The sequence below is a fragment of the Rickettsia monacensis genome, assembly GCF_000499665.2.
Lineage (GTDB): Bacteria > Pseudomonadota > Alphaproteobacteria > Rickettsiales > Rickettsiaceae > Rickettsia > Rickettsia tamurae.
Genome location: NZ_LN794217.1, coordinates 634386 through 692056, shown reverse-complemented (window position 1 = coordinate 692056; position 57671 = coordinate 634386). Strand labels below are relative to the sequence as shown.

The following is a 57671-nucleotide window of genomic DNA, read 5'->3' as shown; positions in this document are numbered from 1 at the left end:
TTTTTGATTATCCATAATTATTGTGATATAATTTGTATTTTGTCATCCCCGTCATTGCAAGACTTTGTTGCGTGGATCGAAAAACGCATTCGGTATCATACCGTGGCTTGACCACGGTATCCAAAAAACAATAAAAAATATTAAAATATTTAGTATTTTAATCTGGATCCCGCAATCAAGTCGCGGGATGACAGCGGTGGAATTGATCCACGCAACAATGCCTCATTGCGAGGAGAGGCGAAGCCTCAACGTGGCAATCTCATGAAATAATAACAAACTCCTGAGATTGCTTCATCAAAACTTATAGTTTTTCCTCGCAATGACGGCTACAATCACGATAATATATAACAAAATCGAAATTTATAACAGGAAAAAATAATGCGAGCTGAAATAGAAAATTATGTAAAAAAAATTGAGCAGTCTTTAGAACTACTTTGGAGGTCACTTTGACGTTGAAGCATCAACTGAAATACTGAAAGAACTAAAAGAATTAGCAGCCGACCCGAGTTTATGGAATGATCAAGCCAATGCTCAAAAATTACTGCGAGAAAAAAGTAATCTAGAAGAAAAACTAAATGCTTTTAATAAACTCAAATCTAACTTAAAAGATGCTTTAGAACTTGAAGAAATGGCTGAAGCCGAAAACGATTTAGAAACACTTTCACAAATTGAACAGGACTTAAAAAATTTAAGCATCATTGCTGCCAAATTTGAAACGGAATGTTTGTTTTCAGGTGAAACAGACGGCAATAATTGCTTTTTAGAGATTAATGCCGGAGCCGGAGGAACTGAAAGCCATGACTGGGCGTCTATTATGATGCGTATGTATTTGCGTTTTGCCGAAAGACTCGGCTTTAAAACCGAGATAATCAATATGATTAACGGCGAAGAAGCAGGCATTAAATCATGCACGATTAGGATAATAGGCAAGCTGGCTTACGGCTGGTTTAAGACCGAAGCGGGCGTTCATAGATTAGTGCGTATTTCTCCGTTTAATGCGGCAGGTAAAAGAATGACCAGCTTTGCAAGTAGCTGGGTATATCCCGAAATTGATGATAATATAGCAATTACTATTGAGGATAAAGACTTAAGAATCGATACTTTTAGAGCATCCGGAGCAGGCGGACAGCACGTTAATACTACCGATTCTGCGGTACGTATCACCCATATACCGACCGGTACGGTAACACAATGCCAAAGCGATAGATCACAGCATAAAAATAAAGCTCAAGCTATGAAAATGCTTCAAGCAAAACTCTATGAGCTTGAAATGCAGAAACGCACAGACAGCGTTAACGAGCAGAATGCCACTAAAACCGATAATAGCTGGGGGCATCAAATTAGATCATATGTTTTACAGCCTTATCAGATGGTGAAAGATTTACGTACCGATTATGAAACTTCTGATACTAAAGGAGTGCTTGACGGTGACCTTGAAGAATTTGTTTCCGCAAGCTTATCTATAAATGCGGGTGGTAAAAAATAAATTATTTTGTCATTCATGCGAGGCATTGTTGCATGGACCGGAAAACGCCCTCGGTGTCATCCCGTGGCTTGACCACGGGATCCAAAAAATAACTAAAAATACTAATAATATTAGTATTTTTAACTGGATCCCGCGATCAAGTCGCGGAATGACAGCCGTACATGAAAAACTATAAAAACTTTACTGCTGCTATTTCTATATTTATTATAGTTATGGCCTTGGTTCTAGGATTTCAGAGTTATCAAAAATTTACTCAAGATAAACATTTTGAGCAGATAATAACCGATCTAAATAATCTAGAGTTTGATCCTGCTAATGAAAAAATCCGCAAGAATTTTATCTCAGAAATACAAAATATTTATGCAACCGAAAATCCTGAAATAGATAAAAATATAAAATATGTGTGGGTTTTATCTGCAAGACATTCTTATACAAAAATACCGATTAATTCTGATACTCAAAATATAGGGGCTGCAGATAAAGAGGACGGATATAATAGGATGAGGCTTGGCATAGAGATTGCAAGAGAAGTTGCAGCTAAAAAACTTGATAAGCAAATATCTAGCCTAACATATGAAGAACTGAAAAAATACAGACCGATGATTTTGTTTAACGGCGGAGCATATGATAATAGCTTACTAAAAGAAGCCCTTGATAAAAATATTATTCCCGATTATCCAAAAGAAAGTTTCTATATTTTCACGTTACCGGAAAACCAAACCAATACCGGCAGACAATTTAAAACTTTATATAAAGAACATGAAAACAGTAATATTGATTTAAATAACGCCGAAATTGCAATTGTTACTCATGCTTATCACTTCTTCCCTCGTGTTAATCGATATTTTGATAACAAACCGAATTTTGACTTCTTCTTTATTCATAACACTAAACCTATAATTTTCTTAGTCGATCGAAAATTTGAAACCATGGGAGTAGATAATGAACTAAAGCAGGAGCTAATAAAATTACCTAACTATATAGAGAAAGGTTTTATCTCAAAGAAATAAAATAAGTATATTTTTTAGTTTAAAATTCAAGCCTAATATATTCCCTAAGTAAATGAAAATACGTATATGAAGATCAACTTTAAAAAGAGCAAGGAATCCACAAGACGAGGAACGGAGCATATATTTAATATGTGAGTACTGCAGACTTGTAGGATGACGTAGCCAATTTTTAAAGTTCATCGAGTATACTTCCATAATTTGCTAAAAGTACGTTGACCAAAATAAAAGCTAATAATCCCCGCAAAAATAGTTTGATCTTCTATACTCCATAATATATCTAACCCCGATTATGGATAAGGAATAGAGAGGAAGGAAGGTTGCAAGAGTTATTAAACCTTATATAAATAGGGCACTGAAGGAGCAAAATAAAGGTTTAATAACATGTGTAAATATACTACAATATTTTGTATAGTAGATAAATTTTGTAAAATTTATGAGAAATGGGTAAAACATCAATTGCTGAAAAGTAATAAGCAAAGATTTAGAGAAGGTAAGCTTTCCTTAAGTGAAGAACTCTCAATAATGATTTTTACCATTTTAGTGCATATAAACATTTAAAAGCTTATTACCAAAACTTTATTATTAATGGTAATTTGTTCAGGAATCCACCTTGTTATGAGAGATTTGTTCAGCTTATTCCTTCATTATTTCTGCCATTGATTGTGATGTTACATTACTTAAGTGGGAAAAGAACGGGAATTTATTATGCAGATTCCACACATTTTGCAGTATGTAAAAATATCAGAATTAATTCTAACAGAACTTTTAATAATCTTGCAAAAATGGGACGTAGAATACCAAAAGGATCTACATATTTTGTATCTACTAAATATAAATTTTTTTCTTTCAACCAGCTATTTAACCCCGATTATGGATAAGAAATACATGGTTTATTAGGTTTAAGTTGGTAAGCAATAAGAGCATAGAATAGAGAAGTAAAGAAATTAATAGGTGATCGATGTCTGGAAGGAGTAATATTAAAATTCTCTTTTATGTAGCCAAAAATGGTTTCGATAATGAATCTCTTCCTTAAAAGGATTTTATCCAAAAGAGGTAATAAATAGTTTTTCATATCCTTTCTTATTCCGGTAATTTTTATTAAACCTTGCTTATAAAGTTTTGTAAACATTTTTTCTGAAATAAACTCCTTATCATCATAACACTTACCTTTTAGACCTTTTTTGATAACCATTGCTTCAAATGCAATTCTGTCATCAACATTACCTTTGGTAATTTTAACAGCAATAATTTCTCCCTTATCATTGATTATCATATGAAGCTTGAATCCAAAAAACCAATCGACAGAACTACGTCCCATTTTTGCAAGATTATTAAAAGTTCTGTTAGAATTAATTCTGATATTTTTACATACTGCAAAATGTGTGGAATCTGCATAATAAATTCCCGTTCTTTTCCCACTTAAGTAATGTAACATCACAATCAATGGCAGAAATAATGAAGGAATAAGCTGAACAAATCTCTCATAACAAGGTGGATTCCTGAACAAATTACCATTAATAATAAAGTTTTGGTAATAAGCTTTTAAATGTTTATATGCACTAAAATGGTAAAAATCATTATTGAGAGTTCTTCACTTAAGGAAAGCTTACCTTCTCTAAATCTTTGCTTATTACTTTTCAGCAATTGATGTTTTACCCATTTCTCATAAATTTTACAAAATTTATCTACTATACAAAATATTGTAGTATATTTACACATGTTATTAAACCTTTATTTTACTCCTTCAGTGCCCTATTTATATAAGGTTTAATAACTCTTGCCTTCCTCTCTATTCCTTATCCATAATCGGCGTTAATGTAATGTTGATGACAGAATTGCATTTGAAGCAATGGTTATCAAAAAAGGTCTAAAAGGTAAGTGTTATGATGATAAGGGGTTTATTTCAGAAAAAATGTTTACAAAACTTTATAAGCAAGGTTTAATAAAAATTACCGGAATAAGAAAGGATATGAAAAACTATTTATTACCTCTTTTGGATAAAATCCTTTTAAGGAAGAGATTCATTATCGAAACCATTTTTGGCTACATAAAAGAGAATTTTAATATTACTCCTTCCAGACATCGATCACCTATTAATTTCTTTACTTCTCTATTCTCTGCTCTTATTGCTTACCAACTTAAACCTAATAAACCATGTATTTCTTATCCATAATCGGGGTTATTTTAAGTTGTTTTTCTGGATACTGTGGTCAAGCCACGGTATGACACCGAACGCGTTTTTAGATCCACGCAACAATACCTTGCGAGCAGTCGTAGACTGTGCGGCAATCTCATGAAATAATAAATTATAAACTCCTGAGATTGCTTCGTCGAAACTTACAGTTTCTTCTCGCAATGACGATTTTCGAATTACTTTAAATTAGACCAAATACGGTTTTTTGCAATATAGAAAAAGATAGTAAACACTACCAAAAACATCATAACTTTAAGACCCATAGATTTACGATGTTCCATTTCCGGCTCAGCTGCCCATTGTAGGAATACCGCAACATCATGCGACATATGCTCTACGCTTGCGTTAGTACCGTCCATATAGGTTACCTGCCCGTCTGTAAGCGGCGGCGGCATTGCTATTTGCTCGCCAGGGAAATACGGATTATAATGAGCCCCTTGCATTAGCTTAAAATCTGCCGGTGGTTCGGTATAGCCGGTAAGCAGCGAATATATATAATTAGCTCCGTCATGACGCGCTTTTATTATTAAAGATAGATCAGGAGGATGTGCTCCGTTATTAGCTGCCCTTGCTGCTTGTTCATTAGGGTAAGGAGGTACAAAACGATCGGAGGGAAGAGCGGGACGGTCAAACATCTCACCGTCATCATTAGGTCCGTCTTTTACCGTATAGCCTTTGGCGATTTCTTTTATCTCGTCATCCGAAAAGCCGATATCTTTAAGATTACGGTAATATAAATTGTTTAAACCGTGGCAGACACTACAAACTTCTTTATAGACCTGAAAACCTCTTTGTGCTGCTTCACGATTAACTGTGCCAAATATGCCGTCAAACGACCATTTCATCTTTTTCGGATGTAATGCTTCTTCGTTGGCTAAACTTAAGCACGAAGTTAGTAGTATGATGATAGAGATAAGTAGTTTAGTTTTCATAAATTTTTTTGAGTCGTCATTGCGAGGAAAAATTGAAAATTTTGACGAAGCAATCTCAGGAGATTATTATTATTTTATAAGATTGTCGTGTCGAGATTTTGTCTTTCCTTGCAATGATGTTTTTATTACAGAATAATTTCATTATATAAATCATCCCAATTTATATTTGTTTGTTCTATTAATTTAATTTTTTTGTCTCTTGAACCGGTTTTAATTTGTTTTTCTCTATTTATTGCTGAATTTATAGTTTGATGAATCTCATAAAATACTAAAATTTAATTTTGCAATTATACTTTTTACTAAACCCCTTAATTGTATCATTTTTGTGTTTGTATATTCTTTTTATTAAATTAGAAGTAACACCAGTATAGAGTATACCATTTTTCTCGTTAGTTACTATATATACTATTGGTTGCTTCATAAATTTGAATAATACAAAAAACGTCATTGCAAGCAGCCATAGGCTGCGTGGCAATCTCATGAAATAATAACAAACTCCTGAGATTGCTTCGTCAATTGCTATGCAATTTCCTCGCAATGACATATCTCTTCGCAATGACTTAACTCTTACAACTCCTCCGGTAGCGGCAGCGGTTTTTCATATTTACCGATCAACGGCAGAGCTACTAAGAAATGGAAGAAGTAGTAACAAGCAGCAAAGCGGCTAATGGTAATATACGGCTCTTCCGCCGGTTGTCCGCCTAAATAACCAAGCAATAAACAATCTGCCATAAATATCCAAAAAGCAATTCGGTATATCGGTCTATAATTACTACTTCTAACTTTTGAAGTATCAAGCCAAGGTAGTAAGAATAACACGAATATACTTCCGAACATTAATAGCACCCCACCGAGCTTAGAAGGTACGGCTCTAAGGATCGCATAAAACGGCAGAAAATACCATTCAGGTACGATATGAGCAGGCGTAACTAACGGATTTGCCGGAATGTAATTATCGGGATGTCCTAAATAATTAGGTTCGTAAAAAATAAAATAGGCAAATATTATGAAATAAACTCCGAAACCGACAAAATCCTTTACGGTATAATAAGGGTGGAAAGGAATAGTATCTTTAGGACTTTTAACGTCGATACCTTTCGGATTATTTGAACCATACTGATGTAAGGCTACTAAATGCAGCATCACAAGAGCGACAATAATAAACGGCAATAAATAATGCAGCGAGAAGAACCTATTTAATGTCGGATTATCAACGGAAAAACCACCCCATAACCACGTAACTATAGATCCCCCTATTAGCGGAATAGCCGAGAATAAATTAGTAATTACCGTAGCACCCCAGTAGCTCATCTGCCCCCAAGGAAGCACGTAACCCATAAACGCAGTAGCCATCATGGTTAGAAAAATGATAATACCGATATGCCAAAGCAGTTCTCTCGGTGCTTTATAAGAACCGTAATACAGTCCCCGTGCTATGTGCAAATAAACGGCAGCAAAAAACATCGATGCACCTACCGCATGAGTATAACGCAGTAACCAACCGTAATTCACGTTACGCATGATTCGCTCAACACTATCAAAAGCATGATCAACATGCGGTGTATAGTGCATAGCAAGCACCACACCGGTAATTATCTGAATTACCAACGCAATACCGGCAATAGAGCCTAAATTCCACAAATAGCTAAGATTTTTTGGAGTCTGATAATGGCTAAAATACTTTAGGAAAGAGAAAATCGGTAGACGATAATCTATCCACTCAATAATAGAGTTCTTCCCAAATTCTACTTCTAGAGGTAATTTGTGCGTCAACCCGGTACTCACACCATTAATCGGTTTTTCAGTTGTTTTTTTGGATACCGTGGTCAAGCCACGGTATGACATTGAGGGCTTTTTAGGGGTAATATCTTCATTCATAAATAACTACCCAATTCTAATTTTTTTGTCGCTAATAAAGGTATAAGGCGGTACTGCTAAATTTAAAGGAGCAGGACCTCTTCTAACTCTACCTGAAGAATCATATTGTGAGCCATGGCACGGACAGAACCATCCATCATATTCACCTTGATTAGCAAGCGGCACACAACCTAAATGCGTGCAGATTCCGATAGTCACCAACCAATTATCATGCCCTACTTTCACACGTGCTTCATCAGTCTCAGGATCAATAAGTTCCGACATTTTTACGGCTCTTGCTTCAGCTATTTTATCAGGAGTACGGTTAGTAATAAAAACCGGTTTACCTTGCCATTTAACCGTAACTGTTTGACCTACCGCAATATTTGATAAATCAACCTCAATTGATGATAAAGCTAGCACGTCTGCAGAAGGGTTTAAAGAATCAATGAGAGGCCAAAGAGTACATGCGGCCCCAACCGCTGCAACACTACTAGCCGTTAGAACCATAAAATCACGACGTGTAGTTTGTTTGTTTTTATTATCTTCAGTATCCGACATATAATATTAAAGTGACATAAATTAACGATTATTATTACTACCGCTTGGGGTATTATTAAGATTATTTGGATTTTCTAGTTCTTCATAAGGATTTATTATAGGACGTTCAGCGTCTGCAACACTATCTGCTTGTTTTGGCGTAAGCTTATTTATTTCATCTTCTAACACTTTTGCTCCTGTCCCTTCTTCATGCTTATATTCTCCAGGATTACTTAAGCAATTCCAAAAACTAACTAAATGATTCCAATTAGGAGCGAGTTTTGTAGTACAATTTTGAGCAACTGCTTGAGTTGTATATAATATCTCGACTGTAGTTTCAGTAAAATAATCTATAAACCCAATTTTTTTTAAGCCCAATACTGTATAATATAAAGTAATTAAGGAAGCAACTGCTATAATTAAATACCATTTAGTGATAATAGACCACAGAAAAAATCCCATAGGATTTGCTGCAATTAACCTTCGTAAAGCCTGCCACATATATTTTTCTCAAAAAAATTATTAATAACATTCATCTTATTTTATATCACTACATTAGTAAAAATAAAGCAAAATCACGTAATATTACAAATATTTTTAATTAAATAGGAACTCAAGAAGAATGAAATCGGTAAAAATACTAAATTAATTCCTATCATAATAAAAATTAATTGTAAGTTATTATCTTGTAATATTAAACCTGTCATTATAATATTCGGAATTAATAACGGCATAATAAACGTACCGACAAAATTAGCATTCTTCTTAAAATAACATTGCACGCTACCAGATAAAACTACTAAACTACTTGATAAAACTAATATCATCCATACACTAATGAAGAAAAATACTATCTCAAGCAAAGTTTGATCAAAAAAAACATAAATAATGGCTAAAACAAAAACCAGCCCTACCGTACTACTGATAAATATAGCAAAAAATTTAGCCAATATAATTTTTTCATGACTAACAATTGATAATAATAACTCTAAGCTTCCGTCTTCCAAATCAGATTTAAATATAACCGAAGAAAAACCGATTAATGAAATTAATAAACAAATTACCGAAAAAATTAAACCGAATTTGTTAATATCCCTTTCACTATTAATTAAAACAGTACTAATTATGCAAAATAAAAAAAATATAACTATATATTTAATTATATTATTAATGCGATTCTGCACTATAAATTCACGCTTAATTAATACAAATAGGTTATTCATAATTATTAAATACGTTGTAAATTAAGTACATAATAGCTGCGACAGTCAAACCTATACCAATTTCAACAATAACTATAGCAATATGCTGAGCAAGTAGCTTATCATTGATAAAATTTGTTAGTGAATAATAATTTAAATAATTATCATTAAAAAATAGTGATATTGTTCCTACAATTGCATATATTGCTACACCTAAAACAGCAATACAAATTAGCACACTAGGAGGAAAATACCGGCTTAATTTTCGATTACCGTAAACTAAATCATAAGCAATAAGACTAGATGCAAATATAACACCTGCTTGAAACCCACCACCCGGCGAAGACTCACCGTTAAGCTGAATATATATACTATATAAAATTATATAAGGTATTATAAAACTAGTGATATATTTTATTATTGGATTTGTCATCCCGTGTCTTGACCACGGGATCTTGTATCGCCTGCTGTGTCCTGAGATACCGTGGTCAAGCCACGGGATGACACCCTCCTTTGAAAATACCAATAATACAGCAATTCCTGCAATTAAAATTACGCTAGTTTCACCTAAAGTATCATATCCACGATAACTTGCAAGAATAGCCGCAACAAAAGAAGGTACACCTATATCTCTAGAGGTATTTTCGATATAATATTTACTTGAATGCATATGAATAGGAGCATTATCATCACCGTAATTCGGTAATTCTAGCCCCATATAAGCAAGAGTTACTACAAACAATAAACATATTAAACTTGCTGGAATAATATTAGTTCTCTCAATATTCTTTAAATCCGAAGGTAATTTACGCAACAAATTCAAATATACGCATGTTGATAAGCAAGCTCCAAGTGCTGCTTCGGTCATTGCGACATCAGGAGCATCCATAATAAGATAAGATACACCGATTAATAAGCTAAATACAGAGGAAGCAATAACTGCATTTAGTAAATCTTTAGCAAAAATTATTTTTATGGATATTAAAATTAATAAAAAAGCAATTAAGTTAAGTAGGTAATTGCCGAGATCAAAATTTAAAGCTGTATTTACTGTCATATGGTTGTTAAAATTTAACGTCATTGCGAGGAGAAACGTAGTTTCGACGTGGCAATCTTATCAAGCATCCTGAGATTGCTTCGTCAATTACTTCGTAATTTTCCTCGCAATGACGGTACTATAAGCTCTAATTTTCATAAATAAAGATGCTTTACCAAGTGCATGAGTTGCTACCGGATTTAGTAGAAAAATCAATAAAGCCGCTAAAATTAATTTAATAGAGTTAACAATATTTGCTTCAATGCACGCAAAACCTATTAAGCAAATAGGCACTCCAAAACTCTCAATAACACTTGCAGCATGTAATTTAGTATAAAAATCAGGAAATCTAAAAAACCCGATTATCCCTGAAAATATAACAAATAATCCAATAATTACTAATAATATTCCGATATAGTATAATGTCATTGTTTTTATTTCTTTGTTATTTCATTATGCACTTCTATGTCATTCCCGCGAGGCATTGTTGCGTGGATCGAAAAACGTGCTCGGTGTCATACCGTGGCTTGACCACGGTATCCAGTCTTTTTTAATTTTTTTCTGGACCCCGTGGTCAAGCCACGGGGTGACAATAATTCGTTCACTCACCCTGAGCCAAGCTATAACCTGCCACACCATCAAACTCAAATAAATTCTCTACTTTGATAAAGTCGATATTTGCTTTGCTTAAAGCTTCAAGCAATCTTGTTATATCTAAATGCTTTATTTCCATGCCGTCTTTATTCATAAAACGACAACACCAATGATCGGAAACAGTTTCATATCTTGCATCACGAGGCCATAATTTTAGCCCTTTGGAAGATATAGTTTTTAGCTCAAAATTACCAAGATCAAGCTTATTAACTTTATCTGCTATATCGTGAGCGGAAGATACATCCATATTCATAAAAATATCCGTACCAACCAATTTCTTAACTTCTTTGGTATCAATCTTATACTCTATATTATTTTCTTGTTTCTCTGCAATTAATGGATAATCTGCTTTAGGTAGTTTTGTCGGTATCTGTCCTAATCTTTTTGTTACTTCTTCGGCAAATTCTTTGGTACCGACTTTTTTACTAGAACTCTGCTCGTTATATATATCCGTCGTGTGAATCCCATCCTCTATAGTTTTTTTCCAAGCATTTTCGATTAATGTAGCGATATCACCCTGCCCTATATGTACTAGCATCATTATAGCAGCATTTAAAAGCCCTGACGGATTAGCAATATCTTTGCCTGCAATATCGGGAGCACTTCCATGTACCGCTTCAAACATAGCATAATACTGCCCGATATTTGCAGAACCTGCAAGCCCTACCGAGCCTGAAATTTCAGCTGCTACATCAGAGATAATATCGCCGTATAAATTAGAAGTCACGATAACGTCAAATATTTCCGGTTTGGTAGCAAGCCTTGCCGTACCGATATCGATAATATAATGCTCATTATTAATTTGCGGATATTCTTTTGCAATCTCATTAAATACTTTATGAAAAACCCCATCGGAAAATTTCATAATATTATCTTTGCTTAAACACGTGACTTTTTTACGGTTATTTTTTACCGCATATTCAAAAGCATATCTAATAATTTTTTCACAACCGATACGACTAATTAACTTAACCGACTCATACATATTATACGTTTGACGGTATTCTATACCTGCGTATAAATCTTCTTCATTTTCACGTATAATAGTTAGGTTTAGATTTGGATGTAGTGTTTTAGTAAAAGGATGAAACGAAACAGAAGGACGAATATTAGCAAAAAGCTGTAATGTTTTACGAATCGTGACGTTTAAACTTTTATATCCTCCACCTTGCGGAGTAGTAATCGGAGCCTTAAGTATAATACCGGTACGTTGTATTGATTCCCAACTTTCCTCGCTTATGCCTGAAGTATAATGCTTCTTGTAAAGCTTTTCACCTACTTCAATGGTTTCTAAACGAATACGAGCTTCGGCTTTACATAATATATAAAGCACTGCCTCCATTATTTCAGACCCTATACCGTCCCCGTATGCAATTGTAATCGGTGTAAATTCTGCCATATTAAATACTCTCGTTAAATAATAGCACTGCTCGTGTGGATACCACCACGTCATTGCGAGCAGCCGTAGGCTGCGTGGCAATCTCGTCAAATATCCTGAGATTGCTTCGTCAATTACTTTGTAATTTTCCTCGCAATGACGTTAAACTAAACCATACAACAACGCCATTAATAGTTTATAGTTACTTCTTTTAACCTTTCATTCAACATAAAAGTCACTTCGGAAGTTATATTCAAATTATTTTTGGCATATAAGACTTGAGCACTTGGAATTACCAAATTAAGGTTATATTTCTCAGCAAGTTCACTAATTATTGTAATAGTTGTTTCATGTACTCTACTCATAGCCTCAGCGTGGGCTTGTTCAAGCTTTGTTTTCTTAATCTGAATTTCTTTTCTAACGTGGCTAACTTTTGCATTAAATTCGTTTACTTTATGCTCAAATTCGGTTTCACTTAAATTAGAACGCTCATTTAGCAGCTTCTCTTCCAGTGGTTTAAATTTTGCTTCTTTTGCAGCAATATCCTCTTGAATTTTATGATTAAGCTTTTCGATTTTATTACGCAAATCTTTTATAGCTATCGAACCTTCCAATATAGATTGTACATCAGCAACAGCTACTTTAACTTTAAAATTATCTTCTTTAATCGGCACGTTTTGTGCCTCCGTGATCATTGAGAAATTTATTATGAATATGCATAAACATAATATTCGGTATATCATCCTTGATCCTATAATCTAGACTTAAGTGTTATATTTAAGGATGTCATTCCCGCCTACGCGGGGATGACATGGGAGCAACACCCCTATTAATTTAAGAATAAATAACATCAGGTGATTTGTCTATAATTAAAAACTTAACCTTTACCTAACATTGGCACATCCCCGCCTCCCCATGGTGTATATTCACTATCCAAATAATCCTCCCTTGAAATTGGATCAAACGGAATAGCTGTTATTGCTCCAGGACTTAAACAGGTATTCTCTTCATCACTCAGCGGTTCAGTAGCAGGTTCTTCTAGTTCAACATAAATTTCATGCTGTTCATTAAATTCATATAAAAAATTAAAAGCTTTATGAATATGCTCAGTTCCCTTGTTCTTAACCAAAACTGCTGTAATACCATAGTCTTTTGCAGCATTGACATGTTTAATATCATCATCCATGGAAAATATGTTTTTTTTATTAGTTATTTCGGTATTATTCATTATTGCTCTTATATATTCTTTTTTAGTACAATTTTGTATTTCTTCAAAATTATTAGAAGGTAAAGCTGATTTTATATAAATTTTTCATCTTCCTTTCCTAGTAACCTTTCTAATGCATATTTTATAGCATGAGGATAACCATTAAATGATGCTATAGCTATTTTATGACCAGATAATATAATATTCTTAAAAAGGCGTGCTATTTGCTCTTCATTTTTCCAACCTAAATTTTCATTATCTAGGAACCTCTCCATCAGCTCTATAGAAAATTTTTGCTCAAGCCTAGCTATTTCCTTAGCACGTTCACTATCTGATCTAAAAAAGCGATTTTGTATATTACGTACTATTAAACCTCCTAACCTCTCCCCGATATAATTATGCGAATGTCCAACTAAAGTATTGTCAAAATCAAATATAAATAAAGCTGTATTATCGTTCATTAATTTCTCTTATTTTAAAGTTTAAAAATTCTTAGTAATTTTTATTCTGAGGTTAAATCAATTTCTTTTTCAAGAACTTTATTCCAATTTTTGGTATTTTAGTGTATAATACGGAAGACTATTGTACACTTGTGAGAATTTTTAAAGATGACATCTATTCGTAATATAGCAATTATTGCCCACGTTGATCATGGGAAAACTACGCTTGTTGATAACATGCTTAAACAAAGCGGAACATTTAGAGCTAACCAAGCAGTAGCCGAGCGTGCTATGGACTCTAACGATCTTGAGCGTGAACGCGGTATTACCATACTAGCCAAATGCACTGCTTTTATGTGGAACGATATCCGTATTAATATCGTCGATACGCCGGGACATGCTGATTTTGGCGGTGAAGTAGAACGCATATTAAGCATGGTTGACGGTGTTGTGTTACTTGTCGACGCTTCTGAAGGACCGATGCCGCAAACAAAATTTGTGCTTTCTAAAGCGTTAAATCGCGGCTTAAAACCTATTGTCGTTATTAATAAAATAGATAGGGATGACCAAAGAATTAAAGAAGTTATCGACGAAGTATTCGAGCTATTTGTAGCGTTAGAGGCCAATAACGATCAGCTTGACTTCCCTATAGTTTATGCATCAGGGAGAGCAGGAAGAGCATCTTTAAACTTTGATGATAAAATTAATCCTTTAGACAATTTAGCAGATGATTTAGCACCGCTTTTCGACCTTATAGTAACACATGTACCTACGCCCGAAGCCGATGATAAAACCCCATTTTCTATGCTTGTTACTACTAGAGAATATAATTCTTTCTTCGGTAGGGTTTTAACGGGACGTGTACAAAGCGGCACTGTTAAAATCAACCAAAACGTAAAAGTATTAAATCGTGAGAATAAAGTACTTGAAACCGGACGTATCACTAAAATATTAGCATTTAGAGGCTTAGAAAGAATAGCTATAGACGAGGCTACAGCCGGTGATATTATTGCCGTAGCAGGCGTTGAAAATGCCAACGTTGCCGATACTATATGTTCACCTGAAGTAACTGAGGCCGTACCGTCTCTACCTATCGATCCGCCGACTTTATCCATGACTTTTAGCGTTAATGACTCACCGCTTGCAGGAAGCGAAGGGACAAAAGTAACATCAAGCTTGATTGGAGCTAGGTTAATGCGTGAGCTTGAGAGTAACGTTGCATTAAAAGTTACCGAAGCAGCTGAAAAAAATGCTTTCCAAGTTGCAGGACGAGGAGAATTACAACTTAGTATCTTAATCGAAACTATGCGTCGTGAAGGATTTGAGTTATCTATCAGTAGACCGGAAGTATTATTCCAAACCGATGAGAAAGGTAATAAGCAAGAGCCAATGGAAGAAATTCAAGTTGACGTTGATGACGATTATGTTGGAGTAGTCATAAAATCTTTAGCACTTAGAAAAGCCGAAATGACTGATATGAGACCGTCAGGCGGAGGTAAAAGCCGTGTTACGTTTATTGGACCGTCTAGAGGATTAATCGGCTATCACAGCCAATTTCTAACCGAAACACGTGGTACAGGAATTATGAACCGTATTTTTCACGGATACGCTGATTATAAAGGAAATATCGAGGGAAGACGTAACGGCGTGCTTATCTCTAACGGTGACGGGGCAGCTGTCGCATATGCTCTATCGAATCTAGAAGAAAGGGGGAAAATGTTTATAAACCCTAGCGATAAAGTATATAGAGGTATGATTATCGGCGAACATAATCGTGATAATGATTTAGAGGTAAACCCACTAAAAGCGAAGCAATTAAGCAATGTTAGAGCAGCAGGTAAAGACGAAGCTATAAGGCTAACTCCGCTGATGCTTTTAACGTTAGAGCAGGCAATCAGCTATATACAGGATGACGAGCGAGTTGAAGTAACACCGAAATCTATTCGTCTACGTAAAGCTATGCTTGACCCTAACGACCGTAAAAGAGCTGCAAAGTAAAGAATTTTAATGCTGCATTTTTAAATTTTTCTGTTATTATTAAAATATACTAAAAATATCTAAAGGTTGTTATGAAAACAAATTATGTAGCTATAACTAACAGAGGACAGATAACAATTCCTATTTATATCAGGAAAAAATTAAATTTATCTACCGGCAGTAAGCTAGAAGTAATAATACAAGATATTTCTTTTGTGGTAATACCTATAAATAAATCTCTTAAAAACTTGAAGAATATTTTACCTAAACCGAAAAATACTCTTACAATAGAAGAAATGAACCAAATTATTAAAGGTTCATATGATAGGAATTGATACAAATATTTTGGTTCGTTACTTAACAGAAGATGATCTTGTACAAAGTGTTAAAGCTACAGAATTAATTAAAAAATACTTCGGTCAAGAAAATTCAATATTCATAAATAATATAGTTATATGTGAATTAGTTTGGGTATTAGAAAAAGGGTATAAATATTCAAAAGAACAAATAATTATGGTATTAAAAGAAATATTTAGCACAGTTGAATTTAGTTTTGAGAACCAACAAATCTTATGGCTATCTATTTTAGAGTATGAGACTCATAAGACGGATTTTCTGATATTTTAATAGGAAAGTTAAATATATTTAGCGGCTGTAATTACACTATTACTTTTGATAAAGCCGCTAGTCAACTAACAATGTTTAGATATTGTTTATAATATTAAAATGTAAAAGTAAAGAATTGATCTGACAGTTAAGGATTGTTGGGTACGAAGAAAAAAGATAAGATAGTACCTGGCAAGTTTTAACAACCTACTAAAAAGGAGACTGTCAGATGACAACATATCAAGAAAAAATCATAAAGCCAAGAATCGGTTTATTAAAACTCGCTGAACAATTAGGGAATGTATCACAAGCTTGCAAAGTAATGGGTTATAGCAGGGATACATTTTATCGTTACAAAGAGCTCCATGATCAAGGTGGGGAGGGGGGAAGCTCTATATGAGATGACTAGACGTAAAGCTTGCATTAAGAATCGTGTGCCCGCAAATATAGAGGATGCTGTAGTTAATATAGCTGTTGAATTTCCAGCATTTGGTCAGGAACGTGCTGCTAATGAATTACGCAAGAGTGGGATAATCATTTCTGGTGGCGGAGTTAGATCTGTGTGGTTACGTCATGATTTAGAAAGTTTCAAAAAACGTCTAAAAGCTCTAGAGACTAAAGTAACCCTGATTATGGATAAGAAATACATGGTTTATTAGGTTTAAGTTGGTAAGCAATAAGAGCAGAGAATAAAGAAGTAAAAAAATTAATAGGTGATCGATGTCTGGAAGGAGTAATATTAAAATTCTCTTTTATGTAGCCAAAAATGGTTTCGATAATGAATCTCTTCCTTAAAAGGATTTTATCCAAAAGAGGTAATAAATAGTTTTTCATATCCTTTCTTATTCCGGTAATTTTTATTAAACCTTGCTTATAAAGTTTTGTAAACATTTTTTCTGAAATAAACCCCTTATCATCATAACACTTACCTTTTAGACCTTTTTGATAACCATTGCTTCAAATGCAATTCTGTCATCAACATTACCTTTGGTAATTTTAACAGCAATAATTTCTCCCTTATCATTGATTATCATATGAAGCTTGAATCCAAAAAACCAATCGACAGAACTACGTCCCATTTTTGCAAGATTATTAAAAGTTCTGTTAGAATTAATTCTGATATTTTTACATACTGCAAAATGTGTGGAATCTGCATAATAAATTCCCGTTCTTTTCCCACTTAAGTAATGTAACATCACAATCAATGGCAGAAATAATGAAGGAATAAGCTGAACAAATCTCTCATAACAAGGTGGATTCCTGAACAAATTACCATTAATAATAAAGTTTTGGTAATAAGCTTTTAAATGTTTATATGCACTAAAATGGTAAAAATCATTATTGAGAGTTCTTCACTTAAGGAAAGCTTACCTTCTCTAAATCTTTGCTTATTACTTTTCAGCAATTGATGTTTTACCCATTTCTCATAAATTTTACAAAATTTATCTACTATACAAAATATTGTAGTATATTTACACATGTTATTAAACCTTTATTTTGCTCCTTCAGTGCCCTATTTATATAAGGTTTAATAACTCTTGTAACCTTCCTTCCTCTCTATTCCTTATCCATAATCGGGGTTATAGTAGCAAATGATGGTATTGTTTTAAGTGATAATCAACTTGCTGTTCTTGAAAAAGTTAAAAACCAACGTGAAGCTAGTGGTGAAATAGAAACTATGCACCCTGGCTACCTTGGTTCACAAGATACTTACTATGTTGGTAATATTAAAGGCATAGGCCGTATTTATCAGCAAACTTTTGTCGATACCTATTGAGGAGTAGCTATTTGTAAACTCTATACCGAAAAGACGGCTATTACAGCTGCAGACCACTTAAATGATAAGGTTATTCCATTCTTTGCAAACCATGATATCCCTCTGCTTAGAATATTAACTGATAGAGGTACGGAATATTGTGGAAAACCAGAAAACCATGCTTACCAACTATATCTTGGCATTGAGAATATCGATCATTCCAAAACTAAAGCATATAGTCCTCAAACCAACGGTATCTGTGAGCGTTTCCATAAAACTATGCAGGAAGAGTGCTATCACATTCTATTCCGCAAAAAATTTTATAATTCACTTGATGAATTGCAAACAGATATAGATAACTGGCTTGTGAGTTACAATAATGCAAGACCTCATTCCGGTAAACATTGCTTTGGTAAAACACCAATGCAATCTTTTACAGATTCACTTTATATTGCTAAAGATAAAAATATTGGTAATATTGGTAATATAGATAAAAATATTGGTAATATAGAGAGAATATCAGACAATTTGATGATTGCCCATCAAGCTGCCTGATTACTCAACTCTATCAGATTAAGTCGTAACTTGTACATTTTAAATTTGCTATTTTTCTTTTATAATATGGAATCAAACACTATAATAACAAACCTTTTTAACGGCTTCTATTACATCGATCTCGCTCGGCAAAGCTAATTTTTCTAAATTAACGGCATAAGGAAGAGGAACATCTTTGCCGCTTACAATCTCTATCGGAGCATCTAAATAATCAAATACTTCTTTCATAACAATAGAGGCTATACTTGCACCGACACCGGCAAAAAACCACCCTTCTTCGACTATAACTAAACGATTAGTTTTTTTCACCGATTCTATTATCGTCTCAGTATCAAGAGGCTTAATAGTACGTAAATCAATAACCTCGCAATCAATATTATCATTCTGCAAAATATTTGCAGCATCTAGGGCAAGTTTTACTTGAATTGAGAAAGTTACTATAGTGACGCTACTACCTTCTTTTAAAATTTTTGCCTGACCAAAGGGTATAGGCTCGATTGTTTCCGGTACGTCAAAACTGTGACCGTATAAAATCTCATTTTCCAAAAAAATAACCGGATTATCGTCTCTAATAGCCGTGAGCATAAGCCCTTTATGATCTTCGGCACTATAAGGAGCTACTACTTTTAACCCTGGAATATGAGAATAACAAGCTGTATAATTTTGGCTATGCTGAGCTGCTACTCTACTTGCTGCTCCGTTTGGTCCTCTAAACACTATCGGACATTTTACCTGCCCGCCTGACATGTAATGCGTTTTTGCAGCAGAATTAACTATATGATCGAATGCTTGCATAGCAAAGTTAAAAGTCATAAACTCCACGATTGGGCGAAGTCCTGCAAAAGCTGCCCCGACTGCAAGCCCTGCAAAACCATACTCCGTTATTGGCGTGTCAATTACTCTCTTAGGACCAAACTGCTCTAATAATCCTTGCGTTACCTTATAAGCTCCTTGATATTCTGCAACTTCCTCACCTATGACAAAAACCTTGTCGTCTCTTATCATCTCTTCTTGCATCGCATCACGCAATGCTTCACGTACCGTTATTTGCATTTTTCTTTTTATTTGATTAAATGTTCTATGTCATTCCTATAGTACTTATGTCATTCCCGCTTTCGCGGGAATCCAGAAAAAAATTAAAAAAGACTGGATGCCGTGGTCAAGCCACGGGATGACAAATATTCGTATACAACTCCCTCTCATCAGGTAGCGGTGAATTTTCTGAGAATTCTACTGCTTCTTTCATAATTTCTTTTACCGACTGTTCTATTTCTTTTAAATCTGCTTCGGTTGCATATTTATTGTCGAGTATCGTTTTTCTTATTATTACCAACGGATCACGCTCTTTATATTGCTCAACTTCTTCTTTACTGCGATATTTTGCCGGATCAGACATCGAATGCCCACGATAACGATAAGTTTTCACCTCTAATATCAGCGGAAAGCTATTTTCTCTAACATACTCGGCTGCTTGCTTAGAACCGTCATACATTTCTTCAAAATCCATACCATCTAGCTGAAATCCTTTAATCCCAAACGATTCCCCTTTCTTATATAAATCACGCATAAAGGTAGAACGTGCTACAGACGTCCCCATCGAATATTCGTTATTTTCAATAATATAAACTACAGGTAAACCCCATAAAGCAGCCATATTAAAGGCTTCATATACTTGACCTTGATTAACCGCACCATCACCTAAAAAAGTAAAGCAAATATTATTCGTACCATTATATTTCTCGGCAAAAGCAAGCCCTGTACCTATCGGTACTTGAGCTCCGACTATACCGTGTCCACCGTAAAATTTATTCGGTACGTCAAATAAATGCATCGAACCGCCCTTACCTTTCGAGCAGCCTGTAGCTCGTCCCATAAGCTCGGCAAGAACGTATTTAGGCTCTGTTCCCGCTAAAATAATATGAGCATGATCACGATAGCTAGTAATTGTACTATCTCCTTTTTGTTTAACCATATCTACCGCAGAAATTACTGCTTCCTGCCCGATATATAAATGACAAAAACCGCCTATTTCTCCCATACCGTATAGCTGCCCGCATTTTTCTTCAAAACGACGCAATAGGAGCATATCTTTAACGCTTTTTATATATTCTTCTTTTGTCGGCTTATATTTTCCTAACTTAATATCCACTAATTACTCCTTAAGACTATTGTCATCCCGTGGCTTGACCACGGGATCCAGGCTTTTTAAATTTTTTTCTGGATTCCCGCTTTCGCGGGAATGACATAAAACTAAAAATCATCAAAATTAAAATTCACAAAATACGGTACATGATCCGAAGGTGGCGGCCAATCACGTGCTTCTGGTAGTAAATGCATAGAAAATAATGCATCTTTTAAATTATCGCTAACCCAAATATGATCAAGCCTTCTACCTCTGTTAGATTTTTTCCAATCTATATTTCTATAGCTCCACCAAGTATAAAACTTTTCGTCAAACGGAACAAAATGCCTACTACTATCGATAAAACCTAACGAGTTTTGTAGCTCTACCAATAACGAGCGTTCAATATCGGTATGGCTGATAACATTTCGCAGCTGCTTACTAGACCATACATCATGTTCATGCGGAGCAATGTTCAAGTCCCCGACAATAATAATTTTATCGTTTTTAGTACGGTTAGTAGTTAACCATTCCTGCATTAACCTTACATATTCGAGCTTATGCTTAAATTTTGTATTTACCTCGATATCAGGTACATCACCACCGGCAGGAACATAAAAATTATGTATTTCTATATCATTAACTATAGCGGCTATATGCCTTTTATCACTATTATATAACTCCAATGAAAAAGCATTATTCAAAGGAAATTTTGAAATAATAGCAACACCGTTATATGATTTCTGCCCTGCATATATTACATGTTCATAGCCTATATTTTTAATAACTTCAATAGGAAATAATGAATCAGCTACCTTTGTTTCTTGAAGTAAAATAATATCCGGCTGATGTTCATGTGCTAATTTTCTTAATAAATCGATCCGTAAACGCAATGAATTGATATTCCAAGTAACTATCTTCATTAGACTTCTTGTATAACCTCCTTCTAAAGGTAATTTGTATGTCAATCCGGTACTCGCATCCTCACGTACTAAGTGTACGCTGCGGTGCTGCGTTCCGTGTTTCCTTCAAATTCCTCTTTATAAGATAGGTTATACAAGAAGTCTATTTAATTTTTTATAGCTGCTCCTATTATTGCATCTCTGAAATAAATTATTCCAAGTTGATTTAAAGGATTTTTCATGTCAATTTTATCTTTTTCTTCTTCAGGAATTTTAATCATAGTATTACTTAATATAGCAAAATAAAGATTATCAGGCAAAACATATCCTGCTTCACTTTGTATTCCAAGGGCTTTTCCCGTATAATGAATCATTAAATGCTTAGAATCAAGATCAGTAAGGAAAATACCGTAACCCATATAAGACTTACGCCCTTCTATATCTTTTGCTAAAAAATACTTAGTAGTCATAAGTTTATACGACTTCTTAGAAAGAATTTTCCCCTCATTCAATGCCCTATACCATTTAATAAGATCAACCGGTGTTGATATTATACCGCCGTCAGCACAAGGAACTGCTAAAAAATCAGCAGTTACAGGAGTAAATATAGGTTTATTACTATTATTAGGCGTTAAAAAATATCTTACCGGATAATTAGAACTAATAACATTTTTTTGAATTCTAGCGGCTTCACTATATGAAGCAAAACTAGTAGATTTCATATTAAGAGGTTTAAAAAATTCATCATAAAAAAAGTTAGCTAAATCTTTTTTAGCCACCTTTTCGATAATCATACCAAGTATAACAAAATTAGTATTACTATATTTAAATTTTTTCCCTATAGATATTTCTAAAGGCTTAGAAGAAACAAATTGTAATATTTTCTTATGAATCTCTTTCTTAGGCATATTTAAATCAAGTTTAACAAAACTAAAATATTCAGCAATACCGCTACTATGCGTTAATAAATTATGGATAGATATTTTATATGCCCAATCCGGCACTTTTCCTCCCCACATTTCCGGATCAAGATATTTATAGATTTTATCGTTAATATTTAATAATTCCTGCTCTTGTAATTTTAAAATTCCTGCAGCTGTAAAAGGCTTTGTAGCAGAAGCAATAGGCATCATTTCATTTGCTTTTAATTGCTCACCGTTTAAAGCAAAGATTCCTTTAGCACCGGTTAATAAAGTTTTATAATCATCGGCAAACATAAAAACGGCATTAAAAAATCTATTACTTATATATTCTTTTTCTGCTTCATTGATTCTTTGCTGTATATCTGCAAAACAATCAACACAATTAGTAATTAAAAAAAGCAGCAATAAAAAATATCTACGAATCATAACTTCAACACTCCACAAACTTATCAGTAGACATCTTACATAACTTGCTTCTAAAGGTAATTTGTACGTCGATCCGGTACTCTAATCCTCACGTACTAAGTGTACGCTGCGGTTCTACGTTCCGTGTCTCCTTCAAATTCCTCTTTATTAGCTGCGATTATGTAAGACGTCTAGTAAAATAAAACGGTAATTTTGCTTCTAACTTAATCTCTTTACCAAAAATTTTTTCAGATAAACATATATTATTAGCATGCAAGAACATATATTTACTATACGGCATTATTTCTTTATTACCATATTTATCATCTCCAAGTATCGGGCAACCTAATAATTTAGAATGCAACCTTAATTGATGCATTCTACCTGTAACCGGCGTAAATTCAATTAAAAATAAATTATTATCAAGCGATTTAAGTAATTTATAATAAGTAATGGCAAGTTTACCATTTTCACTATCAATATCAGTAATTTTAGGTGTACTTCCTTTACTCTTTTCTATATTACTTCTAACTTCGCCTACATTTTTAATTGGCTTTCCATAGGTTACAGCAAAATATGTTTTTACAACCAATTTTTCTTTAAAAGCATCATGAAGTTTTACACTACTTAAATAATTTTTGGCTATTAAGAGTAAACCGCTTGTTTCTTTATCTAACCTATGTACTAGCTTAAAATCAGCACCTTTATAATTCAAATATTTTAATGCAGAGTCAATAGATAATTTTATTTTACTGCCACCTTGAGTAGCAAGACCTGCAGGTTTATTTATAGCTATTAAATTATCATCTTCATATATCAGATAATCGGTAGTAATTTTCTTCGCTAGCTTAATTTCAGCATCGGTAAAAACTAATTTTTCGGGTTGCTTAACAGGTAAATTAAACTTATCGTTAATAAAAATTTTATCGCCGCCCTTTACTCTTAAACTCGCTTCTACTTTCTGAGAATTAACGGTAATTTGTTTTTGACGTAATGCTTTCTCTATTACTCCTTGAGTCAATAACGGATATAGACGTTTTAAATATTTATCTAATCTAGAAGAAATAGGAGTATTGACATCGATGATCATTTAGAGCTTTTTATTGTGTTATTGCATGGCATTGGCACTATTGCATGGATCGAAAAACCTACTCGATGTCATCCCCGCGTAGGCGGGGATCCAGAAAAATAACTTCAAATATCGATATAGAAGTTATTTATTCAAAAAATAAACCTATAAAAACAAGTTTTTATAGGTTTTACTAGATTCCCGCCTACGCGGGAATGACATAAAACGATCCGCACAATAACGCCAACTGACCACGGTGATATTTTTAACTACTTTTTATTAAAAAATAGCACCAAATTATTATAGATAAAAGGATTATAGCAAAAAGCTGATGTATAGAGGCAATTATTATAGGTACAGAGTATAAAAGAGTAATTATTCCGGTAGATATCTGCATCAATAATGCAATCATTAGAAAATACGCTATCTTATTTAATTTTGGATGTTCTATTTTTAATAAGCAAATTACCAAAACCACAACAACCAAAAATACGTTATAGCCGCCTAAACGATGTATGAATTGTATAAAAACCGGATCATACCAATTTTTAAGATCAAAAAAATTGTCTTTTACCTCCATCGGAACAAAACTATCACCCATTAGCGGAAAACTATTATATATCAGCCCTGAATCAAGCCCTGCAACTAAAGCACCTAAAAAAATTTGCACATATATTACAGTAATAGCAATACCGGAAAATATTAATGGTAATTTTAAATCTGTTTGTGACGGTATTAACAAAATATCACAACGATTTTTTATTAATTGATAAAAAAGTATGTGATAAATAATTACGGCGATAATTAAATGAAAAGCAAGTCGAAAATGACTAACAGACGGGCTATTCAACAAGCCGCTTTTAACCATATACCATCCCATAAAGCCTTGTACGCAAAACAACAACAAAGCAATTATATAAGGTAGCATGTCACGATTTTTTATAACATCTTTAAAATAAAAATATATTAAAGGTACAATATATATTAAAGCTGTAATTCTACCGAGTAATCGATGTATAAACTCTAACAGATAAATAAACTTAAACTGCGATAAAGTCATTCCGTAATTAACAGAGTTATATTCAGGAAAAGCTTTATATTTAGCAAATTCCGCTTGCCAGCTTTCAAAACTAAAAGGCGGCAAAATACCGGTTACCGGACGCCACTCAACTATAGATAAACCAGAACCAGTAAGCCTTGTTATCCCCCCTATAACAATCATCGCTATGACCATTATACAACTTATACACAACCATTTTGTAATAGACATCTTCCCAAATTCTACTTCTAGAGGTAACTTGTACGTCAATCCGGTACTCGCATCCTCACGTACTTTTTCGTACGCTGCGGTGCTGCGTTCCGTGTTTCCTTCAAATTCCTCTCTATAAGCGAATTTGAAAAGATGTCTAATTAAACTTTTCTGCACTTTTATTTTAAGTTTATGTTTTTTTTGCTTCGTCATTGCGAGAAGAATTACAACGTAATTCGACGAAGTAATCTTATGAGTTTCTTATTATTTCATGAGATTCCCACGCAGCTTATGGCTGCTCGCAATGACGATTGAGGAGTCATACAACAATAACCTACCCACCCCTCAAATCAAGACTCTACATTCTTTTCCGTATCTTCGGCGGTATTAACAGGACATTTCTTATTTGATTTTTTATTACGATATCTACGTTTTGTCTTTTTTGGAGCAGCTTGTGCTTCTTCTAAGCCGGCATTACTTTCTACAACTTTCACCTCTTCCACAACGCTTACGGTTTGCTCTACCGGTTCTTTTGCCTCTAAACTCTTATCTTTTACTTCATTAGCAATATTATTACTATTATTAGCTGTTTTCCATTTATGTTTATTTTTGCGTAACTGTTCTTTTTTCGGCTCTTCTTCAGTATAATCGGCACTATGATTCTGAATTACCGGCTTAACAGGATTAACATTATTGTTATTTTTCTTCAACAACTTCACTTTTTCAATCGAATAACTATCTGATGTAGCATTAGGATCGGAATAAAAATTAAGCTTTATATTATATTTTTCTTCAATAAATTTTATTTCAGCACGTTTATTATTAAGTAGATAAATAACTGAAACGATATTGGTAAAAACATTTATTACATCAATTCTTTCTTCAAAAATTTCATTCTCTATAGTACGTAAAATTAACATAGCATTAGCGTAACTCGCTCTAATGACTCCTTTACCGTTACAATGAGAACAAATTGCCGAATTAGTTTCTAAGAAAGAAGAACGTAATCTCTGCCTTGAGAATTCAAGTAGTCCAAACTGACTAATATTACCGGTTTGTATACGAGCACGATCATGACTTAAAAACTCTTTAAAGGATCGTTCAATAACTTTACGATTCTTAGCTTCGCTCATGTCTATAAAATCAACAACTATCAAACCTGATAGATCTCTAAGCTTTACTTGCTTTGCTACTTCTTTGGCTGCTTCTAAATTAGTTTTTAGTGCCGTTTCTTCGATATTTTTTTCAGAAGTTGATTTACCGGAATTTACATCAATTGAAATAAGAGCTTCCGTAGGATTAATAACGATATATCCCCCTGAAGGTAGTGTCACGACAGGCTGATATAATTTAACTAATTGCTCTTCTACTTGAAACTTAGTAAATATAGGAGTTTTATTTTTATGTTCTTTAAGTTTTGAAAGCTCTGAAGGTAATAAATCCTGCATAAATTTTGAAGCATCTTCATATGCTTCCTGTCCTTGAATCACTACTTCTTTAACATTGTGATCACACATATCACGTATGGTTTTACGTATTATACTATCTTCCTCATGAATAAAACACGGAGCTGGAAATTTAATAGTACTTTTACGAATTTTATTCCATAACCTTGCTAAATAATTATAGTCTTTCTTTAAATCTAAGGTGCTACTTCCTCTACCTGCGGTTCTAACAATGATACTATAAGCATTTTTGTCACCACTTACTATTTTATTTAAAATATCTTTCAGTCTTTTTCTTTCTTCCCCGTTTGATATTTTACGCGATATGCCGTTTTGTGAACCTTTATTAGGCATTAAAACACAATATTTACCAGCCAAGGATATATAAGTAGTAAAAGCGGCACACTTATTTCCTCGTTCTTCCTTAGCAACCTGCACCAATAATATTTGGTTTTTTCTTATTACTTCTTGAACTTTATATTGTTTATATTGCGGAATATTTGACTCAGAGGTGTCGCTTTGAATAATTTCAATATCATCAGCTGCTTCTAAATTAAGTTCTGAATGGAATTTACTCTCTACTAAATCTTCTATGGTTTTTAGGTCAATTTCTTCACTATCAACTAAAGAATCATATATAGCTGCCGGTTTCTCTTTATCATCCTCAACCGTAATATTTGAAAGAGCTATTTCAGGAAAAGCATTAACCGGAAAATTTCTCTCCGAGGCAGGCAAATTGTAGTAGTTAGGATGGATTTCACTAAACGGTAAAAATCCACTTTTATCCATTCCATACTCTATAAAAACAGCTTGTAGCGACGGCTCTATTCTTGTGACTTTTGCTAAATAAATATTACCTTTATTTTGTTGTCTTACGGTTGTTTGAAATTCAATATCTTCTATATTGTTGCTTTGTCCTAATAAAACTACTCTTGTTTCGCTTGGAAAATTAGCATCAATTATAATCTTTTTATTCATTTATCTTGCTCACTAACTTGAAGAACAAATAATTAATATAATGCTTGTATCTTAAGAAAAATCATTGCTTATCTTGTATTAATTTATTTAAATAGATAATTTATCTATGATTAAAGAGCAAAAATGAAATTCTAGATAAACTTCAAATAACACCTCCTTAAAATACTAAAAAATATATTATTATTTTTCTTACATTAAAATATTTTCATATTATTTAATTCATTAATTTTTTTAAAATTAAACAATAATTATATACAAATTATAAATTAAGACTACCATATTTGATTAAAAGCTGATAATCTAATAACTATCCATATATACTTAAATAATGGAATTACGAATCTCTTTAATTTTTAAGAATCTCTTTAATTTTTAAGATAATAATCTTAATCATTATAATTAATGAGTTATATACCATGTATTTATTGTTTAGCAAACACTTAATTTATGACTTTAAAAAACGATTACAAAACTATTTTTTTCTCACTTTTGGGAATATTTATTTTTTCCTGTATCAATGCCATAAATTTTTATAATTTTAAAATCTTTTTACTGATAAATAAAAATCTATGCGGAGAACAAATAAATCATATAAATCAAACTAAATTTATAGGTTCGATAATCGCAGGCTTTGCCTTAACACAGTTAATTAATAAGTTAAGTAATAAAAAAATTATTTTAATTAGCTTATCTTTATTAATTATTTGTACAATAAACCTAATTTTATTAAATAATTATACTTTAATTAAAATTAATTTTATTTTAATTAATTTTGGAACATTTTCATATTTCACTTCTATAACATTAGACATTATTGAGAGTAGCAAAGAAAAGAAATATTTTTTTTTAGCTTGTATAATGTTGTTATGGGCGGGTGGAAACTTAATGGTAGATTTATTAAATCCATTTATAAAACCGACAAATAATACTATAGTAATTTGTGCATTGTTATACTGTATCAATATACTAACCGAATTTCTGCATTATAATCCTACATCTCATAAATTAAATTTAAATTCAAAATTTTCATCCTTAATAAAAAATGTCGAATTACAATTATTGACAGGCTTAGTAGTTGCTTATATCACCTTGGATATATTATGGTATTATGAAGCTTTTGCATTAAAGAAAGAATTAGCATTAATTAATTTAAGACTTATACTAAAATATATTTTCCTAGCAATATGTTTTTCTATAATTCCTATATGCTATATATTAAGCAAAGTAAATAAATATTTGGCTAATTTATCACTAACTATAATTCTACTAGTCTGCTTTATTTTACTACCGCTTCATGGAACTAATAAAAACCTTAATATATTATATATAATACTAATCGGTAGTTGTTTAGGATCCATTTATATTTGCAATATTTTAATACTAATTGATAAATTTAGAGATTACGAACTTAGAACAGCTTTATTTTCGTATTTTTCAATGTGCAGCATCGGTATATATGCCGGAGCTTTATCATCTCATGTACCTTACGGCACTATTAACGGCAGTGATTTCTTATTTTCCGTTTTTGCCGTAGTCGGTAGTTTTGTAGCTTATCATTTTTGGTATTTTATTAAGTATAAATTATATAGATTTTAATGTCACCCTGTGGCTTGACCACGGGGTCCAGTTAAAAATACTAATAAATTAGTATTTTTAGTTAACCCCGATTATGGATAAGAAATACATGGTTTATTAGGTTTAAGTTGGTAAGCAATAAGAGCAGAGAATAGAGAAGTAAAGAAATTAATAGGTGATCGATGTCTGGAAGGAGTAATATTAAAATTCTCTTTTATGTAGCCAAAAATGGTTTCGATAATGAATCTCTTCCTTAAAAGGATTTTATCCAAAAGAGGTAATAAATAGTTTTTCATATCCTTTCTTATTCCGGTAATTTTTATTAAACCTTGCTTATAAAGTTTTGTAAACATTTTTTCTGAAATAAACCCCTTATCATCATAACACTTACCTTTTAGACCTTTTTGATAACCATTGCTTCAAATGCAATTCTGTCATCAACATTACCTTTGGTAATTTTAACAGCAATAATTTCTCCCTTATCATTGATTATCATATGAAGCTTGAATCCAAAAAACCAATCGACAGAACTACGTCCCATTTTTGCAAGATTATTAAAAGTTCTGTTAGAATTAATTCTGATATTTTTACATACTGCAAAATGTGTGGAATCTGCATAATAAATTCCCGTTCTTTTCCCACTTAAGTAATGTAACATCACAATCAATGGCAGAAATAATGAAGGAATAAGCTGAACAAATCTCTCATAACAAGGTGGATTCCTGAACAAATTACCATTAATAATAAAGTTTTGGTAATAAGCTTTTAAATGTTTATATGCACTAAAATGGTAAAAATCATTATTGAGAGTTCTTCACTTAAGGAAAGCTTACCTTCTCTAAATCTTTGCTTATTACTTTTCAGCAATTGATGTTTTACCCATTTCTCATAAATTTTACAAAATTTATCTACTATACAAAATATTGTAGTATATTTACACATGTTATTAAACCTTTATTTTACTCCTTCAGTGCCCTATTTATATAAGGTTTAATAACTCTTGCAACCTTCCTTCCTCTCTATTCCTTATCCATAATCGGGGTTAAGTTATTTTCTGGATACCGTGGTCAAGCCACGGTATGACACCGAGCGGGCTTCTCGAGCCATGCAACAATGCTTTCAGTCGCTCGCAATGACGATTATGTAATATTTTGTAATATAATATAACTTGTATAATTCGGCATTAAATATTAATATTTAAATATATTTTTACAATGCCTAAAATGCAGCAAAGTACATTATTAAAACCGGTTAGTTGTTACGGAATCGGGGTTCACTCAGGAAAACGCACCCAGTTAACTATAGAACCCGCTAAAGAAAATACCGGAATTATATTCATTAGAACCGATATATCTTCTGAAAAGAATTATATTGAAGCTAGCTATTTCAATGTTTCCGATACCTTGTTATCTACCACTATAAGTAATGATCATAAAGTTCAAATTTCAACAATTGAACATTTAATGGCAGCACTTTGGGGGTGCGGCATTGATAATGCAATTATTAAAATTGACGGTCCTGAAGTACCAATTATGGACGGCAGTAGTAAACCTTTTGTGTTTATGATTGAATGTGCAGGTAAAAAATTACAAAATGCTCCTAAAAAATATCTAAAAATTTTAAAAAATATAAAAGTAGTTCATAAAGATTGTGAATTATATTGCACTCCTTCCGATCACATTACTGTAGATTTAACCATTGATTTTAGCAGTAAAGCTATAGGCAGACAAAATCTAAGTTTTAGGGATCAAGAATCTTTTACTAAAAATATTGCGGATGCTAGAACTTTTGGCTTTATAAGAGATGTTGATTATTTGAAAAGCAAAGGGCTTGCCCAAGGTGCCTCATTTGAGAATGCTATAGGAATAGATGAGCAGGATAAAATCTTAAACCCAAACGGCTTACGTTATGAAGATGAATTCGTTCGCCATAAACTATTAGATTTATTCGGTGATTTATATACCAGCGGCACTAACGTTGTAAGTGCAATTAAAGGCTACAAAACCAGCCATGCTCTTAATAATGAATTATTGCATAAAATATTTAGCGATACTACCTCTTACAAATTTGTAACTAGCAGTGAGTTATAATAATCATTTCATATTGTTAAATTTCGCTTTCTTTTTTGCATCCTTTTTAAATTTTCACTTTTCGTCCTTTTTATTTCAGCATTATTAACTTTATCTTTATCCATAGCTTTAGTTAAAGGACTATATCCTTCGGCTTTACTAGGATTTTCATAAAATGGATTCATTACATTTTTAATATCTTTAACATAACTCTCTTTTCTATTATCCATTGTTATTTTATTTTCTCTAAAAAATTCTTCTAAACCGTTTCTTTTTATTTCAAAATTAAAACTGCCTCTTATTTCTCGAAATTTTTGTATTTTTTGGTCTTTATTCATACTCCAATAATTCTTATCCTTTATTAATTTTTTTAAAGCTAATGTTTGCAATACTTGATTCTTAGTATAATCCTCTAATTGTTCTAAATTTTCATATACAGGAGTGTATTGTTTTTTATATTCTTCATTTATATTTAATTTAAATATTGCTTTTATTTCTATTTTTTCCTTTTCAGTAAGACCGTCGATAATTAATGATGCGGTCGTAACTACACCGTAACCCGTAGCTTTTAATATATCAAGCACATTACCGCTAGCACCTTTAATAATAGAGGCAGCCAAATTTGCGGCTCCACCTAGATTATTTCCAAATATTCGTCCTGTACTTTTCAATTTATTTACATTTAACTCATACTTATCTTGAGTAGCATCCTTACCTGCCGTTTGCGGCGTATATAATTCATTTTTTAAAATATCTTTTAAGCTCGGTTCTAATGATAATATATAATCTTGCTGACTTTTAGCATTTCTGTTATGTACTAATAAATTATTCTCTTTATGAAGTTTACACAAACTATGCACTTTTAAAGTCTCATTTATAGCCTGAATTCCTACGCTAACTCCTGAAACAACAGCTACAGCTATAATTATCGGTGATATAGGAGTAAAAAGTCCGGAAACCGCAATTGCTATAGAAGCTACGGAAACTGCATAACTTAAACTATTGCTAAATAATATTTTAGCGATTTTACTTTGTCTAAAACTAGTCCAATAAGATTTTAACTTATTAAATATTTTTCTAACCCTTGATTTTTTTGAATCAGACATTTATTTTTCTCTCCAAAGAACAATATTTTTATAAATTTTTCTTTTATTTATTTAATTAACTTCTCTTACAACTTAAATTATAGTATAAATTCTAATAAAAAAAAATAAATGTCTGGAAAAGAATTAAATAAAATTGTTGCAGCCATCTTATTTGCTAGTTTAATTGCTATGATGGTTGGATTTGTTGCAAATATATTATACAAACCAAACTTACAAGTTTTACATCGCGGTTATAGCATTGCAGTTCAGGAATCCACAGAAAATCAAGATACTACGGCAATAGCGCAAGCACCGGTCAATATACCGGAATTGATGAAAACCGCTAATGCCGATAATGGTTCACAGATAGCCAAGAAATGTTTAATGTGTCATTCCCTTGATAAAGACGGTCCAAATAAACTAGGACCTCATTTGTGGGATGTAGCAGGCAGACCAAAAGCAAGCATAGCAGACTATAAATATTCCCCTGCTCTATCAAAACTTGGCGGCGTATGGGATGATGATAGTTTATTTGCTTTCTTACATAAACCAAGTAGCTATGCACCAGGAACTAAAATGTCCTTTGCCGGTATCTCAAAACCACAAGACATAGCTGACGTAATATTATTTTTAAAAACTTATGTTCATGATAAATAATTATCTCACCGAAATATGGTTAATAATCAGTATAATTTGCGTAGTTGTTGAATTCTTTGCAGTGCCAAGTATTGGATTCTTATTCTTTGGGCTTGGAGCATTATCAAATACTCTTGTGGTATATAACTACCCCCTAGTTAGCTTAACAAATCAAATAACATTTTTTAGTATATTATCGCTTATTTGGTTTTGTATATTATATTATCCTCTTAAAAAATATGTTTATAATAAAACTGATAAAACAGAAAATTACTCGGATATGATAGGCAAAACGGTAGAGGTTTATAGTTCTACCGTCTCTTCTGATACTGTAGGACAAGTAAGATGGTCCGGTGCTATTATGAATGCTTATCTTGCACCAAACGAAATCGATGCAAAAACAGGCGACCGACTTTTTATTATCGAAGTTAAAGGGAATGTACTAATTTGTTCTAAGCATAGACCTAAAACATAGAATCAAACCCTATATAATTTATGCCAAGATTAATAACGCATCATGGATTAACTAAATCTACTTTTGATGCTTCGCGACTCAAAAAAGAGTTAGATAAACAAGCATACTACTTCTTTGCCGTTAGATGAACAGCTTGCCTTGATCAATTACGTGAATTTGAGTTAGGTCGTTTTTTGTTGGCAAATAAAGGACTTAATGGTTATTGGACATCTTATATAATAATTCATGGTCTTAAAGCTCTACCCTTTAGAAATATGGATTTTGTATCATGCTCCTTCTATTAAAGCTACCCAAGAACGCTTTAAAATATTTCAAAAAATTTTACAGGATAAGTTAGAAGACGGAATGCAATTTATTTCTGTTCCTTGCGGTACTATGGACGATTTGCTTACATTAACCCCGATTATGGATAAGGAATAGAGAGGAAGGAAGGTTGCAAGAGTTATTAAACCTTATATAAATAGGGCACTGAAGGAGTAAAATAAAGGTTTAATAACATGTGTAAATATACTACAATATTTTGTATAGTAGATAAATTTTGTAAAATTTATGAGAAATGGGTAAAACATCAATTGCTGAAAAGTAATAAGCAAAGATTTAGAGAAGGTAAGCTTTCCTTAAGTGAAGAACTCTCAATAATGATTTTTACCATTTTAGTGCATATAAACATTTAAAAGCTTATTACCAAAACTTTATTATTAATGGTAATTTGTTCAGGAATCCACCTTGTTATGAGAGATTTGTTCAGCTTATTCCTTCATTATTTCTGCCATTGATTGTGATGTTACATTACTTAAGTGGGAAAAGAACGGGAATTTATTATGCAGATTCCACACATTTTGCAGTATGTAAAAATATCAGAATTAATTCTAACAGAACTTTTAATAATCTTGCAAAAATGGGACGTAGTTCTGTCGATTGGTTTTTTGGATTCAAGCTTCATATGATAATCAATGATAAGGGAGAAATTATTGCTGTTAAAATTACCAAAGGTAATGTTGATGACAGAATTGCATTTGAAGCAATGGTTATCAAAAAGGTCTAAAAGGTAAGTGTTATGATGATAAGGGGTTTATTTCAGAAAAAATGTTTACAAAACTTTATAAGCAAGGTTTAATAAAAATTACCGGAATAAGAAAGGATATGAAAAACTATTTATTACCTCTTTTGGATAAAATCCTTTTAAGGAAGAGATTCATTATCGAAACCATTTTTGGCTACATAAAAGAGAATTTTAATATTACTCCTTCCAGACATCGATCACCTATTAATTTCTTTACTTCTCTATTCTCTGCTCTTATTGCTTACCAACTTAAACCTAATAAACCATGTATTTCTTATCCATAATCGGGGTTACATTAGATTACAGCAAAATAAAAGAAATTCATCTGACGGGGATTGATTTAGATGCTATTTCTTTAGAACTAGCACAAGAAAACGCTAAAAAGCATCATCTTACGCATGTTAACTTTTTGCAACAAGATGCTTGGAACCTTGATATTCACGAGGAATATGATATCCTTACGAGTAATGGTCTTAATATTTATGAATTTGATGATTATAAAGTTACTGATCTATATAAACAATTTAGTAAAGTGCTTAAACCTAGCGGCATACTAATTGCAAGCTTTTTAACGCCTCCTCCAACATTATCAAAGGAATCTACATGGAAAAATGTTAATATTGAGGATGCTTTAAAACAAAAGTCTATTTTTAGTGATATTATTAACGCTGCATGGCAAGTTTTCGTACAGAAGCCGAAACACGTAAACAGCTAGAAAAAGCAGGATTTCAAATCCTCGAAATTATATATGATTCTCAAGGTATTTTTCCGACAGTAGTAGCAAGAAAAAAATAATAATCAAATTCAAACATTTTCCTTAAACCAATCAAAAGCTTTTTTAAAGAAGCTGCTATTTTCATCAAGTCTAATATGAGCGAATTCTTTTTGCTGTTTTAGAGCATGAATTTTCAGCATTCCTATAGTTGCTGAATACATAGCCGGATTATAGTCTTCTGTAAAACCGGCAATAATCTCCGGTTTACCGATTCTACTCTGTTTTTCAAAAATTTTATTTGAAAGTTCTTTAAGTCCTCTAAGCTGAGACCCACCGCCGGTAATTACAACTCTAAAAACTTCAACCTGCCCTTTTGTTGCTTTATCATATTCGGCTTTTACCATTGATAATATTTCTTCGGCTCTTGCTCTTATTACCTCAGCCAATTTATAAATTGTTACGGAAGTATTTAAATTATGATGAGTATCAACCTGAAAATCATCCATATTTATAATACTATCTTTCTCAAATAAAGGTATAATTGCATTACCGTATAAAATTTTTAATTTCTCTGCCGTAACAAGATCAATACCAAAGACTTTAGCAATATCCGAGCTAATATGAAAACTACCTATATTTACATGCCCCGTATATATTAATTTACCAGCAAAAAAAATGCCGAAAGAGGTAGTTTTATCCCCCATATCTATAATAAGCGAGCCTAGATTTTTTTCATCATTCGTAAGACAGCTAATAGCAGAAGCATAAATTGCTAGAGTAATATTTGTGACTTCAACATGACATTTAGCGAAACATTGTACAATATTTGATAGCATATTTGAACTAGCTGCAATAATATGTAATTCACAACTAAGCTCTCTACCGTACATACCGATAGGATTCTCGACTGAATTATTATCAAGGGTAAATTCAAGAGGAAAATAATGAATAATTTCTTGGTTTTTAACTTTAAATTCAAGTAATGCTTTTTGTAGTAACTTTTTAATATCTTGCTGCGTTACGGTTTGCCCGTTAACTTTAATTGTATAATTTATGTAATAAGATTTAGTGTCGGCACCCGATAATGATAATATAACTTTTTTTATATTTTTACCGCAATCTTTTTCAAGTGCGTAAATTGCCGAAACAATGCTAGTTTCAGCATTTTTTAAATCTGATATAACTCCTGATTTAATACCTTTAGAATGGTGCAAATTTTGGCTAGCTACTTTAATTTCACCTTTTTTACTAACATAGGCAGCAATTACGGCAATCTTACTACTGCCGAAATCAAGTGTTACAAAATTTGATATTTTCTCTTTCATTTTTTTATGCTTGTTATTCCAAAAACGTCATTGCGAGAAGAATTACAAAGTAATTCGACGAAGCAATCTCAGGATGCTTGACAAGATTGCCACTTCGAAACTACGTTTCTCCTCGCAATGACGATTCTCAGTACTTCTCTATATAGTACTTATTCTTATCCCTTAAATCCAAAGCCTTATAATTTTGGTTAAATAGCTTGTTAGCTTTATTTAGCGCATCGACATATTTTAATGCTTCTTCAAACTCTTTTTCAGGTAACTTAATACTTATATTACCTTTAAGATTTAAATCCCACCTTCTATCTCCGAGTCTTACGGCAGCTGAAGTTTTATTCATTAATGCCGGATATTTCTGTAGCTCTAGTACTAATTTACCTGCATAGATATTTGCCCCTTCCCCTACAACATGTAACAAATGAGGAAAAGACTGAATATTTTTACTAATTTCGTAACCTTCTTCATCGACTAAGAAAAGCTGATTATTAATTTGCCAAATAGCAATAGCTTCTCTTTCAAATAATTTTATATATACCGTATTTGGTAATCTTCTACTGACATATACTTCCTTGATCCATTTATTTTTCTTTAAATTATTTCTAATTTCGTCTAATTTAAGAGCAAAAATAGGACTACCTTTACTTGCATTTAAAACCTTTAATATTGTAGGCTCATCGACATTTTGCTGTCCTTCAATGATAACATTCTCAAGTTTAAACCCAAGCTTTGTTGTTGTTTGGTATATATTTGTTGTTAAGTAGGTTTTTATGCCGGCAAAATGTTTTGTAAAAACAAATAGACATACAAAGATAATTAAAGCAATCTTAAGCCCTAATATTGCTTTTTTGTAAATTAATCCTAATTTTCGGCGTAATGAGATATTATTAGTTTTTTTTGTTTGTTTTTTTTTATTGGAGCTTGTTTTTTTTCTCATGATTCAAAGCTTGCCGTCTTTATAATTTCTTCAATTAAGTTAGTAAAATTTATCCCTGCATAAGCTGCAATTTCCGGCACTATTGATAAAGGCGTCATACCTGGGTGAGTATTCATCTCCAAAGCATATAATTTGTTTGTCTGCTCTTCTAAAATAAACTCTGCTCTAGCAGGACCTTTACAATTCATTGTTTTATAAATTTTTTCTGATTCTATAAGTAATTTTTCATATAAATTAGCAGGTAGCGGAGCAGGACAAAGATGCTCAGCAAATCCTTCAGTACATTTAGTCTCATAATCATAAAAACGATTTTTCAGTAATTTAATCTCTAAAGCTCCAAGAGCTTTACCGTTTAATACCGCTACTTGCAATTCTCGCCCTTTTATATATTGCTCTATTATTACCTGATCACCGTAAGGAAAATCATAATCGGCAAAGTTAAAATTATCTTCCTCAAATATCACCTCAACACCAATACTTGAGCCTTGCTTAAGAGGTTTAATAACGTATGGTCGTTTCATAGGATCGTTTCTTACATCATTGCTTTTATTTACAACAATACTTTCTACCATATTAATATTATTCGTTAAAAACCAGCTCCTAGAATATATTTTATCGAATGCTAAAGCTGAAGATAACACGCCGCTATGAGTATAAGGAATCCGCATTATATTAAGTAATCCTGGTAAACAACCGTCTTCACCGTATGTACCGTGCAGGCAATTAAAAACAATATCAGGTTTTATTTCCTGTAATCTAACTGCAATATCTGCTCCCATATCAATAAAGGTAACTCTATATCCTAATTCAACTAAGGCTTTACGAACCCCTTCACTTGACACTAACGATACTTCACACTCGGCAGACATACCGCCTGCTACTAACGCTACATGTTTTTTACTGGTAGTACTTAATATTTTGACTTCAGAATGTTCCACCCAATGTGTTCGATATTTATGCATATACTCCTTATATTAATTTCATACCATGGTTGGTACGTTCCGTGTCATCCCGTGGCTTGTCCACGGGATCCAGTAAAAAAATTATAAAATAATTTTTTCATATAAATCATGCCATTCTGGATTTTGAGACTCAATTAAATTTAATTTCCACTGTCTTTTATATTCTTTTAATAACTTTTCACGATTAATTGCAGCTATAATATTGTCATATTGCTCAAAATAAACTAATTTATTTATGTTATACTTAGAAGAAAATCCTTTGATTATTTTATGCTTATGCTCATAAATACGTTTTATAATATTTGAAGTTACTCCAATATATAATGCCCGCTAGCTAATATATATACATAATATTGTTCATTATATTATTAAATTTCTGGATACCGGGGGCAAGCCCCGATGACATCCGATTCTCTTAATCTCCCACTCTAACTTAACACCGCTATTTTCAAATACTTTTTGCCGGACAAAATCACCTAAATCTTCTAAATCCTTAGCGGTAGCATCACCGTTATTTATCATAAAATTACAATGAAGCTCCGACATTGAAGCACCGCCTATTCTATAACCTCTAAGCCCCGCTTTGTCAATAAGTTCCCAAGATTTAAGCCCTTCAGGATTTGCAAAAGTACTACCGCCCGTACGCTCTTTAATAGGCTGCGTAGATGATCTTGCGTTATTTATTTCATTCATCCGTAATAATATATTTTCACTATCGCCTTTATTTATTTTAAAAACAGCTTTGAGAATAATTAAATCCTTCGGTAAATTATTACTGCGATATTTAAAACCGATTTCTTCATTTGTGAATGCTCGAAAATTTCCTGCAAAGTCAATCGCTTCAACCTTCACTATAATATCTTTAAATTCAGAGTCGTAAGCACCGGCATTCATAGCAACACCGCCGCCGATAGTCCCTGGAATACCTACTAAAAACTCAAAACCGGAAATAGCATTTACTTGACAGAATTTTGCTAAATTATAATTAAGGCAGCTGCTGCCTACTACTAAATGATTATCATCTATAAACTCAATATTGCTAAAATTCTGACCAAGTTTTATAACGACCCCTTCTATGCTGCCGTCTCTTATAATAATATTTGAGCCTGCTCCAAAAGTAGTTATAGGTAATTTTTGCTTATTTTGTATTAAGAAACTTGCTAAATCTTCGCTATCTAAAGGTTTAAAGAAAATTTCGGCATTACCGCCTACTTTAAACCATGTTAAGTGTTTTAAATTATAATCTTTTTTATACTCGCCTTTTACTATCGGTAAAATTAACATATTTAGTCCTGCTATTCGCTTTACTGTTATCTTCACTCTTTTGTCACCCCGTGGCTTGACCCTATGTTGTACGAACGGATGTCATTCCTAGCTAAAAGTGCATGAGTGTCAACTTAAGACTCGATGTCATTTCCGAGAAAGCGGGAATCCAGTACTTTAAAGCTTTTTAAAAACTTTATTTAGAAAGTAAAAAATCTTGATCTAAAAGATTTTTTTAAAGCTCGATTTATCTCGCTTTACCCTGGATTCCCCGCTTTCTCGGAAATGACATAAGTGCCATGCAACAAGACCGGTCAAGCCACGGTATGACAGCTTAAGGCGCCCGGGGATGACAATCTCCCATCTAATTCATTAGCAAAACTTGAAATATTACCTGCTCCCATCATAATTATCATATCACCAGAAGCTGCATTATCTATAATAACCCCAACCGCATCATCTAGCTGTGCTAGAAAATTTGCTTTATCGTGATACTTATTCTTAGTAATCTTATCAACTAAACTTTGTCCTGTAATTCCTTCTATAGGGTTTTCACCTACAGCATATATATCGGTAATATAGAGTATATCGGCATCAACAAAGCAAAGCATAAAATCATCAAATAAATGCTGCATTCTTGAATATCTGTGAGGCTGAAAAATAGCAATAACTTTACCGTTTTGTTTATTTGCTATATTTTTAGCCGTCGCAAGTGTTGCTTTGATTTCCTCAGGATGATGAGCGTAATCATCGATAATTGAAGCCTTATTATATTCAGCTACTTTAGTAAATCTCCTCTTTACTCCTTTAAAATTATTAAAGCCATTTTTAATAGCTTTAATACCAAAATCTAATTCTATGCCAACGGCAATTGCAGCAAGACTATTTAAAATATTATGTCTTCCGGGCGTTGGAATAGTAATTTTTTCAATAATCGTTGTACCTAGTACATTTGGTAGACTAATTTTTACGTCAAAAGTAGAGAAGGCAATATCAGTGTTAATATTAAACGCTATAATATGAGCATCTTCCGAATCGATTCCATAAGTAACAATCTTTCTTTCAGTAATATCGTCTACTAACTTACGAACTATTTTATGATCGATACAACAAACGGCAAAACCGTAAAACGGCAAATTAGTAATAAAGCTTCTAAAAGCACCAATTAATGTTTCAAAATCTTTATAATAATCTAAATGTTCGGGATCAATGTTAGTTATTATCGCAATAGTTGATGGAATATGAATAAACGTCGCATCCGATTCATCGGCCTCCGCAATTAAATAATTACTTGAACCAAGATATGCATTAGTCGATTTATTATTTATGATCCCACCGTTAATAACCGTAGGACATAAACCGGCTGCCTCAAATAAACAAGCAACTAAAGAAGTAGTAGTGGTTTTACCGTGCGATCCCGAAACTGCTACTGAACATTTTAATCTCATAAGTTCAGCAAGCATTTCCGCACGTCTAATAATTGGGATTTTACGTTCTAATGCCTCTTTTATTTCAGGATTATTTGGATTAATTGCCGACGAAATAACAACATACGAAACATTGGTAATGTTCTGCTCGGCGTGTCCTAAAAATATTTTAATGCCGTATGACTCAAGCCTTTTAGTATTATAATTTTCTACTAAATCGGAACCTTGTACTTTATAACCTAGATTATGTAATATCTCGGCAATACCGCTCATTCCAACGCCGCCGATACCTATAAAATGTATAGTTTCTAAGATTTGATTAGTTTTTTTTAATTCAAGTAACAGCATCTAAGTTTAATCATTTAAAGTTGAGTTCTGCATATAGGTTTTTATGTAGGTTGTCAAGCACTATAATTTATGTCATTGCGAACGGGCATTGGCCTTGTTGCATGGCTCGGTTTATGTCATTCCCGCGAAAGCGGGAATCCAGTAAAACATATAAAAAACAAGTTTTTATATGTTTATTTTATCAAATGATGTAACCTCTGTATCAATATTGAAGTTATTTTTCTGGATTCCCGCTTTCGCGGGAATGACATCGAGCAGATTTCTCGAACCATGCAACAAGACCCTTCGCTCCTCACAATGACGATTTTGGTATCCATGCAATAAAGTCAGCGAGGTCGCAGTATGACAATAATTAAACCTCATCCACCCTATCAAACTTTGCTTCGGAATAAAAGTTCCCTTGTAGCCCACCAACTTTTAGATCAATTAAAAATTTAGCTATTTCTCCGTTTTCTACGAATTCAGCTACCGTTTCAATACCTAAATCTTCTGAAATTTTAATTAATCTTTCTACGAAATACCTACTTTGTACGTCACTTGTAATACTACGCACATATTTACCGTCAATTTTAATAATATCAATTGGTAAGCTTTGAAGTTGTTTAAAAGAAGTAAAACCCGAACCAAAATCGTCTAATGCAAATTTACATCCGTACTTACGTAGTTTATTAATAAATAAAGTTATTTTATCGTAATTCTCATTGAAAGAAGTTTCCGTAATTTCAATAATTAAATGATCCCGAACATTATGAGCTTTTAATAAGTTTTCTGCTATTTCCCATAAAGCTTCATCGCTTGTTCCTATATTTGAAATGTTAACGGCTAACATTAAGTTTGGGTTGCGGGCAAGTTCGTTAACAGTCATTTCCAAAACAATTTGATCAATTATAAAAATTAATCCTTTATTTTCAGCAATAGGGATTATAGGACCTACGGAAATATAAACGCCGTTCTCGTCAGGTATACGAAGCAGACATTCATAATAATGAATCTTCATAGTATTGCGATCTATTATAGGCTGATAAGCAAATCGCATAGTCTTTTTTGCTAAGGCTTGTCGTAGTAAGTTAAGCTGAAGATTAGATTTTCTTATATTTTCCAAATCATGTTCTGTACTGCTATATTCACGGTAATAATAATTATTATTTTGTGAAAGTAACATATTTAATGTTTTTTCAATTTCTTTAGCATTATTACTTACTTTTGGAAATTTAATACTAGCAATATAACAATTCATATAAATTGCCCGCTTCTGTTCATTAATATAAAGCTGCGAAAATAAATATAATTTTCTAGCAAAATTTTTAATTAAGTCAGAATCAGTAGTATTTAGGATAAATAATATTCTATCTTTCTTTATTTTCTTAAACTTTGAAAAAATATTAAGTTCTTTGCTTACATCTTCAATGATTTGATCTAAATCTTCAATTATAAAATGCTTATCCTGCTCTATAAATTCTATTTCATCATAATTAACTAATCTACAAGCAAAACATACGCCTTTTTCCAATTTATCTATCTCATCTTGTAAATCTTTATAATCCGTTATTAATTCCGACATTGCCATTTTTATCATAAAATTATATACTTAAGAATAGTAGGACATTTTTACTGTAAATGAAATAAAAATATGAGCCGCATGGAAAGGATACAAGAAAAATTAAGTGTGTTAAAACCACATTTTCAAGAAATAATAGATGAAAGCTATAAACATGCTAGTCATTATGACGGAATTCACAGCCATATAAAAATAAGAATTGCTGCAGAAACATTACAGGGAAAAAGCCTAATTGCCAATCATCGCACTATTAATAACTTACTTGCCGATGAATTTAATAGCGGTCTGCATGCTTTATCTATAGAGGTACTATGAAAACAAATAATATTTTAAAAGTTGTGGTAGGAGCTAGTAGCGTAGCACAAAAAGCCTTAAACAGTATAGCGGATAAAAGCTGTGGTATAATTGAGGATAAAATACTTAAAGGTCATTACGTCACTCGCGAAGAATTTGAAAAATTACAAACTTTAGTAATAAAACTAAAAAAAGAATTAGCAGAGTTAAGGGGTAAATAATATGTAAAAGTAAAGAATTGATCTGACAGTTAAGGATTGTTGGGTACGAAGAAAAAAGATAAGATAGTACCTGGCAAGTTTTAACAACCTACTAAAAAGGAGACTGTCAGATGACAACATATCAAGAAAAAATCATAAAGCCAAGAATCGGTTTATTAAAACTCGCTGAACAATTAGGGAATGTATCACAAGCTTGCAAAGTAATGGGTTATAGCAGGGATACATTTTATCGTTACAAAGAGCTCCATGATCAAGGTGGGGAGGGGGAAGCTCTATATGAGATGACTAGACGTAAAGCTTGCATTAAGAATCGTGTGCCCGCAAATATAGAGGATGCTGTAGTTAATATAGCTGTTGAATTTCCAGCATTTGGTCAGGAACGTGCTGCTAATGAATTACGCAAAAGTGGGATAATCATTTCTGGTGGCGGAGTTAGATCTGTGTGGTTACGTCATGATTTAGAAAGTTTCAAAAAACGTCTAAAAGCTCTAGAGACTAAAGTAGCAAATGATGGTATTGTTTTAAGTGATAATCAACTTGCTGTTCTTGAAAAAGTTAAAAACCAACGTGAAGCTAGTGGTGAAATAGAAACTATGCACCCTGGCTACCTTGGTTCACAAGATACTTACTATGTTGGTAATATTAAAGGCATAGGCCGTATTTATCAGCAAACTTTTGTCGATACCTATTGAGGAGTAGCTATTTGTAAACTCTATACCGAAAAGACGGCTATTACAGCTGCAGACCACTTAAATGATAAGGTTATTCCATTCTTTGCAAACCATGATATCCCTCTGCTTAGAATATTAACTGATAGAGGTACGGAATATTGTGGAAAACCAGAAAACCATGCTTACCAACTATATCTTGGCATTGAGAATATCGATCATTCCAAAACTAAAGCATATAGTCCTCAAACCAACGGTATCTGTGAGCGTTTCCATAAAACTATGCAGGAAGAGTGCTATCACATTCTATTCCGCAAAAAATTTTATAATTCACTTGATGAATTGCAAACAGATATAGATAACTGGCTTGTGAGTTACAATAATGCAAGACCTCATTCCGGTAAACATTGCTTTGGTAAAACACCAATGCAATCTTTTACAGATTCACTTTATATTGCTAAAGATAAAAATATTGGTAATATTGGTAATATAGATAAAAATATTGGTAATATAGAGAGAATATCAGACAATTTGATGATTGCCCATCAAGCTGCCTTATTACTCAACTCTGTCAGATTAAGTCGTAACTTGTACAATTAATTAATCAACTAGTTTCAGGAATTCTCTATTTCTGCTTTTAGCTTTTCTATTTCTTCTGTAGATAATTCAGTAATCTCGTGAATTTCTGCTATAGGTCTTTGTTTGATTAGCATTTTTTTTGCTATTTTTATACTTTTTACTACTTCTCCCTCAACTTTCCCTTTTTCAAAATTTTCAGACAAAGCTATTTCTTCAGCATCTTCCATTAATTTTGCTCTTATATAGGCGTCATATTCTTCGGGAGTTAGGTTATGCATTTCTATTACATTATACGCATCTAATACTTTCTCGCTCTTTATATTTGCAGGCGGACTAGTTTCGTTTTCTGCACACTTAAATAAATGTAGCCACTCATCTATAATATTATCAAACTTATCTTTAGCAAACATTCTTAAGCTCTATAACTACATAGGAAAAATCAAATAAATATTGCTTATTTGTTTTAGTTTCAAGCATTTTATGAAGACTTATACAAGGTATAGCTAGATCATAGTAAATAGGTACATAAGAATTTGAAGAATTAATTATCTAATAATCATGATAAAACAGCTAAAGAATTAAGTATTATACTAGGTAATAGATTACAAAGAACTAGAATAAATTACTATAGAAAACTACTAGGCTACACTTATAAAAAAAAGTCATCTTCATCCCAAAAGGGATATTGGTTTAAGGAATGAATTTATAGAAAAGATACAGCAAATTTCTAAAGAAACTCTAGTATTCATTGATGAGTCAGGAATAGAAGATAATGTTTGTAGAGAATATGGATGGAGTATAAAAGGTACTAGATGTTATGGAAACAAAGTGTATCAACATAAATCCAGGATCAGTATGATAGCGGGGCTTCGTAATAATCAAATTATAGCGCCAGTAATATTTGAAGGAAATTGTAATAAAGAAATATTTACAACCTATGTAGAGACTATATTAACTAAAGAATTACATCCTGGACAAACAGTAATTATGGATAATATCAACTTCCATAAGAATAATATAATAAGAGAATTAATCGAGTCGGTTGGGTGCAGAATTTTATTCTTACCTACATATAGCCCAGACTTAAATCCTATAGAACATTATTGGTTTAAGATTAAGAACGAAATAAGAAAAGTTACGGGGCAAAATTCAAAGATATCAGTATGGCTGTAGAACACGTACTAAAGTTTATTTAACTGTACCTTTTCCTATGGTCTAGCTATACTTCATCATCAAACATTTTAGTCTTAATAAGTGAAATAACTATTACCGGTAATAAATCTTTATGCTTTATTCCTTGTGTAAGTTGCTGTACGTAAGAATGAGCAGAATAATATTGCACTCTTTTTAAGTAATCGCTTTCATTTCTTTTTTGCATCTCGATTATATACCAGCTACCGGCTTCATCTTTAACCTTTAAATCAAATATGCTTTTTTCCCTTTATCGATAATAGGTGTTTGCTCTACAGGTATAAATTCTATTTCTTTGATTCTAAGCCCCTCAGGTAGTTCAAGAACCGCATTAATAAATTCCTTTAACCTTCCTAAATCACGAAAGATTTCTTTAAATAAACTATCATTAGTGGGATCTAAATATCTTTGCATATTAATTATTACTTTTGGTATTAGCTTTTTAAGTAATAAGTAAATAATACTAGAATATGTACTTTTAATAGAATAATTATTGCTATTTTTTAATAAAAATTACGTACTTTGATCTGTTCTAATGGATACGATTGCTGACATGCCGGGGACTAGGTTAGCATTTGGGGATTCAAAATCTATTAAAACAGGTACACGTTGTACGATTTTAGTAAAATTACCGGTAGCATTGGACGGGATTAAACTAAATTTAGAGCCGGTAGCAGGAGCGATATTACGAATCTTCCCGTAAATTACCTTTTTAGGCAAAGCATCAAATTCAATTTTGACTTTCATGCCGGACTTAAATTTCTTAATTTGTGTTTCTTTAAAATTAGCCTGAATATACATAGTATTATCTTGAACTATAGAAAACAATGCCCTACCCGGTACTATGTAATTTCCGACTTCTAAACTACTATTACCGAATATACCGGGTACCATAGCAATAAGTTTAGTATTTTGTAAGCTCCTTAAGGTTACTTTTTTATTTTCTGTTAGCTCTTTAAGTTTTCCCTGTTCTGCTGCTTTTTCAAGCTCAAGAAGCTGTAAATTTTGCTTAGATATATCTAAATCTAACTGTGCTTGTTTATAATCCGTTTTGGCTTTTTGATATGCGTTTTTAGAATCATCTAGCGTTTTAGAGCTAGCAAATTTTGCCTTATTTAATTCCTGCACTCTACTAAAATCTGTTGAAACAATATCAAAGCTTATTTTAGTAAGCTTTAATTTTTCAGCTGCTTGCTCTAGGCTAATCTGCCCTATTGAGATTTTTTGCTCTATAATTTCTATATTTTTTATGCAAGCTTCAATAGATGCTTCAAGTGCTGCAAGCTTTGCCTTATAATCTCTATCGTCAATTTCACCTATCAGATCACCTTTATTAACTTTAGTATTATCGGTAACAAATAACTTTGTTAAAACACCGCTAACTTCAGCACTAACATTTGAAATATCTGCATCTATGTAAGCATTATCCGTGGATTGTGTATTTGCCCAAACATAAATTCTATATCCCAAATAAATATTATTAAGGCTATAATAATTACATATTTAGTAAATGGATGATGTTTATATTTGTCGATAGCTTGTTGTAATACACTCGGCATAATTAACTTTACCATCCTCTATGTTTAAAAAAATAACAAATTGGTATAGAAAGAATATATATAACTGCAATTAACGGCAGTGAATACCATGGATATATGATAAGATTTATAATAACAATAGCAACTAAAATCATTGCAAGCGATAAATATTCAGGTTTAATACTTAAATTTTTTGTTGAGACTGTAGGAAGCCTACTAGCAAGTAGAAAAGCTATAATAGCTAAATATATATTAATTGTTATAGTGTGAGTACGTGTATTGATATTTAATAACGTACCGATTTCAAAATCTATCATTACAGGCGTTAAAGCAAGTAAAGCACCACATGGAGCAGGTACACCGGTAAAAAAATATTCAGTTTTTTTATCTTGTTTCGGTTGATAAATACCAACATTAAAGCGAGCTAAACGTAGTGCCATACACACTATAAATAATAGCATTACTGCTGATGAAAATACCTTATATTCATATTGTTGAAAAGACCATAAATATATTAAATAAGCAGGAGCTATACCAAAATTAGCAAAATCGCATAATGAATCAAGCTCTGCCCCAAATGGGCTAGCTGCATTTAGCATCCTTGCTATTCTACCGTCGATACCGTCAATAATTGCCGCTACTATAATGCAATATACCGCAAGTTCCCATCTGCTATCCAAAGCAAATTTTATAGAACTCATACCAGTTACTAAACCAAGCAACGTAATAAAGTTGGGAATTAATTTTATTAGAGGTACAGGCTTAGTTATTATAGATTTACGAATTTTTAACAATTTTTATACTCAAAATGTATTTATAACGTCATTGCGAGGAAAAACTGTAAGTTTTGACGAAGCAACCTCAGGAGGTTGTTATTATTTCATGAGATTGCCACGCAGCCTACGGCTGCTCGCAATGATGGGGTTTTAAAGTTATGAGACTACTTCCTCTCAAACTTAAATTCTGCTGTCTTTTTACGTCCAAAATCAGCAATGATAGTTTCACCGCCTATAGCAGTCTGCCCTTTACTCACTAATAAAGCTGTTTTCAACGGTAGATAAACATCTACTCTGCTACCGAAACGAATTATACCGTATCGCTCGCCCGTTTTAACTTCATTACCCTCTTCTAAATCACAAACTATACGCCTTGCTATAAGTCCGGCTATTTGAACAAAAACAATTTTCTGCCCTTGATCAGTTTCCATTAATACTGATTGACGCTCATTATAAATACTAGCTTTATCGAGTGAAGCATTAAAAAATTTTCCTGGATTATAATGAAGTGCTAAAATTTTTCCGTTTGCTGGGATTCTATTAACATGGACATTAAAAATATTTAGAAAAATACTAACTCTAATCATTTCCACATCACCAAGCCCTAATTCCGGAGGCGGCAATGTTTCCTTAATTTCTTGAATTATTCCATCTGCAGGACTTATTACCAGATCATCACTTATAGGTACAAAGCGATCAGGATTACGGAAAAAATAAATACACCAAGCAGTAGCAATAAATCCAATACAGCCAAGTTTTTCATTAAATGATGCTAATAAAAAACTTACTAATGCAAAGCTAGCAATAAATATATATCCTTCGCGGTGAATAATTTTAAATAAATCATTATATTGTTTCATTTTAATCTCTATGAATCTCCTTATTATTTTTAACTATGCCTATGCCTGCTCTGCTTTATCCTCTTGGTTCTCACTCTCATCTTCATCTTCTTCTTGAGGGGTAGCTTGGGCTTCTTGAGCAGAACCAAGAGCATATACGCATAAATCCGGAAGTGGAACACCGTTTTTTTTGGCAATATCATTTAGCTGTGATATTGCTTTCATAACCTCATCAGGAATAGTACCGCCTCTTTCGTCAGATAACCATTTTGCTTGAAATTGTAGCGGATGATGCCCTTCTTGAGGCGTACCTATATAAAACTTAAACTTGGCTCTTTGTCCACCAAAATCGCAGTCAAATTCAAACTCTTTATAATGTGTCATAACTTTATGAATTAATAATTATATTAATATAATTATATTCTAACAATAAAAATGCAAATCTAAAATAATTTCTTGTCTAATATTTTTTAAGTTTCTTAGCAATATAACGATTTGAATATATAAATTTATCGCTAGAATCTATAATTATCCCGCCTGCTTCCTTAATAAGAAGCTCAAATGCATAATATAATGTAAAATTTAATAATGATAAACATATTAAATCCGCTTTACCTGAAGCTACAAGCGTAGCCCCGTAGCAAGGAGAGCCAAAAGATCTAATATTATTTATACTCGATGAACTTGAAAAATTGGCTACGTCATCTTTGTAAGTCCTCGAATGCTCACGTACTTCTGTACGCTCCGCTCCTCGGCTTAAAGATTCCTTGCTCTTTTCCAAGTTGATCTTCGTATACTCACTCTTCATTTCACAGGAGTATATTTCCTCCAAATCATTATGATTTACATCTTCAATAATTGCTAAACAGTTCTTTAAATCTGCATTATCGGAAACTCTAAGTCTTAATCCTTGATAATTAGAGTTTAAATTATTTTTTTCTATCCAAGCTCCTTTACCTTTTTCAGCATAATAAATTTCATTAAGAGCAGGGAAATATATTACTATAGAAGTAGGAGTTAAAACTTCTTGATTCCTTTTTAAATAAGTTACGGATATCGCAAAAAAAGGTATGCTTCTAGCGAAATTATTTGGGCTATCTATAGGATTAATTAAAAAGACACTCTCATAATTATTATTTAAATCGAATTGATCCTCTGGAAAAAATAAATATTGTGTATGTTTTTGTAATTCTTCACATAATAAAGTTTTTAATCTTAAATAAGATCGCTTACAAAATTCTTCGTTTCTTACAGAATTTTTTTGCAACATTTCGAGTTCTAAAAAATCTCTATGCAAAAACTTAACTGCTTTACGCAGGACATTAATTAATAAATTAGTTATAGGTTGCATAATGGAAATTTATTTAGCTCGCTCGACATATGTTATATCATCGGTTTTAACAACAATTTTTTCTCCTATTTCTAAATATTGCGGGACCTTAACTTTAATACCGTTTTCTAAAATTGCCGGTTTATAAGAAGCGGTAGCGGTTGCTCCTTTTATTACCGGATCAGTTTCACTAATTTCAAGTATAACAGTTGGAGGAAGCTCAATATTTAAAGGCTTTTCATTATAAAATTCGACTTTAACAATCATATTTTCAGTTAAGAAAGGTAATTTTTCTTCTAAAATTTCCTTTGGAACATTTATTTGATCAAAATGTTTGGTATCCATCAATACCAAATCATCACCTTCAAAATATAAAAATTGATAATCTTTTTGTTCAAGTTCGGCTTTTTCTAAATAATCGGAAGAACTGAATCTTTCGTTACGCTTTGTCCCTGTTTTTAAATTTTTCATCTCAACTTGTACATAAGCTCCACCTTTCCCTGGTTGAGTATGTTCCGGTGCTTTGCTTACAACCCATAAATCATTATTATAAACTAATATGTTACCTGTTCTAATTGAATTTGCTGAAATTTTCATATATTATACATTTAAGACTTAAAATTAAAGTATAAATATACAAATTATTTCCTTTAAAAACAAGAATTTAATCTTATGACCACAATATTAGTAGTAGATGATATAGAAACCAATATTAAGTTACTGACAGCCAAACTTTTAAAAGAGTATTATACGGTTCTTACTGCAAATAGCGGCAAAGAAGCATTAGCAATTCTTAAAAAGGAAAAAATTGATATTATACTACTTGATGTTATGATGCCGGAAATGGATGGATTTGAGGTATGTAAAACGATAAAAACCGATCCGGAAACTACTCATATACCGGTTGTAATGGTAACTGCACTTTCCGATATTGATGATCGAGTTAAAGGTCTTGAGGCAGGAGCTGATGAGTTTTTAACAAAGCCGATTAACGATACCGCTCTATTTGTAAGACTTAAATCGCTATCTAGAATGAAAAGTTTAATTGATGAGTTAAAGCTTCGTAATAGCACTAATGCATTATTAGGCGTAACAAATATCGAAATGCATGACATTTTTGCAGATAAAAAAATATTACTAATTAATGATGATGTGGTACAAGCTAAAAATATAAAACAAATGTTACTTAAGATTACCCAAAACGTAAAGGTAATAAGTAATTCCGATGAATTAGATATTATAAATGAATATACCCCCGATTTAGTAATTATCAGTAGTATGCTCGAAAATGACGATCCTTTGAGGATCAGTGTTATTTTAAGAGGTAAAGCAGAAATAAGCGGCGTGGTAATAATTTCACAAATTGATGAAGACGGTATGCCTTTGGTTGTGAAAGGTATTGAACTCGGTATTAATGATTATTTCGTTTATCCTATAGAGGAAAGCGAGTTGCTTGCTAGAATTAGAACACAATTAAGGCGTAAGCAATATCAAGATAATTTACGTAATGATCTTGAACAAAGTGTTAATTTAGCAGCTAAAGACGGTCTAACCGGCTTATTTAATCGTCGCTATTTCGATATACATCTCAAACAAATGATTGAGAAAGCTAATAAAGAAAGTATTAAATTATATTTACTTATGTGCGATATCGACAATTTTAAACATGTAAACGATACTTACGGTCATCAAGCAGGCGATAAGGTTTTAACAATTGTATCCCGTATTTTGAAGAATACTCTCAGAGTAACAGACTTAATAGCAAGATTCGGCGGTGAAGAATTTACTATACTCTTAACGGATATAGATATTTCTAAAGCAATTGAAACTGCGGAGAGAGTTAGAGTTAAAATAGAATATATGGATTTTCATATTGAAGATCAAATTGAACCTTTAAAAAAAACTATTTCAATCGGAGTTACGGAATATAAAAAAGAAGAATCAATAGAATCTTTCATTGAACGTGCTGACAAAGCTATGTATGAAGCTAAAACAACGGGTAAAAATAAAGTAGTAAAATTATAATTGATTTTTTAAAGTAAAAAAATAATGAGAAATTCTTCCAAAAAACATCTTGATTTACCATATAGACCAGGGGTCGGCATGATGATATTAAATGCTGATAACCATATATTCGTCGGTAAAAGAATAGATACAAAAATATCTGCATGGCAAATGCCGCAAGGTGGGATAGTTCCCGGTGAAACACCAAGTATTGCAGCAATGCGTGAGATGTTAGAAGAAATAGGAAGCGATAAAGGATATATTATTGCCGAAAGCAAATGCTGGTATAGTTATGATGTACCAAGCTTTTTAATACCTAAATTGTGGAATGGTAATTTTCGTGGACAAAAACAACGCTGGTTTTTAATTAGGTTTACCGGAAATAACGAAGATATTAATATAAATACCTCTAATCCGGAATTTGACCAATGGCGTTGGGCATCACTTGACGAGCTATTATCTATTATAATTCCTTTCAAACGGAAACTTTATCAAGCCGTCGTAAAAGAATTTGAATCATTAATTCAGTAAAAATTTTATATATATAGTACTTGTAGCAGCACTATTTACCTCTCTATCACCTTCAATTAATTCATTTATAGCACTAAATAATGAAGTATCCGTATCATTTGCCTAAAGTAAATAGCACACTCATTTGTTCCTCTAGACAATAAACTAATATCTTTATCGCAACTAGATTCAATCATATAATATGTACTATCATTCTTTATTAAGTTATAATTATAATCACCGATTATATGTGCAGTAAATACATTTGCTAGATTAGATATAGTTATATTAGCAATAAAATCTTTTACTTCTCTTATATGAAATAAATTTATAATAAAATTACTTAGGCAGTGATTTGTTGTTGTTTCAGTTTCCCAATTAACTGTATCAATTTGAGCTCCCGGCATTAAAAACCATGAATTTATATCTTCAAACGCAAATTTTAGCTCTCTAACCAATCCACGCAATATGTACAAAGGTATGATCAGAATGCTCATCTAAAAAATATGTAGAGGTATTAGAAAAAGGTTTTAAATGTACAGAATATACCTTATTTCTATCAAGACTTTGGTCATAACTATTTTCACTAGAATCAGCTGGTATTAAATTTGGTAATAAAATAAGTCTACAAAAATAACCGATTAAATTAACTATATTTGGTAAAAATTTAATATGATAATTTGGCATAACGTTACTTTATGTTTATTATAAATGTCTTATTATTAAATAATATTAAGATTATTGTTATAATTCAATTAATTTAATAAGAAACCATCGTTTAGCTGTTGATACTTGTGTGATTTTTGCTATTATTCTTTTCACTTAAGTAATTAATTATTACAACCTGAAAATAATTAGATTTTACTTTCTATCTTTGCAACCAATATAAAGTCGTTTTCCGTAAGACCGTCGATTTTATGAGTCCATATTTCCACACTACATGCTCCCCAAGATATAGTTAAATCGGGATGATGTGCTTCTGCTCTGCAATTTCAGTTATCCTATTTGCAAATTCCATAGCTTTTATAAAATTAGAAAATTTATATTTTTTATAATGCCCTAATTCATTCACTTGCCACTCATTTTGTAATTCAGTCAATAATTTATCAATTTCTTTTTTCTCAAGTGGCGGAACTCCACCCTTACATGGTATGCATCTTTTCTCGCTTAATACTGTCATAGTTTTTTCTATATCAAAGTTAAAATATTGATCTTTATAAGGCTCATCTTCAAGTGTATAATGCCACCAACTCAATTTGACATGCTTTAAAATTATGTTTTTGCATCTTAGAACGTAAATAATTACGTTTTACTAAATATTGCTTATCAATTAATTTACTATCATGATGTGAAGCTTCATCAAATAAGTCAAACGAAGTATACATGTCTACCGTATTGTCATCTAAATAGGATATAACACGCTCGTCTTTCAATTTTCTCTTAATGACTTCAGGATTATTATTAACTTCCTTCTGAAGCTTTATTATTGATAAATCTACAGTACTACCCCTACTATGACTGGATCTTTCAGCTATATAACCTAGTGTAAAACATTTAGACTTACAACAAAATTTTCATCTGAATAATAACGTATATTTTGAATAATTGTAGGGTCGATATCTTTCAGATACACGAACCCTTTAGGTAAGGATTTAGCATATATTGGAAGAAAGCTCATAAATATAAGAATTAAACTTGTTAAAAGCAATTTCATAAAATGCTAGGCTTTGCAAAGGTTTCTAATTGATTAGTTATTTTGAGATATTTTTTAGTGCAAATCAAATCTTTTTAGAGATCTTCACAGAACCTAATATAAAATAGGCTTCTTTATAACATAGGTTATGCAAGAAGTCTAATATTTATTATATATTTATCTTATACAAAATTTTATTAAAAACTATAGAACTGTTAACAAAATAATTTTAATTGATAATTAAAAAGAATTTTTAGCAAAAATTATAAGATTTTTGCAGGAATAGTTAATTCTATTTCAAAAAAATCTTATAATTTGCAGCAAAAAGTAATTTAATTAACCCCGATTATGGATAAGGAATAGAGAGGAAGGAAGGTTGCAAGAGTTATTAAACCTTATAAATAGGGCACTGAAGGAGTAAAATAGGTTTAATAACATGTGTAAATATACTACAATATTTTGTATAGTAGATAAATTTTGTAAAATTTATGAGAAATGGGTAAAACATCAATTGCTGAAAAGTAATAAGCAAAGATTTAGAGAAGGTAAGCTTTCCTTAAGTGAAGAACTCTCAATAATGATTTTTACCATTTTAGTGCATATAAACATTTAAAAGCTTATTACCAAAACTTTATTATTAATGGTAATTTGTTCAGGAATCCACCTTGTTATGAGAGATTTGTTCAGCTTATTCCTTCATTATTTCTGCCATTGATTGTGATGTTACATTACTTAAGTGGGAAAAGAACGGGAATTTATTATGCAGATTCCACACATTTTGCAGTATGTAAAAATATCAGAATTAATTCTAACAGAACTTTTAATAATCTTGCAAAAATGGGACGTAGTTCTGTCGATTGGTTTTTTGGATTCAAGCTTCATATGATAATCAATGATAAGGGAGAAATTATTGCTGTTAAAATTACCAAAGGTAATGTTGATGACAGAATTGCATTTGAAGCAATGGTTATCAAAAAAGGTCTAAAAGGTAAGTGTTATGATGATAAGGAGTTTATTTCAGAAAAAATGTTTACAAAACTTTATAAGCAAGGTTTAATAAAAATTACCGGAATAAGAAAGGATATGAAAAACTATTTATTACCTCTTTTGGATAAAATCCTTTTAAGGAAGAGATTCATTATCGAAACCATTTTTGGCTACATAAAAGAGAATTTTAATATTACTCCTTCCAGACATCGATCACCTATTAATTTCTTTACTTCTCTATTCTCTGCTCTTATTGCTTACCAACTTAAACCTAATAAACCATGTATTTCTTATCCATAATCGGGGTTATTTAGCTTTTAAATTATTTTGTTAACAGTTCTATAGTAAACTCAACCCCATTTTGTGACAGGCATGAGGATAGAACCTATATATTAATAGGCAAGACGATAAACAACGAAGCACAAAGTTCAAATCAGTTTACTATAGAACTTTCAAAAAGACGAATGAATGGTAGCGAGGGAGGGATTTGAACCCCCGACACACGGATTATGATTCCGTCGCTCTAACCAGCTGAGCTACCCCGCCAGGGGAAGAGTGTTTATATAATTTGTGTCATTCTAGATAAAAATAGTGCATTGTTGCATGGATCGAAAAATGCACTTAGTGTCATACCGTGGCTTGACCACGGTATCAAAAAAAATAACTTAAAATACTAATAATTTAAATATTTTAAGCTGGATCCTGCGATCAAGTCGCGGGATGACAATAAAAAAATTAATCCATACAACAATTGACTAGCAACTTCTCAAATTTTATCTTAACGCTTAGAGAATTGTGTTTTCTTACGTGCTTTACGTTGTCCGTATTTCTTACGCTCTACTACCCTAGAATCACGTGTTAAAAGACCGCCTTTACGCAAAATAGCATGAAAATCCGGAGCAGATTTATCTAAAGCTTTAGAAATTCCATGTAAAATAGCACCTTTTTGTCCTGAAATTCCTCCACCTCTAACAGTACAAATTACATCATACTGATCAATAGTTTTTGTTAAGACAAAAGGCCGTAAGACAGTTTTCACATAGGTTTCAGAAGGAAAATACTGGTCTATTGTTTTTTTATTAACAACTATTTTTCCTTTTCCTACTTTAAGCCATACTCGTGCTATAGCATTTTTTCTTTTACCTGTAGCATAAAACTTGCCTGAATTATCTATTTTCTCTTTAGGAGTTTTTAATACCGGTTTTAAAGGTTCTTTAATTAACTGCTTTTCTACTTTTTCTGTTTTAATTTTTAACTCGGTCATATTCTATTACTTTTTATTTTTTGGATTTTGGCTTGCAAAATCATAAACAGTAGGTTGCTGTACCATATGAGGATGATCACCATTTGCATAAACATACAAATTACTCATTTGCTTAGCACCTAAAGCATTTCTTGTAATCATTCTTTTTACGGCCATTTTAATAACTCTCTCAGGGTGTTTACCGCTTAAGATTTTACCTGCCGTAGTATCTTTTATCCCACCTGGAAATCCTGTATGCCTGTAATATATTTTTCCGTCTTTGGGATTCGCTTTTTTACCTGTTAATTTTACATGCTCCGCATTTATTATGATTATATTATCACCACAATCTAAATGAGGCGTAAAGCTAGGTTTATGCTTACCACGTAGCATATTAGCAACTCTGCTAGCGAGTCGCCCTAGTACAATATTTTTTGCGTCTA

Annotated in this window: 62 protein-coding genes, 1 tRNA gene and 15 pseudogenes (2 of these 78 cut by a window edge); 26 read left to right on the top strand and 52 right to left on the bottom strand. The window is 32.2% G+C overall.

The genetic code is table 11. The features are described 5' to 3' along the window. Positions 1-15 carry the start of a translation elongation factor 4 gene (lepA, locus tag RMONA_RS03630; RefSeq protein WP_023507702.1) on the bottom strand. The gene continues 1788 nt to the left of window position 1, outside the view, so only the first 15 of its 1803 coding nucleotides appear in the window; its start codon is at positions 13-15; its stop codon lies beyond the left edge, outside the window. Between the two features lie 52 nt (positions 16-67). On the opposite strand from lepA, the gene RMONA_RS10275 reads away from it, so the two are divergent. The 5 genes and pseudogenes from RMONA_RS10275 to RMONA_RS03610 all read left to right on the top strand — a co-directional run bounded on the left by RMONA_RS10275 (position 68) and on the right by RMONA_RS03610 (position 3374). After that, positions 68-265: a hypothetical protein gene (locus RMONA_RS10275; protein WP_242402876.1), complete on the top strand. Its 198-nt coding sequence runs from the start codon at positions 68-70 to the stop codon at positions 263-265. Positions 266-378: 113 nt separating this feature from the next. After that, positions 379-1486, top strand: a protein-coding gene (gene prfB / locus RMONA_RS03625; protein WP_096001015.1) for a peptide chain release factor 2 whose coding sequence is annotated in 2 segments (ribosomal slippage) — positions 379-447 and positions 449-1486 — 1107 coding nt in all. Because the reading frame shifts where the segments join, the coding sequence is not laid out codon by codon here. Continuing rightward, positions 1467-1646: pseudogene (locus tag RMONA_RS11410) on the top strand (hypothetical protein); the annotation flags it as partial. The gene prfB and the pseudogene RMONA_RS11410, both read left to right, overlap by 20 nt. 439 nt (positions 1647-2085) lie before the next feature. Continuing rightward, positions 2086-2269, top strand: a pseudogene (locus RMONA_RS11175) (hypothetical protein). 892 nt (positions 2270-3161) lie between these two features. Continuing rightward, the gene (locus RMONA_RS03610; RefSeq protein ID WP_046058381.1) at positions 3162-3374 is read left to right on the top strand and encodes a transposase; all 213 of its coding nucleotides are present in this window, start codon (positions 3162-3164) and stop codon (positions 3372-3374) included. Here RMONA_RS03610 and RMONA_RS03605 read toward each other — a convergent pair. After that, positions 3365-4054 (bottom strand): annotated as a pseudogene (locus RMONA_RS03605) (IS982 family transposase); the annotation flags it as partial. The gene RMONA_RS03610 and the pseudogene RMONA_RS03605 overlap by 10 nt on opposite strands. 291 nt (positions 4055-4345) lie before the next feature. On the opposite strand from RMONA_RS03605, the gene RMONA_RS03600 reads away from it, so the two are divergent. Further along, entirely contained in the window at positions 4346-4669 is a 324-nt protein-coding gene (locus tag RMONA_RS03600) for a transposase (protein WP_023507427.1), read from the top strand. A gap of 6 nt (positions 4670-4675) precedes the next feature. Here RMONA_RS03600 and RMONA_RS09605 read toward each other — a convergent pair whose 3' ends face one another. From RMONA_RS09605 to RMONA_RS11170, 13 genes and pseudogenes are all read right to left on the bottom strand, one after another. After that, on the bottom strand, positions 4676-4852 hold the full coding sequence (locus tag RMONA_RS09605; RefSeq protein ID WP_172643942.1) for a hypothetical protein: 177 nt from the start codon (positions 4850-4852) through the stop codon (positions 4676-4678). Positions 4853-4866: 14 nt separating this feature from the next. After that, a complete protein-coding gene (locus tag RMONA_RS03595) occupies positions 4867-5622 on the bottom strand; it encodes a cytochrome c1 (RefSeq protein WP_023507696.1) in 756 nt (251 codons plus the stop codon). Positions 5623-5890: 268 nt separating this feature from the next. Beyond that, the gene (locus RMONA_RS11405) at positions 5891-6043 is read right to left on the bottom strand and encodes a GIY-YIG nuclease family protein (RefSeq protein WP_410526350.1); all 153 of its coding nucleotides are present in this window, start codon (positions 6041-6043) and stop codon (positions 5891-5893) included. Positions 6044-6189: 146 nt separating this feature from the next. Continuing rightward, on the bottom strand, positions 6190-7395 hold the full coding sequence (locus RMONA_RS03585) for a cytochrome b/b6 (RefSeq protein ID WP_037231305.1): 1206 nt from the start codon (positions 7393-7395) through the stop codon (positions 6190-6192). Between the two features lie 111 nt (positions 7396-7506). Next, positions 7507-8040: a ubiquinol-cytochrome c reductase iron-sulfur subunit gene (gene petA / locus RMONA_RS03580; protein ID WP_023507693.1), complete on the bottom strand. Its 534-nt coding sequence runs from the start codon at positions 8038-8040 to the stop codon at positions 7507-7509. 21 nt (positions 8041-8061) lie between these two features. After that, positions 8062-8520, bottom strand: a complete 459-nt coding sequence (locus tag RMONA_RS03575; RefSeq protein ID WP_023507692.1) for a DUF2670 domain-containing protein — start codon at positions 8518-8520, stop codon at positions 8062-8064. Between the two features lie 74 nt (positions 8521-8594). Next, positions 8595-9242 (bottom strand): heme exporter protein CcmB, encoded by a 648-nt coding sequence (locus tag RMONA_RS03570; protein ID WP_023507691.1) that lies wholly within the window; start codon positions 9240-9242, stop codon positions 8595-8597. Further along, positions 9235-10302, bottom strand: a complete 1068-nt coding sequence (locus tag RMONA_RS03565) for a DUF4040 domain-containing protein (protein ID WP_023507690.1) — start codon at positions 10300-10302, stop codon at positions 9235-9237. The genes RMONA_RS03570 and RMONA_RS03565 overlap by 8 nt, the downstream gene beginning before the upstream one ends. Positions 10303-10365: 63 nt before the next feature. Continuing rightward, on the bottom strand, positions 10366-10686 hold the full coding sequence (locus tag RMONA_RS03560; protein ID WP_008580279.1) for a Na+/H+ antiporter subunit G: 321 nt from the start codon (positions 10684-10686) through the stop codon (positions 10366-10368). A 172-nt stretch (positions 10687-10858) separates the two neighbouring features. Further along, complete coding sequence (locus RMONA_RS03555) at positions 10859-12310, bottom strand: NADP-dependent isocitrate dehydrogenase (protein ID WP_023507689.1); 1452 nt, start codon at positions 12308-12310, stop codon at positions 10859-10861. A 167-nt stretch (positions 12311-12477) separates the two neighbouring features. Beyond that, positions 12478-13032, bottom strand: coding sequence for an OmpH family outer membrane protein (locus RMONA_RS03550; RefSeq protein WP_023507688.1), 555 nt, complete (start codon positions 13030-13032; stop codon positions 12478-12480). A 134-nt stretch (positions 13033-13166) separates the two neighbouring features. Continuing rightward, positions 13167-13517 carry a hypothetical protein gene (locus RMONA_RS03545; protein ID WP_172643938.1) on the bottom strand — a complete coding sequence of 117 codons (351 nt, stop codon included), beginning with the start codon at positions 13515-13517 and terminating at the stop codon, positions 13167-13169. Between the two features lie 215 nt (positions 13518-13732). Continuing rightward, positions 13733-13957, bottom strand: a pseudogene (locus RMONA_RS11170) (hypothetical protein); the annotation flags it as partial. 147 nt (positions 13958-14104) lie between these two features. Here RMONA_RS11170 and typA point away from each other — a divergent pair. The 4 genes and pseudogenes from typA to RMONA_RS08195 all read left to right on the top strand — a co-directional run. After that, a complete protein-coding gene (gene typA, locus RMONA_RS03535) occupies positions 14105-15934 on the top strand; it encodes a translational GTPase TypA (RefSeq protein ID WP_023507685.1) in 1830 nt (609 codons plus the stop codon). A gap of 71 nt (positions 15935-16005) precedes the next feature. Then, on the top strand, positions 16006-16248 hold the full coding sequence (locus RMONA_RS03530) for an AbrB/MazE/SpoVT family DNA-binding domain-containing protein (protein WP_023507684.1): 243 nt from the start codon (positions 16006-16008) through the stop codon (positions 16246-16248). Next, positions 16235-16540 carry a PIN domain-containing protein gene (locus RMONA_RS03525; protein ID WP_023507683.1) on the top strand — a complete coding sequence of 102 codons (306 nt, stop codon included), beginning with the start codon at positions 16235-16237 and terminating at the stop codon, positions 16538-16540. Before RMONA_RS03530 ends, RMONA_RS03525 begins: the two co-directional genes overlap by 14 nt. A gap of 208 nt (positions 16541-16748) precedes the next feature. Further along, positions 16749-17142: pseudogene (locus RMONA_RS08195) on the top strand (helix-turn-helix domain-containing protein); the annotation flags it as partial. Positions 17143-17149: 7 nt separating this feature from the next. On the opposite strand, the gene RMONA_RS03515 reads toward RMONA_RS08195, so the two are convergent. Next, positions 17150-17422 (bottom strand): transposase, encoded by a 273-nt coding sequence (locus tag RMONA_RS03515; protein ID WP_046058373.1) that lies wholly within the window; start codon positions 17420-17422, stop codon positions 17150-17152. 29 nt (positions 17423-17451) lie between these two features. Continuing rightward, positions 17452-17715: a transposase gene (locus RMONA_RS03510; RefSeq protein WP_023507103.1), complete on the bottom strand. Its 264-nt coding sequence runs from the start codon at positions 17713-17715 to the stop codon at positions 17452-17454. Positions 17716-18104: 389 nt separating this feature from the next. Here RMONA_RS03510 and RMONA_RS08190 point away from each other — a divergent pair. Continuing rightward, positions 18105-18830 (top strand): annotated as a pseudogene (locus RMONA_RS08190) (integrase core domain-containing protein); the annotation flags it as partial. A gap of 72 nt (positions 18831-18902) precedes the next feature. Here the strand turns inward: RMONA_RS08190 and RMONA_RS03500 are convergent. From RMONA_RS03500 to RMONA_RS03470, 9 genes and pseudogenes are all read right to left on the bottom strand, one after another. After that, entirely contained in the window at positions 18903-19883 is a 981-nt protein-coding gene (locus RMONA_RS03500) for a pyruvate dehydrogenase complex E1 component subunit beta (protein ID WP_023507681.1), read from the bottom strand. Between the two features lie 106 nt (positions 19884-19989). After that, complete coding sequence (gene pdhA / locus RMONA_RS03495) at positions 19990-20979, bottom strand: pyruvate dehydrogenase (acetyl-transferring) E1 component subunit alpha (RefSeq protein WP_023507680.1); 990 nt, start codon at positions 20977-20979, stop codon at positions 19990-19992. A gap of 101 nt (positions 20980-21080) precedes the next feature. Next, positions 21081-21875, bottom strand: a complete 795-nt coding sequence (gene xth / locus RMONA_RS03490) for an exodeoxyribonuclease III (RefSeq protein WP_023507679.1) — start codon at positions 21873-21875, stop codon at positions 21081-21083. After that, positions 21852-22021, bottom strand: a pseudogene (locus RMONA_RS11400) (palindromic element RPE1 domain-containing protein); the annotation flags it as partial. The gene xth and the pseudogene RMONA_RS11400, both read right to left, overlap by 24 nt. Next, positions 22022-23203, bottom strand: coding sequence for a serine hydrolase domain-containing protein (locus RMONA_RS03485; RefSeq protein WP_023507678.1), 1182 nt, complete (start codon positions 23201-23203; stop codon positions 22022-22024). It lies immediately after the preceding pseudogene. 84 nt (positions 23204-23287) lie between these two features. Further along, positions 23288-23355: pseudogene (locus RMONA_RS11395) on the bottom strand (palindromic element RPE1 domain-containing protein); the annotation flags it as partial. Between the two features lie 5 nt (positions 23356-23360). Next, on the bottom strand, positions 23361-24272 hold the full coding sequence (locus RMONA_RS03480) for an RluA family pseudouridine synthase (RefSeq protein ID WP_023507677.1): 912 nt from the start codon (positions 24270-24272) through the stop codon (positions 23361-23363). 244 nt (positions 24273-24516) lie between these two features. After that, the gene (locus RMONA_RS03475) at positions 24517-25521 is read right to left on the bottom strand and encodes a COX15/CtaA family protein (RefSeq protein ID WP_037231284.1); all 1005 of its coding nucleotides are present in this window, start codon (positions 25519-25521) and stop codon (positions 24517-24519) included. 329 nt (positions 25522-25850) lie between these two features. Continuing rightward, a complete protein-coding gene (locus RMONA_RS03470) occupies positions 25851-27923 on the bottom strand; it encodes an Rne/Rng family ribonuclease (RefSeq protein WP_023507675.1) in 2073 nt (690 codons plus the stop codon). A gap of 447 nt (positions 27924-28370) precedes the next feature. Here RMONA_RS03470 and RMONA_RS03465 point away from each other — a divergent pair, with 447 nt between their 5' ends. After that, the gene (locus RMONA_RS03465) at positions 28371-29519 is read left to right on the top strand and encodes a hypothetical protein (protein WP_023507674.1); all 1149 of its coding nucleotides are present in this window, start codon (positions 28371-28373) and stop codon (positions 29517-29519) included. 71 nt (positions 29520-29590) lie between these two features. On the opposite strand, the gene RMONA_RS03460 is transcribed toward RMONA_RS03465, so the two are convergent. Further along, entirely contained in the window at positions 29591-29863 is a 273-nt protein-coding gene (locus RMONA_RS03460) for a transposase (protein WP_046058373.1), read from the bottom strand. Between the two features lie 29 nt (positions 29864-29892). Next, the gene (locus RMONA_RS03455; protein WP_023507103.1) at positions 29893-30156 is read right to left on the bottom strand and encodes a transposase; all 264 of its coding nucleotides are present in this window, start codon (positions 30154-30156) and stop codon (positions 29893-29895) included. 565 nt (positions 30157-30721) lie between these two features. On the opposite strand from RMONA_RS03455, the gene lpxC reads away from it, so the two are divergent. Beyond that, entirely contained in the window at positions 30722-31588 is an 867-nt protein-coding gene (gene lpxC, locus RMONA_RS03450; protein WP_037231273.1) for a UDP-3-O-acyl-N-acetylglucosamine deacetylase, read from the top strand. 8 nt (positions 31589-31596) lie between these two features. Here the strand turns inward: lpxC and RMONA_RS03445 are convergent, their stop codons facing one another. Further along, entirely contained in the window at positions 31597-32673 is a 1077-nt protein-coding gene (locus RMONA_RS03445) for a hypothetical protein (RefSeq protein ID WP_023507671.1), read from the bottom strand. Between the two features lie 108 nt (positions 32674-32781). Here RMONA_RS03445 and RMONA_RS03440 point away from each other — a divergent pair, with 108 nt between their 5' ends. The 6 genes from RMONA_RS03440 to RMONA_RS03415 all read left to right on the top strand — a co-directional run bounded on the left by RMONA_RS03440 (position 32782) and on the right by RMONA_RS03415 (position 35541). Next, positions 32782-33309, top strand: coding sequence for a c-type cytochrome (locus tag RMONA_RS03440; protein ID WP_023507670.1), 528 nt, complete (start codon positions 32782-32784; stop codon positions 33307-33309). Then, positions 33293-33763 carry an NfeD family protein gene (locus tag RMONA_RS03435; RefSeq protein ID WP_023507669.1) on the top strand — a complete coding sequence of 157 codons (471 nt, stop codon included), beginning with the start codon at positions 33293-33295 and terminating at the stop codon, positions 33761-33763. Before RMONA_RS03440 ends, RMONA_RS03435 begins: the two co-directional genes overlap by 17 nt. 261 nt (positions 33764-34024) lie before the next feature. Beyond that, positions 34025-34183 (top strand): hypothetical protein, encoded by a 159-nt coding sequence (locus tag RMONA_RS10250; protein WP_242402832.1) that lies wholly within the window; start codon positions 34025-34027, stop codon positions 34181-34183. Positions 34184-34544: 361 nt separating this feature from the next. Then, positions 34545-34808, top strand: coding sequence for a transposase (locus tag RMONA_RS10895; protein WP_023507103.1), 264 nt, complete (start codon positions 34545-34547; stop codon positions 34806-34808). Between the two features lie 41 nt (positions 34809-34849). Then, on the top strand, positions 34850-35110 hold the full coding sequence (locus RMONA_RS10890) for a transposase (RefSeq protein WP_023507102.1): 261 nt from the start codon (positions 34850-34852) through the stop codon (positions 35108-35110). Beyond that, the gene (locus RMONA_RS03415) at positions 35092-35541 is read left to right on the top strand and encodes a class I SAM-dependent methyltransferase (protein ID WP_023507665.1); all 450 of its coding nucleotides are present in this window, start codon (positions 35092-35094) and stop codon (positions 35539-35541) included. The genes RMONA_RS10890 and RMONA_RS03415 overlap by 19 nt, the downstream gene beginning before the upstream one ends. Before the next feature lie 89 nt (positions 35542-35630). Here RMONA_RS03415 and ftsA read toward each other — a convergent pair whose 3' ends face one another. The 7 genes and pseudogenes from ftsA to RMONA_RS03385 form a co-directional block, all read right to left on the bottom strand. Further along, complete coding sequence (gene ftsA / locus RMONA_RS03410) at positions 35631-36866, bottom strand: cell division protein FtsA (protein WP_023507663.1); 1236 nt, start codon at positions 36864-36866, stop codon at positions 35631-35633. 127 nt (positions 36867-36993) lie between these two features. Then, the gene (locus RMONA_RS03405) at positions 36994-37797 is read right to left on the bottom strand and encodes a cell division protein FtsQ/DivIB (RefSeq protein ID WP_008580305.1); all 804 of its coding nucleotides are present in this window, start codon (positions 37795-37797) and stop codon (positions 36994-36996) included. Further along, entirely contained in the window at positions 37794-38759 is a 966-nt protein-coding gene (locus tag RMONA_RS03400) for a D-alanine--D-alanine ligase (protein ID WP_023507662.1), read from the bottom strand. Before RMONA_RS03400 ends, RMONA_RS03405 begins: the two co-directional genes overlap by 4 nt. A gap of 81 nt (positions 38760-38840) precedes the next feature. Further along, a pseudogene (locus RMONA_RS08175) lies at positions 38841-39100 on the bottom strand (GIY-YIG nuclease family protein). Between the two features lie 19 nt (positions 39101-39119). Beyond that, the gene (murB, locus tag RMONA_RS03395) at positions 39120-40043 is read right to left on the bottom strand and encodes a UDP-N-acetylmuramate dehydrogenase (protein WP_023507661.1); all 924 of its coding nucleotides are present in this window, start codon (positions 40041-40043) and stop codon (positions 39120-39122) included. A 293-nt stretch (positions 40044-40336) separates the two neighbouring features. Next, positions 40337-41797, bottom strand: a complete 1461-nt coding sequence (gene murC, locus RMONA_RS03390; protein WP_046058388.1) for a UDP-N-acetylmuramate--L-alanine ligase — start codon at positions 41795-41797, stop codon at positions 40337-40339. A gap of 352 nt (positions 41798-42149) precedes the next feature. After that, positions 42150-43373, bottom strand: coding sequence for an EAL domain-containing protein (locus RMONA_RS03385; protein ID WP_023507659.1), 1224 nt, complete (start codon positions 43371-43373; stop codon positions 42150-42152). A gap of 54 nt (positions 43374-43427) precedes the next feature. Here RMONA_RS03385 and RMONA_RS03380 point away from each other — a divergent pair, with 54 nt between their 5' ends. The 3 genes and pseudogenes from RMONA_RS03380 to RMONA_RS03370 all read left to right on the top strand — a co-directional run bounded on the left by RMONA_RS03380 (position 43428) and on the right by RMONA_RS03370 (position 45138). Then, the gene (locus RMONA_RS03380) at positions 43428-43670 is read left to right on the top strand and encodes a BolA family protein (protein ID WP_008580310.1); all 243 of its coding nucleotides are present in this window, start codon (positions 43428-43430) and stop codon (positions 43668-43670) included. Next, a complete protein-coding gene (locus tag RMONA_RS03375) occupies positions 43667-43870 on the top strand; it encodes a hypothetical protein (RefSeq protein ID WP_023507658.1) in 204 nt (67 codons plus the stop codon). The genes RMONA_RS03380 and RMONA_RS03375 overlap by 4 nt, the downstream gene beginning before the upstream one ends. A 110-nt stretch (positions 43871-43980) precedes the next feature. Beyond that, positions 43981-45138: pseudogene (locus RMONA_RS03370) on the top strand (IS481 family transposase). A 14-nt stretch (positions 45139-45152) separates the two neighbouring features. Here the strand turns inward: RMONA_RS03370 and RMONA_RS10240 are convergent. Then, positions 45153-45527, bottom strand: coding sequence for a hypothetical protein (locus RMONA_RS10240; RefSeq protein ID WP_242402831.1), 375 nt, complete (start codon positions 45525-45527; stop codon positions 45153-45155). Positions 45528-45646: 119 nt separating this feature from the next. Between RMONA_RS10240 and RMONA_RS08170 the strand changes: the two are divergent. Beyond that, positions 45647-46313: pseudogene (locus tag RMONA_RS08170) on the top strand (IS630 family transposase); the annotation flags it as partial. 23 nt (positions 46314-46336) lie between these two features. On the opposite strand, the gene RMONA_RS08165 reads toward RMONA_RS08170, so the two are convergent. The 8 genes and pseudogenes from RMONA_RS08165 to efp form a co-directional block, all read right to left on the bottom strand. Then, complete coding sequence (locus RMONA_RS08165; protein ID WP_023507655.1) at positions 46337-46495, bottom strand: PD-(D/E)XK nuclease family transposase; 159 nt, start codon at positions 46493-46495, stop codon at positions 46337-46339. Positions 46496-46533: 38 nt separating this feature from the next. Continuing rightward, the gene (locus RMONA_RS03350) at positions 46534-46722 is read right to left on the bottom strand and encodes a hypothetical protein (RefSeq protein ID WP_023507654.1); all 189 of its coding nucleotides are present in this window, start codon (positions 46720-46722) and stop codon (positions 46534-46536) included. Between the two features lie 99 nt (positions 46723-46821). Next, a pseudogene (locus tag RMONA_RS03345) lies at positions 46822-47867 on the bottom strand (HlyD family secretion protein). An 8-nt stretch (positions 47868-47875) separates the two neighbouring features. Continuing rightward, positions 47876-48640, bottom strand: a complete 765-nt coding sequence (pssA, locus tag RMONA_RS03340) for a CDP-diacylglycerol--serine O-phosphatidyltransferase (protein ID WP_023507651.1) — start codon at positions 48638-48640, stop codon at positions 47876-47878. Between the two features lie 146 nt (positions 48641-48786). After that, a complete protein-coding gene (locus RMONA_RS03335; protein ID WP_023507650.1) occupies positions 48787-49482 on the bottom strand; it encodes a phosphatidylserine decarboxylase in 696 nt (231 codons plus the stop codon). A 39-nt stretch (positions 49483-49521) separates the two neighbouring features. Then, positions 49522-49845 carry a DUF2610 domain-containing protein gene (locus RMONA_RS03330; RefSeq protein ID WP_023507649.1) on the bottom strand — a complete coding sequence of 108 codons (324 nt, stop codon included), beginning with the start codon at positions 49843-49845 and terminating at the stop codon, positions 49522-49524. A 76-nt stretch (positions 49846-49921) separates the two neighbouring features. Continuing rightward, complete coding sequence (locus tag RMONA_RS03325; RefSeq protein ID WP_023507648.1) at positions 49922-50812, bottom strand: inositol monophosphatase family protein; 891 nt, start codon at positions 50810-50812, stop codon at positions 49922-49924. A gap of 9 nt (positions 50813-50821) precedes the next feature. After that, entirely contained in the window at positions 50822-51388 is a 567-nt protein-coding gene (efp, locus tag RMONA_RS03320; protein WP_023507647.1) for an elongation factor P, read from the bottom strand. A 75-nt stretch (positions 51389-51463) separates the two neighbouring features. Between efp and RMONA_RS03315 the strand changes: the two genes are divergently transcribed. Together RMONA_RS03315 and RMONA_RS03310 are read left to right on the top strand one after the other, a co-directional pair. Further along, entirely contained in the window at positions 51464-52816 is a 1353-nt protein-coding gene (locus RMONA_RS03315) for a PleD family two-component system response regulator (protein WP_023507646.1), read from the top strand. Between the two features lie 24 nt (positions 52817-52840). After that, a complete protein-coding gene (locus RMONA_RS03310; RefSeq protein ID WP_008580323.1) occupies positions 52841-53326 on the top strand; it encodes an RNA pyrophosphohydrolase in 486 nt (161 codons plus the stop codon). Between the two features lie 395 nt (positions 53327-53721). On the opposite strand, the pseudogene RMONA_RS03300 reads toward RMONA_RS03310, so the two are convergent. The 4 genes and pseudogenes from RMONA_RS03300 to RMONA_RS11165 form a co-directional block, all read right to left on the bottom strand. Next, a pseudogene (locus tag RMONA_RS03300) lies at positions 53722-53992 on the bottom strand (hypothetical protein); the annotation flags it as partial. 167 nt (positions 53993-54159) lie between these two features. Next, positions 54160-54485, bottom strand: a pseudogene (locus RMONA_RS03295) (4a-hydroxytetrahydrobiopterin dehydratase). Between the two features lie 54 nt (positions 54486-54539). Continuing rightward, positions 54540-54690, bottom strand: a pseudogene (locus RMONA_RS03290) (M15 family metallopeptidase); the annotation flags it as partial. Positions 54691-54845: 155 nt separating this feature from the next. Further along, complete coding sequence (locus tag RMONA_RS11165; RefSeq protein ID WP_023507641.1) at positions 54846-55019, bottom strand: hypothetical protein; 174 nt, start codon at positions 55017-55019, stop codon at positions 54846-54848. 612 nt (positions 55020-55631) lie between these two features. Between RMONA_RS11165 and RMONA_RS03285 the strand changes: the two genes are divergently transcribed. Next, complete coding sequence (locus RMONA_RS03285; protein WP_339325421.1) at positions 55632-56285, top strand: IS982 family transposase; 654 nt, start codon at positions 55632-55634, stop codon at positions 56283-56285. Between the two features lie 169 nt (positions 56286-56454). Here RMONA_RS03285 and RMONA_RS03280 read toward each other — a convergent pair. The 3 genes from RMONA_RS03280 to rplM form a co-directional block, all read right to left on the bottom strand. Then, positions 56455-56531, bottom strand: a tRNA-Met gene (locus RMONA_RS03280). A gap of 232 nt (positions 56532-56763) precedes the next feature. Further along, positions 56764-57249 (bottom strand): 30S ribosomal protein S9, encoded by a 486-nt coding sequence (gene rpsI / locus RMONA_RS03275; protein WP_023507639.1) that lies wholly within the window; start codon positions 57247-57249, stop codon positions 56764-56766. Between the two features lie 6 nt (positions 57250-57255). After that, positions 57256-57671: the 3' portion of a 50S ribosomal protein L13 gene (rplM, locus tag RMONA_RS03270; protein WP_023507638.1), read on the bottom strand. It continues 52 nt past the right edge of the window; only the last 416 of its 468 coding nucleotides appear in the window; the start codon falls outside the window, past its right edge; it ends in the stop codon at positions 57256-57258.

What these genes read in the sequence shown, in the direction of transcription:
- RMONA_RS03610 (WP_046058381.1), top strand. Translation starts at nt 3,162, where the DNA reads ATGTTACATTACTTAAGTGGGAAAAGAACGGGAATTTATTATGCAGAT.
- RMONA_RS03600 (WP_023507427.1), top strand. Translation starts at nt 4,346, where the DNA reads ATGGTTATCAAAAAAGGTCTAAAAGGTAAGTGTTATGATGATAAGGGG.
- RMONA_RS03595 (WP_023507696.1), bottom strand. Translation starts at nt 5,622, where the DNA reads ATGAAAACTAAACTACTTATCTCTATCATCATACTACTAACTTCGTGC.
- RMONA_RS11405 (WP_410526350.1), bottom strand. Translation starts at nt 6,043, where the DNA reads ATGAAGCAACCAATAGTATATATAGTAACTAACGAGAAAAATGGTATA.
- petA (WP_023507693.1), bottom strand. Translation starts at nt 8,040, where the DNA reads ATGTCGGATACTGAAGATAATAAAAACAAACAAACTACACGTCGTGAT.
- RMONA_RS03575 (WP_023507692.1), bottom strand. Translation starts at nt 8,520, where the DNA reads ATGTGGCAGGCTTTACGAAGGTTAATTGCAGCAAATCCTATGGGATTT.
- RMONA_RS03570 (WP_023507691.1), bottom strand. Translation starts at nt 9,242, where the DNA reads ATGAATAACCTATTTGTATTAATTAAGCGTGAATTTATAGTGCAGAAT.
- RMONA_RS03565 (WP_023507690.1), bottom strand. Translation starts at nt 10,302, where the DNA reads ATGACGTTAAATTTTAACAACCATATGACAGTAAATACAGCTTTAAAT.
- RMONA_RS03560 (WP_008580279.1), bottom strand. Translation starts at nt 10,686, where the DNA reads ATGACATTATACTATATCGGAATATTATTAGTAATTATTGGATTATTT.
- RMONA_RS03555 (WP_023507689.1), bottom strand. Translation starts at nt 12,310, where the DNA reads ATGGCAGAATTTACACCGATTACAATTGCATACGGGGACGGTATAGGG.
- RMONA_RS03550 (WP_023507688.1), bottom strand. Translation starts at nt 13,032, where the DNA reads ATGATATACCGAATATTATGTTTATGCATATTCATAATAAATTTCTCA.
- RMONA_RS03545 (WP_172643938.1), bottom strand. Translation starts at nt 13,517, where the DNA reads ATGAATAATACCGAAATAACTAATAAAAAAAACATATTTTCCATGGAT.
- typA (WP_023507685.1), top strand. Translation starts at nt 14,105, where the DNA reads ATGACATCTATTCGTAATATAGCAATTATTGCCCACGTTGATCATGGG.
- RMONA_RS03530 (WP_023507684.1), top strand. Translation starts at nt 16,006, where the DNA reads ATGAAAACAAATTATGTAGCTATAACTAACAGAGGACAGATAACAATT.
- RMONA_RS03525 (WP_023507683.1), top strand. Translation starts at nt 16,235, where the DNA reads ATGATAGGAATTGATACAAATATTTTGGTTCGTTACTTAACAGAAGAT.
- RMONA_RS03510 (WP_023507103.1), bottom strand. Translation starts at nt 17,715, where the DNA reads ATGTTACATTACTTAAGTGGGAAAAGAACGGGAATTTATTATGCAGAT.
- RMONA_RS03500 (WP_023507681.1), bottom strand. Translation starts at nt 19,883, where the DNA reads ATGCAAATAACGGTACGTGAAGCATTGCGTGATGCGATGCAAGAAGAG.
- xth (WP_023507679.1), bottom strand. Translation starts at nt 21,875, where the DNA reads ATGAAGATAGTTACTTGGAATATCAATTCATTGCGTTTACGGATCGAT.
- RMONA_RS03485 (WP_023507678.1), bottom strand. Translation starts at nt 23,203, where the DNA reads ATGATTCGTAGATATTTTTTATTGCTGCTTTTTTTAATTACTAATTGT.
- RMONA_RS03480 (WP_023507677.1), bottom strand. Translation starts at nt 24,272, where the DNA reads ATGATCATCGATGTCAATACTCCTATTTCTTCTAGATTAGATAAATAT.
- RMONA_RS03475 (WP_037231284.1), bottom strand. Translation starts at nt 25,521, where the DNA reads ATGTCTATTACAAAATGGTTGTGTATAAGTTGTATAATGGTCATAGCG.
- RMONA_RS03470 (WP_023507675.1), bottom strand. Translation starts at nt 27,923, where the DNA reads ATGAATAAAAAGATTATAATTGATGCTAATTTTCCAAGCGAAACAAGA.
- RMONA_RS03465 (WP_023507674.1), top strand. Translation starts at nt 28,371, where the DNA reads ATGACTTTAAAAAACGATTACAAAACTATTTTTTTCTCACTTTTGGGA.
- RMONA_RS03455 (WP_023507103.1), bottom strand. Translation starts at nt 30,156, where the DNA reads ATGTTACATTACTTAAGTGGGAAAAGAACGGGAATTTATTATGCAGAT.
- lpxC (WP_037231273.1), top strand. Translation starts at nt 30,722, where the DNA reads ATGCAGCAAAGTACATTATTAAAACCGGTTAGTTGTTACGGAATCGGG.
- RMONA_RS03445 (WP_023507671.1), bottom strand. Translation starts at nt 32,673, where the DNA reads ATGTCTGATTCAAAAAAATCAAGGGTTAGAAAAATATTTAATAAGTTA.
- RMONA_RS03440 (WP_023507670.1), top strand. Translation starts at nt 32,782, where the DNA reads ATGTCTGGAAAAGAATTAAATAAAATTGTTGCAGCCATCTTATTTGCT.
- RMONA_RS03435 (WP_023507669.1), top strand. Translation starts at nt 33,293, where the DNA reads ATGTTCATGATAAATAATTATCTCACCGAAATATGGTTAATAATCAGT.
- RMONA_RS10895 (WP_023507103.1), top strand. Translation starts at nt 34,545, where the DNA reads ATGTTACATTACTTAAGTGGGAAAAGAACGGGAATTTATTATGCAGAT.
- RMONA_RS10890 (WP_023507102.1), top strand. Translation starts at nt 34,850, where the DNA reads ATGTTTACAAAACTTTATAAGCAAGGTTTAATAAAAATTACCGGAATA.
- RMONA_RS03415 (WP_023507665.1), top strand. Translation starts at nt 35,092, where the DNA reads ATGTATTTCTTATCCATAATCGGGGTTACATTAGATTACAGCAAAATA.
- ftsA (WP_023507663.1), bottom strand. Translation starts at nt 36,866, where the DNA reads ATGAAAGAGAAAATATCAAATTTTGTAACACTTGATTTCGGCAGTAGT.
- RMONA_RS03405 (WP_008580305.1), bottom strand. Translation starts at nt 37,797, where the DNA reads ATGAGAAAAAAAACAAGCTCCAATAAAAAAAAACAAACAAAAAAAACT.
- RMONA_RS03400 (WP_023507662.1), bottom strand. Translation starts at nt 38,759, where the DNA reads ATGCATAAATATCGAACACATTGGGTGGAACATTCTGAAGTCAAAATA.
- murB (WP_023507661.1), bottom strand. Translation starts at nt 40,043, where the DNA reads ATGTTAATTTTACCGATAGTAAAAGGCGAGTATAAAAAAGATTATAAT.
- murC (WP_046058388.1), bottom strand. Translation starts at nt 41,797, where the DNA reads ATGCTGTTACTTGAATTAAAAAAAACTAATCAAATCTTAGAAACTATA.
- RMONA_RS03385 (WP_023507659.1), bottom strand. Translation starts at nt 43,373, where the DNA reads ATGATAAAAATGGCAATGTCGGAATTAATAACGGATTATAAAGATTTA.
- RMONA_RS03380 (WP_008580310.1), top strand. Translation starts at nt 43,428, where the DNA reads ATGAGCCGCATGGAAAGGATACAAGAAAAATTAAGTGTGTTAAAACCA.
- RMONA_RS03375 (WP_023507658.1), top strand. Translation starts at nt 43,667, where the DNA reads ATGAAAACAAATAATATTTTAAAAGTTGTGGTAGGAGCTAGTAGCGTA.
- RMONA_RS10240 (WP_242402831.1), bottom strand. Translation starts at nt 45,527, where the DNA reads ATGTTTGCTAAAGATAAGTTTGATAATATTATAGATGAGTGGCTACAT.
- RMONA_RS08165 (WP_023507655.1), bottom strand. Translation starts at nt 46,495, where the DNA reads ATGCAAAAAAGAAATGAAAGCGATTACTTAAAAAGAGTGCAATATTAT.
- RMONA_RS03350 (WP_023507654.1), bottom strand. Translation starts at nt 46,722, where the DNA reads ATGCAAAGATATTTAGATCCCACTAATGATAGTTTATTTAAAGAAATC.
- RMONA_RS03335 (WP_023507650.1), bottom strand. Translation starts at nt 49,482, where the DNA reads ATGAAACAATATAATGATTTATTTAAAATTATTCACCGCGAAGGATAT.
- RMONA_RS03330 (WP_023507649.1), bottom strand. Translation starts at nt 49,845, where the DNA reads ATGACACATTATAAAGAGTTTGAATTTGACTGCGATTTTGGTGGACAA.
- RMONA_RS03325 (WP_023507648.1), bottom strand. Translation starts at nt 50,812, where the DNA reads ATGCAACCTATAACTAATTTATTAATTAATGTCCTGCGTAAAGCAGTT.
- efp (WP_023507647.1), bottom strand. Translation starts at nt 51,388, where the DNA reads ATGAAAATTTCAGCAAATTCAATTAGAACAGGTAACATATTAGTTTAT.
- RMONA_RS03315 (WP_023507646.1), top strand. Translation starts at nt 51,464, where the DNA reads ATGACCACAATATTAGTAGTAGATGATATAGAAACCAATATTAAGTTA.
- RMONA_RS03310 (WP_008580323.1), top strand. Translation starts at nt 52,841, where the DNA reads ATGAGAAATTCTTCCAAAAAACATCTTGATTTACCATATAGACCAGGG.
- RMONA_RS11165 (WP_023507641.1), bottom strand. Translation starts at nt 55,019, where the DNA reads ATGAAATTGCTTTTAACAAGTTTAATTCTTATATTTATGAGCTTTCTT.
- rpsI (WP_023507639.1), bottom strand. Translation starts at nt 57,249, where the DNA reads ATGACCGAGTTAAAAATTAAAACAGAAAAAGTAGAAAAGCAGTTAATT.